The 57,671-nt window shown below is 49.6% G+C and carries 47 protein-coding genes (2 of these 47 only partly in view); 20 read left to right on the forward strand and 27 right to left on the reverse strand.

All coding sequences use genetic code 11. The annotated features are described in order from the left end of the window. From AC3WTJ_RS31855 to AC3WTJ_RS31880, 6 genes are all read right to left on the reverse strand, one after another. Positions 1-150 carry the 5' portion of a hypothetical protein gene (locus AC3WTJ_RS31855; RefSeq protein ID WP_157318318.1) on the reverse strand. Its footprint begins 105 nt before the window's first position, so the window shows 150 of its 255 coding nt (coding positions 1-150); it begins with the start codon at positions 148-150; its stop codon lies beyond the left edge, outside the window. A 66-nt stretch (positions 151-216) separates the two neighbouring features. Beyond that, entirely contained in the window at positions 217-378 is a 162-nt protein-coding gene (locus AC3WTJ_RS31860; RefSeq protein WP_492525105.1) for a VanZ family protein, read from the reverse strand. Between the two features lie 127 nt (positions 379-505). Then, the gene (locus AC3WTJ_RS31865; RefSeq protein ID WP_492525106.1) at positions 506-3,016 is read right to left on the reverse strand and encodes a S1C family serine protease; all 2,511 of its coding nucleotides are present in this window, start codon (positions 3,014-3,016) and stop codon (positions 506-508) included. A gap of 95 nt (positions 3,017-3,111) precedes the next feature. After that, positions 3,112-3,933: a formate dehydrogenase accessory sulfurtransferase FdhD gene (gene fdhD / locus AC3WTJ_RS31870; protein ID WP_492525107.1), complete on the reverse strand. Its 822-nt coding sequence runs from the start codon at positions 3,931-3,933 to the stop codon at positions 3,112-3,114. Between the two features lie 5 nt (positions 3,934-3,938). Next, positions 3,939-6,296 (reverse strand): FdhF/YdeP family oxidoreductase, encoded by a 2,358-nt coding sequence (locus tag AC3WTJ_RS31875; RefSeq protein WP_492525108.1) that lies wholly within the window; start codon positions 6,294-6,296, stop codon positions 3,939-3,941. A gap of 615 nt (positions 6,297-6,911) precedes the next feature. Further along, positions 6,912-7,274: a Na-translocating system protein MpsC family protein gene (locus AC3WTJ_RS31880; RefSeq protein ID WP_492525109.1), complete on the reverse strand. Its 363-nt coding sequence runs from the start codon at positions 7,272-7,274 to the stop codon at positions 6,912-6,914. A 367-nt stretch (positions 7,275-7,641) separates the two neighbouring features. Here AC3WTJ_RS31880 and AC3WTJ_RS31885 point away from each other — a divergent pair, with 367 nt between their 5' ends. The 11 genes from AC3WTJ_RS31885 to dgoD all read left to right on the forward strand — a co-directional run bounded on the left by AC3WTJ_RS31885 (position 7,642) and on the right by dgoD (position 20,976). Then, positions 7,642-8,088, forward strand: coding sequence for a MarR family winged helix-turn-helix transcriptional regulator (locus tag AC3WTJ_RS31885; RefSeq protein ID WP_492525110.1), 447 nt, complete (start codon positions 7,642-7,644; stop codon positions 8,086-8,088). Between the two features lie 33 nt (positions 8,089-8,121). Then, entirely contained in the window at positions 8,122-9,879 is a 1,758-nt protein-coding gene (locus AC3WTJ_RS31890) for an ABC transporter ATP-binding protein (protein WP_492525111.1), read from the forward strand. Then, positions 9,872-11,653: an ABC transporter ATP-binding protein gene (locus AC3WTJ_RS31895; RefSeq protein ID WP_492525112.1), complete on the forward strand. Its 1,782-nt coding sequence runs from the start codon at positions 9,872-9,874 to the stop codon at positions 11,651-11,653. Before AC3WTJ_RS31890 ends, AC3WTJ_RS31895 begins: the two co-directional genes overlap by 8 nt. Before the next feature lie 382 nt (positions 11,654-12,035). Beyond that, positions 12,036-12,248: a hypothetical protein gene (locus tag AC3WTJ_RS31900; RefSeq protein WP_492525113.1), complete on the forward strand. Its 213-nt coding sequence runs from the start codon at positions 12,036-12,038 to the stop codon at positions 12,246-12,248. A gap of 251 nt (positions 12,249-12,499) precedes the next feature. Beyond that, entirely contained in the window at positions 12,500-13,849 is a 1,350-nt protein-coding gene (locus AC3WTJ_RS31905) for an ABC transporter substrate-binding protein (protein ID WP_492525114.1), read from the forward strand. Between the two features lie 106 nt (positions 13,850-13,955). Then, positions 13,956-14,840, forward strand: coding sequence for a carbohydrate ABC transporter permease (locus AC3WTJ_RS31910; RefSeq protein WP_127456822.1), 885 nt, complete (start codon positions 13,956-13,958; stop codon positions 14,838-14,840). After that, positions 14,837-15,652: a carbohydrate ABC transporter permease gene (locus tag AC3WTJ_RS31915; protein ID WP_157318326.1), complete on the forward strand. Its 816-nt coding sequence runs from the start codon at positions 14,837-14,839 to the stop codon at positions 15,650-15,652. The genes AC3WTJ_RS31910 and AC3WTJ_RS31915 overlap by 4 nt, the downstream gene beginning before the upstream one ends. A gap of 118 nt (positions 15,653-15,770) precedes the next feature. Further along, positions 15,771-17,531, forward strand: coding sequence for a sensor histidine kinase (locus tag AC3WTJ_RS31920; protein WP_492525115.1), 1,761 nt, complete (start codon positions 15,771-15,773; stop codon positions 17,529-17,531). Then, entirely contained in the window at positions 17,528-19,144 is a 1,617-nt protein-coding gene (locus AC3WTJ_RS31925; protein WP_492525116.1) for a response regulator, read from the forward strand. Before AC3WTJ_RS31920 ends, AC3WTJ_RS31925 begins: the two co-directional genes overlap by 4 nt. Positions 19,145-19,162: 18 nt before the next feature. Further along, complete coding sequence (locus tag AC3WTJ_RS31930) at positions 19,163-19,795, forward strand: bifunctional 4-hydroxy-2-oxoglutarate aldolase/2-dehydro-3-deoxy-phosphogluconate aldolase (protein WP_492525117.1); 633 nt, start codon at positions 19,163-19,165, stop codon at positions 19,793-19,795. A 32-nt stretch (positions 19,796-19,827) separates the two neighbouring features. Then, the gene (gene dgoD / locus AC3WTJ_RS31935; protein WP_492525118.1) at positions 19,828-20,976 is read left to right on the forward strand and encodes a galactonate dehydratase; all 1,149 of its coding nucleotides are present in this window, start codon (positions 19,828-19,830) and stop codon (positions 20,974-20,976) included. 460 nt (positions 20,977-21,436) lie between these two features. On the opposite strand, the gene AC3WTJ_RS31940 is transcribed toward dgoD, so the two are convergent. Genes AC3WTJ_RS31940 through AC3WTJ_RS31960 form a run of 5 tightly spaced genes read right to left on the reverse strand, consistent with a single transcriptional unit; the run spans position 21,437 to position 27,821 of the window. Further along, positions 21,437-23,761, reverse strand: a complete 2,325-nt coding sequence (locus tag AC3WTJ_RS31940) for an S-layer homology domain-containing protein (RefSeq protein WP_492525119.1) — start codon at positions 23,759-23,761, stop codon at positions 21,437-21,439. Positions 23,762-23,812: 51 nt separating this feature from the next. Continuing rightward, on the reverse strand, positions 23,813-25,378 hold the full coding sequence (locus AC3WTJ_RS31945; RefSeq protein WP_492525120.1) for a DHA2 family efflux MFS transporter permease subunit: 1,566 nt from the start codon (positions 25,376-25,378) through the stop codon (positions 23,813-23,815). An 11-nt stretch (positions 25,379-25,389) separates the two neighbouring features. Then, on the reverse strand, positions 25,390-26,706 hold the full coding sequence (locus AC3WTJ_RS31950) for an efflux RND transporter periplasmic adaptor subunit (protein ID WP_492525121.1): 1,317 nt from the start codon (positions 26,704-26,706) through the stop codon (positions 25,390-25,392). A 21-nt stretch (positions 26,707-26,727) separates the two neighbouring features. Continuing rightward, complete coding sequence (locus AC3WTJ_RS31955; RefSeq protein WP_127456831.1) at positions 26,728-27,387, reverse strand: HlyD family secretion protein; 660 nt, start codon at positions 27,385-27,387, stop codon at positions 26,728-26,730. Next, on the reverse strand, positions 27,384-27,821 hold the full coding sequence (locus AC3WTJ_RS31960) for a MarR family winged helix-turn-helix transcriptional regulator (protein WP_181646513.1): 438 nt from the start codon (positions 27,819-27,821) through the stop codon (positions 27,384-27,386). Before AC3WTJ_RS31960 ends, AC3WTJ_RS31955 begins: the two co-directional genes overlap by 4 nt. Before the next feature lie 198 nt (positions 27,822-28,019). Between AC3WTJ_RS31960 and AC3WTJ_RS31965 the strand changes: the two genes are divergently transcribed. Next, the gene (locus tag AC3WTJ_RS31965) at positions 28,020-28,466 is read left to right on the forward strand and encodes a MarR family winged helix-turn-helix transcriptional regulator (protein ID WP_127456833.1); all 447 of its coding nucleotides are present in this window, start codon (positions 28,020-28,022) and stop codon (positions 28,464-28,466) included. Between the two features lie 138 nt (positions 28,467-28,604). Here the strand turns inward: AC3WTJ_RS31965 and AC3WTJ_RS31970 are convergent, their stop codons facing one another. The 3 genes from AC3WTJ_RS31970 to AC3WTJ_RS31980 all read right to left on the reverse strand — a co-directional run bounded on the left by AC3WTJ_RS31970 (position 28,605) and on the right by AC3WTJ_RS31980 (position 33,707). Further along, entirely contained in the window at positions 28,605-29,453 is an 849-nt protein-coding gene (locus tag AC3WTJ_RS31970; protein ID WP_492525122.1) for a DUF72 domain-containing protein, read from the reverse strand. Between the two features lie 124 nt (positions 29,454-29,577). Continuing rightward, positions 29,578-33,081 (reverse strand): S-layer homology domain-containing protein, encoded by a 3,504-nt coding sequence (locus AC3WTJ_RS31975; protein ID WP_492525123.1) that lies wholly within the window; start codon positions 33,079-33,081, stop codon positions 29,578-29,580. Between the two features lie 131 nt (positions 33,082-33,212). Continuing rightward, entirely contained in the window at positions 33,213-33,707 is a 495-nt protein-coding gene (locus AC3WTJ_RS31980; RefSeq protein ID WP_492525124.1) for a CBO0543 family protein, read from the reverse strand. A gap of 163 nt (positions 33,708-33,870) precedes the next feature. Here AC3WTJ_RS31980 and AC3WTJ_RS31985 point away from each other — a divergent pair, with 163 nt between their 5' ends. Next, positions 33,871-34,980, forward strand: coding sequence for a winged helix DNA-binding domain-containing protein (locus tag AC3WTJ_RS31985; protein WP_492525125.1), 1,110 nt, complete (start codon positions 33,871-33,873; stop codon positions 34,978-34,980). A gap of 302 nt (positions 34,981-35,282) precedes the next feature. Here AC3WTJ_RS31985 and AC3WTJ_RS31990 read toward each other — a convergent pair whose 3' ends face one another. The 4 genes from AC3WTJ_RS31990 to AC3WTJ_RS32005 all read right to left on the reverse strand — a co-directional run bounded on the left by AC3WTJ_RS31990 (position 35,283) and on the right by AC3WTJ_RS32005 (position 40,243). After that, positions 35,283-36,002, reverse strand: coding sequence for a hypothetical protein (locus AC3WTJ_RS31990; protein WP_492525126.1), 720 nt, complete (start codon positions 36,000-36,002; stop codon positions 35,283-35,285). A 93-nt stretch (positions 36,003-36,095) separates the two neighbouring features. Further along, on the reverse strand, positions 36,096-37,484 hold the full coding sequence (locus AC3WTJ_RS31995) for a sensor histidine kinase (RefSeq protein ID WP_492525127.1): 1,389 nt from the start codon (positions 37,482-37,484) through the stop codon (positions 36,096-36,098). Further along, positions 37,478-38,542 carry a response regulator transcription factor gene (locus AC3WTJ_RS32000; RefSeq protein ID WP_492525128.1) on the reverse strand — a complete coding sequence of 355 codons (1,065 nt, stop codon included), beginning with the start codon at positions 38,540-38,542 and terminating at the stop codon, positions 37,478-37,480. Before AC3WTJ_RS32000 ends, AC3WTJ_RS31995 begins: the two co-directional genes overlap by 7 nt. Positions 38,543-38,581: 39 nt before the next feature. Then, positions 38,582-40,243 carry a glutamine--tRNA ligase/YqeY domain fusion protein gene (locus AC3WTJ_RS32005; RefSeq protein ID WP_492525129.1) on the reverse strand — a complete coding sequence of 554 codons (1,662 nt, stop codon included), beginning with the start codon at positions 40,241-40,243 and terminating at the stop codon, positions 38,582-38,584. A gap of 84 nt (positions 40,244-40,327) precedes the next feature. Here AC3WTJ_RS32005 and AC3WTJ_RS32010 point away from each other — a divergent pair, with 84 nt between their 5' ends. Then, positions 40,328-41,557 carry an aminopeptidase gene (locus AC3WTJ_RS32010; protein WP_492525130.1) on the forward strand — a complete coding sequence of 410 codons (1,230 nt, stop codon included), beginning with the start codon at positions 40,328-40,330 and terminating at the stop codon, positions 41,555-41,557. A 76-nt stretch (positions 41,558-41,633) separates the two neighbouring features. On the opposite strand, the gene AC3WTJ_RS32015 is transcribed toward AC3WTJ_RS32010, so the two are convergent. Both AC3WTJ_RS32015 and AC3WTJ_RS32020 read right to left on the reverse strand, forming a co-directional pair. After that, positions 41,634-42,470 (reverse strand): YybI family spore inner coat protein, encoded by an 837-nt coding sequence (locus AC3WTJ_RS32015; protein ID WP_492525131.1) that lies wholly within the window; start codon positions 42,468-42,470, stop codon positions 41,634-41,636. Positions 42,471-42,555: 85 nt separating this feature from the next. Continuing rightward, positions 42,556-44,004 carry an amidase family protein gene (locus AC3WTJ_RS32020; protein ID WP_492525132.1) on the reverse strand — a complete coding sequence of 483 codons (1,449 nt, stop codon included), beginning with the start codon at positions 44,002-44,004 and terminating at the stop codon, positions 42,556-42,558. A gap of 131 nt (positions 44,005-44,135) precedes the next feature. On the opposite strand from AC3WTJ_RS32020, the gene AC3WTJ_RS32025 reads away from it, so the two are divergent. The 4 genes from AC3WTJ_RS32025 (at position 44,136) to AC3WTJ_RS32040 (ending at position 47,130) form a co-directional block, all read left to right on the forward strand. Then, positions 44,136-44,675: an NUDIX hydrolase gene (locus tag AC3WTJ_RS32025; RefSeq protein ID WP_492525133.1), complete on the forward strand. Its 540-nt coding sequence runs from the start codon at positions 44,136-44,138 to the stop codon at positions 44,673-44,675. Positions 44,676-44,690: 15 nt separating this feature from the next. Next, positions 44,691-45,623 (forward strand): helix-turn-helix transcriptional regulator, encoded by a 933-nt coding sequence (locus AC3WTJ_RS32030; RefSeq protein WP_492525134.1) that lies wholly within the window; start codon positions 44,691-44,693, stop codon positions 45,621-45,623. 76 nt (positions 45,624-45,699) lie between these two features. Beyond that, positions 45,700-46,200, forward strand: a complete 501-nt coding sequence (locus AC3WTJ_RS32035; protein WP_492525135.1) for a DinB family protein — start codon at positions 45,700-45,702, stop codon at positions 46,198-46,200. Between the two features lie 60 nt (positions 46,201-46,260). Then, on the forward strand, positions 46,261-47,130 hold the full coding sequence (locus AC3WTJ_RS32040; protein ID WP_492525136.1) for an SDR family oxidoreductase: 870 nt from the start codon (positions 46,261-46,263) through the stop codon (positions 47,128-47,130). Positions 47,131-47,266: 136 nt separating this feature from the next. Here the strand turns inward: AC3WTJ_RS32040 and AC3WTJ_RS32045 are convergent, their stop codons facing one another. Further along, positions 47,267-47,857 carry a TVP38/TMEM64 family protein gene (locus tag AC3WTJ_RS32045; RefSeq protein WP_127458569.1) on the reverse strand — a complete coding sequence of 197 codons (591 nt, stop codon included), beginning with the start codon at positions 47,855-47,857 and terminating at the stop codon, positions 47,267-47,269. Positions 47,858-48,079: 222 nt separating this feature from the next. After that, positions 48,080-48,613 (reverse strand): GbsR/MarR family transcriptional regulator, encoded by a 534-nt coding sequence (locus AC3WTJ_RS32050; protein ID WP_127458568.1) that lies wholly within the window; start codon positions 48,611-48,613, stop codon positions 48,080-48,082. A 251-nt stretch (positions 48,614-48,864) separates the two neighbouring features. Here AC3WTJ_RS32050 and AC3WTJ_RS32055 point away from each other — a divergent pair, with 251 nt between their 5' ends. Beyond that, a complete protein-coding gene (locus tag AC3WTJ_RS32055; RefSeq protein WP_492525137.1) occupies positions 48,865-50,253 on the forward strand; it encodes a hypothetical protein in 1,389 nt (462 codons plus the stop codon). 136 nt (positions 50,254-50,389) lie between these two features. On the opposite strand, the gene AC3WTJ_RS32060 is transcribed toward AC3WTJ_RS32055, so the two are convergent. From AC3WTJ_RS32060 to AC3WTJ_RS32075, 4 genes are all read right to left on the reverse strand, one after another. Continuing rightward, complete coding sequence (locus AC3WTJ_RS32060) at positions 50,390-52,075, reverse strand: glycerol-3-phosphate dehydrogenase/oxidase (protein WP_492525426.1); 1,686 nt, start codon at positions 52,073-52,075, stop codon at positions 50,390-50,392. 167 nt (positions 52,076-52,242) lie between these two features. After that, positions 52,243-53,742 carry a glycerol kinase GlpK gene (glpK, locus tag AC3WTJ_RS32065; protein ID WP_492525138.1) on the reverse strand — a complete coding sequence of 500 codons (1,500 nt, stop codon included), beginning with the start codon at positions 53,740-53,742 and terminating at the stop codon, positions 52,243-52,245. 17 nt (positions 53,743-53,759) lie between these two features. After that, positions 53,760-54,323, reverse strand: a complete 564-nt coding sequence (locus AC3WTJ_RS32070) for a glycerol-3-phosphate responsive antiterminator (RefSeq protein WP_492525139.1) — start codon at positions 54,321-54,323, stop codon at positions 53,760-53,762. Positions 54,324-54,520: 197 nt separating this feature from the next. Then, positions 54,521-56,521, reverse strand: coding sequence for a GTP-binding protein (locus tag AC3WTJ_RS32075; RefSeq protein WP_492525141.1), 2,001 nt, complete (start codon positions 56,519-56,521; stop codon positions 54,521-54,523). Between the two features lie 106 nt (positions 56,522-56,627). On the opposite strand from AC3WTJ_RS32075, the gene AC3WTJ_RS32080 reads away from it, so the two are divergent. Continuing rightward, positions 56,628-57,371, forward strand: a complete 744-nt coding sequence (locus tag AC3WTJ_RS32080) for a DNA-3-methyladenine glycosylase family protein (protein ID WP_492525143.1) — start codon at positions 56,628-56,630, stop codon at positions 57,369-57,371. Positions 57,372-57,593: 222 nt separating this feature from the next. Here the strand turns inward: AC3WTJ_RS32080 and AC3WTJ_RS32085 are convergent, their stop codons facing one another. Continuing rightward, positions 57,594-57,671, reverse strand: partial view of a TetR/AcrR family transcriptional regulator gene (locus AC3WTJ_RS32085; RefSeq protein WP_492525145.1) — the 3' portion only. Its footprint extends 492 nt past the window's final position; the window shows 78 of its 570 coding nt (coding positions 493-570); its start codon lies off the right edge, out of view; it ends in the stop codon at positions 57,594-57,596.

Here is a 57,671-nt window from a genome sequence, read left to right on the forward strand (position 1 = left end):
GGCTTTACCGATAGCGTTCCGGGCCTCTTGCAACGTCTGCGGTGTTGGATGGGACATCGCATGATTCACCGCTTGATGGACATTATCGGCTGAATTTTGCGCGGAAGAAATCGGATTCTGTGACTGTAGACTTGAATCGGTCTTGGTCATCGTTTCAATGAGCCTCCTCAAATTAAAAATCATTACATGGGCTATATTGAGACAATTGGTCACATTTTATACCCTGTATTTCATTTCAACCTGATCTGAAGCGTTCCATCGGAGGAAAGCCGCAAACATCCAATAGGCCAAACTCCCCCCGAATAGGTTCAAAATCAAATCATCCACATCCAAACTCCCCACTCTGAGCAGCATTTGCATCACTTCCAAGCCTATCAACGGGCAACCTCATGATGATCGCCCTCTCCTGCTCTCTTTGCGCTCCCCGCTCTGCTCTGCCAAGAAAGAACCCTCCCTTCAGTCACGACTGAGGAGAGGGTCATTAACTCCCTGCTGTTTCCGCAGGCTATTTGTTCACGGCATCCAAAAATTTGAGAGAGTCAAAAGCTTTTTTCAAACGTGCTTCATTAGCCTCTGTTCGAACCGCTTCGTCCATGCGCAGCGTAACGGTATAAGTCATTTGATTTTGGCTGAAAATGTACGTCGTTTCTTTGTAAGGCACTTTGGCGCTCACATAATTAACTTCGTATTTCTTGGCTTTCACGCCGCCAAGCACTGTCGTTTCCTCATCGGTATAGGCATATTCGCTATCGCTATCGTGACTCTTCTTCTGCGCTGCGTCCTCTTCTTTTACCGCATCCTCATAAGGTGTGATGGTATCTGCGTTGATCGTCAAGTAACCTCCGGTGAAAAGAAAGGACTTGCTCACTTGGTCTTTGTTGTCGTAGGACTTGCTGCTTGTCCACATTTCAGGAATTTGCAGCGTGTATTTATATTTCTCATTCTTGTAGGTAATGGTACGATTCGGATCGATCAGTTCGTCGAGATCTTGAATGAAACCAAGCTCTTGGTCCATGTGGTCTTTATCCACTTCAATCGTGGTGGTTAAGGTGTGCAAGAGATCATTGATCTCAGCCCCCTCCTCCTCCTGCGGATAGCTGACTTCAACCTCATACTTATATTTATCCTTAATGAAAAAGAGGGAGTACCCCGCGGTCCATTTGTTGCCCAGTGTTTCGGCATGAGCTGTCTTTACAGCTGGAACGCCGGCCAAAGTAAGCTCCTCAGGGGCGCTGATCTTACGATATTTCTGCACATACTGCGCTTCAAGCTGCTTGCGCTCACGATCCGCCCACGCGGCTAACGTGTCGCCGGATGAAGCCGACGTCACCTCAACCTGCAGCGATTGCGAATAATCAGAATTAAAGAAGGAGGAGTTTCCGGTATAACTGCTTTTCTGCCAGCTAGACGGCAGGGCAAATGATAATCCATACTCATTCGTGTAAGTCGTATTGCCATTAGAATAGACCGAAATATCTTTGAGCGATTCATCTTGCGCATTAAAGGAAAGCTTAAATGAATCAAGTAAATCATTATAGCTATTTTGTTTAAAATCGTTATTATAGTGATCTTTCATTACAAATAGTTGCACTTTATACAGGCGCCCTTGGTGAAGATAACCACGCGTTTGAATGTAGCCGTCATCTCCGGAGCGGCCAACAATTTTGGCAAACGGACCACCTTCGCGCTTGACATACTGGCGCTCCAGAATCGTGGATGCCGCCATATCACTGTAGTCATCCTCTTCGTTACCGGTCAATTTGTTCAAAAGCGCCGACGGAGACAGCTCATCGCTCTCGTTATCAACCTGGATGGACAAGGAGAACTCCCCTTTGGCATCCGCGAAGCTAACCGAGTCCCCCTCCTCGGATTGGTGCCCTTTCACCAAACCTGCCGGGTATTTCATCGACCAGCCGAAATGGCTGTCGCCAATTTTGGTTTTACCGCGGTCCGCGTCCAAATCAGACCCCTCCGCGTCTTCCTTCCACTTCGTTTCGGGATGCAGCACTTCGCCGAGCGTAACAGACTTCGTCACGGACGCACCCTCTGACTGAATGGTGATATCCACTTTGTCATCCGGCAAATACTTCTTAATCGCCTCATTGTAGTCGACCAGCGTCTTCACCTTGTTCGCCCCGATGGAAACGACCAGATCGTCCTGCTCAATTCCAGCTGCCGCAGCCGGTGAGTCAGGGTCGACGTAAGCAACACGAAGTCCTGTTGAGCTAGGTAAACCAACGACAGCCTCCCAGCTTTCTTCGAGCTCCAGCCCCAAATAAGGGCGTTTCACTTTCCCATACAATTGAAAATGCTTCAACACATACTTGACCGTGTCCACCGGAATGGCAAAGCCGAGATTTTCAACCCCGAAATCGGCATATTTCATTGTATTAATACCGATAACTTCACCGTTCATGTTAATCAGCGCACCCCCGCTGTTGCCAGGATTGATCGCCGCATCCGTTTGGATGAGCTGATATTGCGAGCTAACCGAGCGGTCCAGTCCGCTGACAATCCCTACGGTAACGGAATTTCGCAAAGCAAAAGAAATCGGCGTTCCTATTGCCGCGACGGTTTCCCCCACTTTAATGTCCGAGGAAGAAGCGAAAGTCGCGGGCGTTAAGCCGGTGGCGTCGATTTTGACCAAGGCCAAGTCGCTCTCCTCATCGATATTCGTGGCATGCCCGTTATAAGTAGTGCCGTCTGATGTAACAACAACGATATTTTTCATATCTTTGACTACATGTGCATTCGTCACGATGACGCCATTGGACTCGACGATCACACCTGTGCCGTGCGCAAGATTAAAACGATTTTTCTCTAGCGTTTTATCTGAATCGTAGGATGGCTTGCCGATAATCGCAACAACCGACGGTGAGGCTTTTTCAATCACTTTAGGAACCTCGGCATTTATTTCGGCTGCATAAGAAGGTGACGGCCCCTGCAGGGAAACAAGCAAGAAGGCGGCCAGTAACGCTGTTGCCCCTTTTTTAGCAACGGTATTCCAATTCCCCATGACGGTCTTCCTCTCTTAACAAAATATGACAGTGACTAGAATCTAGCATATTTGTGATAGAGAGACAATACAAATTTTCCCACATAAAAAGGGGTTTATCGACATTCCGTTATACGCTGCGGGTGGGTGTAGACCGTTAATTGGTCCCTACGGATGAAGCCGACGACCGTAATCCCTAGGTCCTGCGCCAATCTAAGTGCCAAGTCCGTTGGGGCAGATTTCGACAGCAAAATACCGACTCCGATTTTGGCAACCTTAAGCACCACCTCGGAAGAGACCCTCCCGCTGAAGGCAATCACTTTATCCCGAACGGATATTCGCTGCCTCAGGACATGGCCGTATATTTTATCCAAAGCATTATGCCGTCCGATATCCGACCTGCTCAAAAGCAGCTCACCTGCCGTGCACAAGGCTGCATTATGCAGTCCCCCCGTAGCCCGAAAATCCGCCGACTGCTCCTGCATGAGGCTCATAAGATGAAAACACTGCTGAATCGTAATCTGGAGTTTCGTAGCAACGGTTTTGGCCGTGCGAGCGTCGTTGTGAAAATAAAACTGGCGGCTTTTGCCGCAGCAGGAGCCGATGAACCGTTTGGACACCATTTGCTTGCTTAGCTGGTGCAAATGCCGCAACTTCACATATGCGAAGCCGCGCTCCTCCTCCAAGGTGAGGGACTCGATCTGATCGACGAATCGAATCAAGCCCTCAGAAGCAAGAAAGCCGGTAACCAGATCAACCGTATCCGTTGGTGTGTGCACCAGCGTTGCAAATTCCTCGCCATCTACCTTGATCGTCAACGGCGTTTCCGTCGCGATCGTGTCCTCTTGAGGGAGAATCTCCGTGCCATTGTAGCGGTAAATGTTCCATGTTGTCGTCGAAGAAAGTCCTGGCCCAACCTGATCTTGTTCGTTTTCCATCGTCCTCACCCCGCCTCGATCTCCAGCTCTTCAATCCGCTTCTCGACGTATCGCGTGTCTTTGTGGGCATGGTACGTTTCTGCCTTCTCCACAATAACCGCTGTATTATATTCCGGGATGCCGGCATGCGGCTCGTAAACGCCCTTCGGGATCAAGCTGTTCCCTTCCGGCCAGTGGACTTCTATATTACCGGTTTTGATCTCGGCAAACTTCACCCTGCCGTGCATGCTGCCGAACCGGTTGTAGACCACAATCGCCTCCCCTTCGCTTAGAGCAAGAGGCGCCGCGTCCCCGGGATGGATCAGCACATCGTAACGATCCGCTTCGTTGAACGGATCGATGTCGCTGTAGATCATCGAGTTGAACTGTTTGCCTCGCCGCGTCGTCACGGCAAAGTGCCCCTCCGGCTTCCGCAGCTGCGGAAGCTCAATCGGCAGCAGCGCGCCGCGGCCATCCGGCGTCGGACAGACGCCGTCCTCGCACAGCCAAGCGCCGCCGTATTGAAACACATCACCGCGCTCACGCAGGTGCTGAATGCCGTTGTAGCTTGGCGCAGCCAACGCAATCTCCTCGCGAATGGCCGCGGCGCTGCCGCAGCCGAGATGCCGGGCGGCGGCTTCGGGCTTCACGCGGCGGGCCAGATCGGCGTAGATCGCCCACTCCGCGCGGGCTTCGCCGATTCGCGGGCCGGCGATCTCGGGCGAGAAGTACACCATCCGCTCCGTCGAGGTGGACGTGCCTCCCCCGGGCTGCTCGTAGCGCGTCATCGCCGGCAGCACCACCACGGCCTCCCGCGCATCCAGCAGCGTGGAGGTGTTCAGGATGATGTCCTGGTGAACACGGACATCGACTGCGGTTAGCGCTTCACGGACGAATGCCGGGTCAGGCATCGTCTCCAGGAAGTTGCCTCCGGATGTGTAAAACAGCCGGAGCTTCCGCTCCTGCTCCTCAGGCAGGAGCGCGTTCTCCAGGGTGACACCAACGATGTCACCCTGCCAATTCGGCAGCGCAAAGCCCCAGAGCTGCTCGATGCGGCTGCGGTCGGCGGCATGGCTGATGTCGCCGCCGGGCAAAGAGAAGGGATCCGCGCCCATTTCGCCGGAGCCCTGCACACCGCTGTGGCCGCGGATGGGCATCAGCCCGCAGTGTTCGCGGCCAAGAAAACCGCGCAGGAGGGCGAGATTCGCCACCTGCGAGATGTTGTCCGTGCCGAAGCGGTGCTGTGTGAGCCCCATGCTCCACACGAAAACCGCGGACGCGGCACGCGCCAGCAGCTGAGCGAACTCGCGCATGCGTTCGCGGGAGAGCCCGGACGACTGCTCAAGCGTCGTCCAGTCCTGCTGCGCCACATGGGCGCGCAGCTGCTCGTAGCCGTTCGTGTGCGCCTGCACGAACGCATGGTCAATGGCGGAGCCGGGCGCAGCCTCCTCCATCTCGAACCATACCTTCATGACGCCGTTCATGAAGGCAATGTCTCCGCCGATGTTCACTTGGTACACATCGTCGGCAAGCTTGGTCCCGAATAAAGCCGATTCGGGAATGGAAGGGATCCAGTACTGCTCCATAGAGGGCTCATAGTACGGGTTAATGACAATGATCTTCGTCCCTTTGCGCTTGGCTGCATACATATACTTCGTCGAGACCGGCTGATTGTTCGCGGCCACACTGCCCCAGAACACAAGGACGTCCGTTCCGATCCAGTCCTTGTAATTACATGTCGAAGCGCCGACACCGACGGAGCGCTTCAAGGCCGTTTTCGACGGCGAGTGACAAATACGCGAGGCGTTATCGATATTGTTCGTGCCTAGCAGCCTCGCCACCTTGGCCGCCGCATAATACGACTCGTTCGTGATCCCTCTGGCCGTCAGATAAAAAGCCATCCCCTTCGGGTCAATCGCCCGCGCTTTAGCCGCGATCGTGTCCATCGCCTCATCCCATGTGGCGCGGCGGAATTTCCGCTCCCCATGCCGCCGTATGAGCGGATAGGGAATACGCCCGAGCTGCCTTAGCTCCGTGCTGCTCATGCGGCTCAGCTCGTCGATGTCCGCATGGAGCAGCTCCTCGCGGATCGCCGGCATCGTATTCAGCCGGAGCACGTTCAGCCGTGTCGTGCAGAGATGCGGCCCTGCCAGCGTCTGGTCGTACAGCCCCGAAACGCCTAAAGCACAGCCGTCGCATACGCCTTGCGTCAATATCCGATAGGCATACGGAAGATTATCCCGATTCTGCCAAGCAATTTTGGCTGTTTCCCGAATATGCTGCGGCTTTACTTTGCCTAACCCGAACGGCACTTTGCTGACCCACAGCTTCGGATCGGGTTTGGATGGCAGCTTGATTGGTCCTGTATGCTTTGTTTTTCCCATTATAAGCAGCTCCTTTATTGCGATATTGGTTTGGTATGATGCAAAAAACCACCGCAAAACACGCCCTGCAAACTTCCTTTTTCGAAAGTTACAAGCGATGTTCTACAGTGGTTAGTCTCCGGCAGGTTCGCTACCAAGTGCCAAGCACTTTTAATATGTATATGCCGCACTCGTGTAATCTAGCTGGCATTCTTTTCTTTAGGCGGTCTTCTGGATCAGAACCCTTAGTGGGGACTGATGATGATCGTGTTACTGAACGTGTTGAATGCTGTCGACGCTGATGTCGAGGCTCGTGCTGATACTGCTACAGTTGATGCCCGTTGTCGATATTCGTGTTGATACTGCTGATACTGCTGAGTCCAACGGATTGAGATGCCTCTATTCGCGCCATTTAAGGTGAAAATAAAATCTAACGGACACCAGCGACGCTATTTACCATGAAATGACCTAAATCAGCCATTATTGAAGTAAATAACGGCTCCTCAGTCCGATAGCCCCTTCTATTTCGTCGAAAAGTCGAAAATAAGGTGTCCGTACGTCCGTTACATTCTGCGAGATCAGCCTCAACGGTTCACCGTCAGTCGCGGTCGTTAGATGGTTGGGTGTTTCGGCAGCCTACTTCCCGCCAAATTTCTTCTCCAAATCCTGATCAAAAACGAATACGGACATCCCCAAGTCCTGCTCAATGTCGATGTCAACGAACAGTTGGACGAATTTCGCGCCAAGCAGTTCTTCCATCTCCACAGGGGGGTGATCGCGATACGTCTCTTTGACCATTTCCGTGCGAGCCGTGCGGAGCATTTGTCTGCCATCGCCCGTCTTCGCCATAAACTTCTCCACCGGGGATAGGTTTCCAGCCATTTCGCAGATCGCCCAGCACTTGCAAAAAGTCGTCGTGACGCGCTCCGGCCCTTTGCCCATATGCCTTTTGCGATAAGCTTTGACCAGGTTACTGAATTCGGCCTCCATTCGGTTCATCGGCCAGCCACCTTTATGTTTGCTCCTTCAATCATAGCAAGAAAGCGCATACCTGACTAGGGGGAGGTTACGCCTGCGAGCTGCTCTCCTCAATCGCGCTCTTCTTCATCCCATCTGCGGGAGTACGCCTTCCGAGTTACCCAGAACGTCGCTCCAAGTATGATAGCAAGGGCAATTACGCCCAAAATAATAGCGCCGGTCATTTCTTTCCACTCTCCTTTTATGCCTTATCTATACAATACCTGAAAAGCGTGGAACCGTGCAAAGCGCATTTTACCAGGAACGATAAAGTGAAATCGTGTATTGACAGGATCGAGATACGTATCTAAGATATTAATTAGTCACCTAACAAAAAGGAGGGTATCCGTTGTCGCGTCACCATAATCCTGAATCTCTTACACATATGATGTCTCATTTGTTGAAAATGCACCGCCGTACGATCGATCAAATCATTCATCCTTATGACGTTTATCCTGGACAACCGCCGCTGCTCCTTGCCTTGTCCGCCGAAGACGGACTCAGTCAGCGCGAGCTAGCTGCGCGCATACACAATAAGCCGGCAACACTGACGGTTATGGTTGACCGCATGGAGAAAACAGGCCTTGTTGAACGCCGGCCAGATCCAACGGATCAGAGGGTTACCCGCGTTTATTTAACCGATAAAGGCAAGGAAGTCAGTATCCATGTCAAGGAAGCTATTAAGGCGACGGATGAGTTGACCTTTTCGCATTTTCTGCCTGAGGAAATCCTGTTATTTCGCCGCCTCTTGCTTCAAATGCAGGCGAATCTGCGTCCTAAAGAGGAAGAAAATTAGTTAGCCACCAAACAAAAGAAAGGACTTCTTGCGATGTGGAAACTACGATCATTTGTTAAACCTTACTGGCTGATCACCCTGCTTGCCCCTTTGCTTATGGTGATGGAGGTCTGTATGGATCTGACTCAGCCTCGCCTCATGGCGGCTATTGTAAACCACGGCGTAGCCGAGGGTAACCTCGCGCTGGTTTGGTCAACGGGCTTGCACATGTTGGGCGTTGCTTTTCTCGGCCTTGTCGGCGGAGTAGGCTGTACGTTCTTTACGGTCAAAGCCGCACAAAACTTCGGCGCTGACTTGCGGCTCAGCGTATTTGAGAAGGTGCAATCCTTCTCGTTCCGGCAGTTGGATACTTTCTCAACCGGGTCGCTGATTACTCGCTTGACCGGCGATGTGATGCAAATGCTGAACATCTTGCAAATTCTGCTGCGCCAGTTTACACGTGAGGCTTCGCTGCTTATCGGCAGCATCATCATGGCGATTGTTATTTCGCCACGGCTTTCTTTGATATTGCTAGTCGTTGTCCCGATTCAATTTCTTATTTTATTTGCGCTGATGAAACGTTCTACGCCACTTTTTCGGCTGATGCAAGCGAGGCTAGATCGCGTAAACACCGTTATGCAGGAAAGCACCACAGGTATTCGGGTGATCAAAGCTTTCGTTCGCGCCGCCTTCGAGCGTACCCGCTTCGGGAAAGCGAATACCGCCTTGCTCGACGCAAGTCTCAGCTCTGCCCGCGCTCTGGCGACAAGCGGACCGCTAATGACATTAATATTGAACATCAGCATTGTTGCTGTTCTATGGTTCGGCGGTGGGCAAACCTGGAGCGGTTCTATGGCGATTGGTGATTTAGCCGCTTTTATCATCTATATCACTCAAGTGCTCTTTTCGCTGGTTTCAATCAGCAACACGCTGATGAATATTTCCCGTGCTCAAGTGTCCGCCGAGCGAATCCGTGAAGTTTTGGAGACAGAACCGGATATGAACGAACCTGTACAGGAACGCAGCGAGGTACAGACAGAGCGGAATGCACTGGTGGCCGGCTGTGAGGTGGAGTTCGAGCATGTATCCTTCGTGTATGATTCGGCCCCCGATCAGCCTGTCCTTGAGAACATCTCTTTTAAGGCGCTGCCGGGTCAAACGATCGGTATTCTCGGGGCTACCGGCTCCGGTAAATCCACGCTCGTCAGCTTGATTCCGCGGCTTTATGACACAACGAAAGGACGAATTCTTTTAGGCGGTATCGATATAAAGGAAATGCCCGTCGAACAGCTTCGCAGTCAAATCGGCATTGTGCTGCAGCAGTCCATCTTGTTTAGCGGGACCATTCGTGAGAACCTTCTTTTCGGCAGGCCCGGAGCTACTGCGGCCGAGATCGAGGAAGCCGCCAAAGCAGCGGAAGCGGATGGTTTCATTCGGCAGTTACCCGAAGGGTACGAGGCGAAGCTGGGACAACGCGGGGTGAATCTGTCCGGCGGCCAGAAACAGCGCATTGCGATTGCCCGGGCTCTGCTCCTGCGCTCACCGCTGCTTGTCTTGGATGACAGCACCAGCGCCATCGATCTTGGCACGGAGAAGCGCATCCAGCGGTCCCTGCAGCAGCTGATGGCCGGCAGCACACGCATCATTATCGCGCAGCGCGTCACATCGGTGCTGCACGCCGATCAAATTCTTGTCCTGGATGAGGGCCGCATCGCCGCAAGGGGAACCCACGAGGAGCTGCTGGCGACAAGCGCCATCTACCAAGACATTTACCGCTCGCAGCAAGGAAAGGAGACCGCCCTTCATGGCTAAAAAGCAGACACCGGCGCAAAAACCGCGCGCCAAGCACATCGGCGCAACCCTACTTCGCATGTGGGGTTACCTTCAGCAGCAGCGCATCGGGCTAATCACGGTTATTATCCTTACTGTTGTCGGCAGCGGTCTTGCGCTGCTCGGGCCTTATTTGATAGGCGTAGCCATCGATGACTATATCGTACCGCGTGACCGCAGCGGACTGCTTGGACTCTGCCTTCTCTTGCTTGGCTGTTATTTGTTCAGCGGGGCAGCAACGTGGATTCAATCCTATGTCATGGCAGGAGTATCTCAGCGGACGGTTTGGGAAATGAGACAGGATCTGTTCCGTCACCTGCACAAGCTGCCCATCAGTTATTTTGACAAGACTTCTCACGGTGAACTGATGAGCCGCACGACGAATGACGTCGATAACGTAGCAACTACCCTCAGTCAAAACTTAACGCAGATCATTACAAGTATCGTGATGATTGTCGGTTCTTTTATCATGATGATTACTTTGAATATTTGGCTTACTCTCATTACATTGATTACGGTTCCCATCGTTCTATTCACAACGAAAAAGATTACGCGGCATACCCAGCGCCTGTTCAAAGAACAGCAGCAGCGGCTCGGCGAGCTCAATGGCTTGATCGAGGAAACCATTTCCGGGCAAAAAGTAGTCAAAACGTTCCGCCGTGAAGCCGCGACGGTCCGCCAGCTGGGTGCGATTAACAAGCAGCTCCGCACAGCCGGTACAGGCGCTCAGCAGCTTTCGGGCATGATGGGACCAAGCATGAATATGATCAATCACTTCAGCTTTATTCTGCTGGCTGCCATAGGTGGCTGGATGGTGCTCAAAGGCTGGACGATGGTTGGCGTTATTATCAGCTTCCTCAACTATTCCAGGCAGTTTAGCCGCCCCATCAACGATCTCGCGAATCAGTATAATATGATTCAATCCGGCATCGCGGGAGCTGAACGTGTATTTGAAGTGATGGATCGCGAGACGGAATACGATTCAGCGGGGAAAGCTGCAGAGCTAACGGAAGTTAAGGGCGAGGTCGCCTTTCAAAACGTCTCCTTCCGCTACACCGACGACGTACCTACGCTGAACGATGTCACGTTCGTCGCAAAGCCCGGCGATTTGATCGCCTTGGTTGGCCCGACGGGCGCAGGCAAAACGACGATCATCAACCTGCTGACCCGCTTCTACGATGTCGGCGAAGGCTCCATCACCATCGACGGCCGCGATATTCGCAGCCTCGATAAAGACAGTTTGCGCAGCCGCCTCGGCATCGTGCTGCAGGATGTCTACCTTTTCTCGGATACGATCCGAGAAAATATCCGCTTCGGCCGTCTGGACGCGACGGACGAAGAAGTCGAAGCCGCCGCGAAGCTTGCTAACGCGGACGGGTTCATTCGCAAGCTCCCTAACGGCTATGACGCCATGTTGACCGCCGGAGGCGGCAACCTGAGTCAAGGCCAGCGGCAGCTGCTCACGATTGCACGGGCGATTCTAGCCGCCCCCGCGATCCTGGTGCTCGACGAGGCGACGAGTTCCGTCGATACGCGCACCGAGCTACACATCCAGCAGGCGATGGGTGTTCTGATGAAAGGGCGCACGAGCTTCGTGATCGCCCACCGGCTCAGCACGATCCGCGAAGCGAGTGCGATTCTGGTCATCCACGGCGGCGAGATCGTGGAACGGGGTACGCACGAGGAGCTGCTGGCGCTCCGCGGGCATTATTATGAATTGTATGCCAACCAATTCAGCCAGGTTAGCTCGCTTTGAGGAGCCGTTACGATTGCGGGCTGCCTCGATGGCCTTGGCGGTCAAGCTTTCCGCTATCTCTAATTATTTAACGGACACCAGAGACGTTATTCTCGTTTATTTCCCTATTTCCCAAACGTAACGGACACCTGAGTCCTTATTAGCTAATAAATCAAGCAAAACGCACAATTTTGGTGTGAATAGCGGCTTTGGAGTCCGTTACAATTTGAAAATGGCCCAAATTCATTGAATAAGGGCTGCTCTGTCCGTTAGAAATGCAAAAAGGGGGTTCCCATTAAACAGGGGCCCTCTTTTTTTTCGTATTTTCAACCGAGAGGCTTAATATTTGGTATTATATGGATTAATAAGGTGATGAAAACTATATCTGGGAGGATAGTATACGATGGACTTTTCAGAGCTTCACCAGTTTTTTAACGATATCAGTAGTAGGATTGGAAATGTAGCAGATCAAACCAGTAACCTTTCACAACAACTACAAACAGATATAACGCAATTAAAGGCAGAATTGCATACCACAAATATTTTACTTACCTTATTTTTAATCGTGAACATTATTGGTTTAACTCTCAATTTTGTTAAAAGAGGAAAAAAATAAAGCTCGTCTTCATATCAAGTATAACGCCCTATTGGGTTGCAACTAAGTGAAGTATGTCTATTCGCTTAAGAATTGCCCTCCTAATAGGGTTTTTTTATGCTTTCAATCAGGGCACCCTACACCTAACACGAATTACCTTCAGCCGTAGTTATCCATCTTAAATCTTAGTTATATCAACACCCTACAGGATTCAGGTACTCTTAGAGATGTAAACACAGTCATTTCTAAGTACATGGGAGGTCACATATTAGATGAAAAAATCATTCAAACAATGGATTGGCGTTGGCACGACGGCTGTTATGGCAGTAGCGGTATTAGCAGGCTGCGGAAGTACAGCGAACACGACACAGCCATCTACTGCGCCAAGCGCCGGTGCTGCTGCAACCGCTAACGCCAAGCCGTTCGCAGGTAAAACGATCTCGCTTGTAACGGCCAACCACCCGTGGGCAGATGCCATCAAGCCTTTGCTGCCGGATTTCGAGAAGGAAACAGGCATCAAAGTGAATGTGGAAAGCTTTTTCGAGGATCAGCTCACACAAAAACTGACGGTTCAGTTCACATCCGGCTCCGCAACGCCTGACGTTTTCATGTACCGACCGCTTCAGGAAGGCAAGCTTTTTTACAAAAACGGCTGGGTACAGCCTTTAGATGACTACGCTCAAAAAGCGAAGGATTACGATTTCAATGATTTTTCCAAATCAGCCATCGGCTCCACAACGGTTGAATCCAAATTAGCGGGCATTCCGATTATTACGGAGCAAGAGATTTTGTACTACCGCAAGGACTTGCTGCAAAAGGCCGGCATCGCCGTTCCAAAAACATTAGATGAGCTTAATGCTGCGGTGAAAAAATTACACGATCCGAAAAACGAAATGTACGGATTCGTCGCAAGGGGCCAGCGCTCACCGCTCGTCACGCAGGTGTCGTCCTTCCTGTACTCGGAAGGTGCGGACTTCACGACAAGCGAGAAGGCGAGCATCGATACGCCTGAGGCGATCAAAGCTTTTACCACATACGGTACGCTGCTGAAAGATTATGCGCCTCCAGGTGTGCTTAACATGTCCTGGCCGCAAGCCTTTGGTATTTTCGCACAAGGAAAGGTTGCTTTCTTAACGGATGCCAACTCCTTGTACCAGAACGCCACGGATCCTGCCAAATCAAAAGTAGCTGATCAAGTCGGATTCGCAGTATTCCCTGGCGGCAAAGCGGGCTCCAAGCCTTACAGCATCACATCTTGGGGACTTGCCATGAATGCCAAATCAGGCAATAAAGATGCGACTTGGGCCTTCATCCAATGGGCGACAAGCAAAGATGTCGTGTTGAAAACGCAGCAAAAAGGCAATCCCGGCGCCCGCGCTTCGGTATGGGATAAGCCGGAAGGTACGACCGGATTCCCTGCAGAGCTAGTTCCTATCATCAAGGAAAGCGCCAAAACAGGTGTTGACCACGACCGCCCAACGGTTATCAGCGTAGGTGAGGCTCGTGATGCAGTTGGTGAAATCGTGCAGAAGGTGATGTCCGGCGAAACGAACCTCCAACCGGTCGCCGATAAAGCTAACCAAGCGCTGCAAACGATCATCGATAAAGATAAAACGAGATAAATAGATGTTTGATGGGTGAAAAGGGTCATCTGATGGCCCTTTTTCCTTTCAATCTTTCATACGTTCATACGGCTTCTATACGAAACATCAGAAAGGGTGACTTCAGGTGCAATACAGCTGGTTTAACCGCAACTTAAAATGGATTTATACCCTTCCGGCCGTCATCTTCGTCCTGCTAATGATGCTGTTTCCCATCATCTACACGGTACGCATCAGCTTTTACGAGTGGAGCATGTCCGCTACGACGCCACCTCTGTGGGTGGGCTTAGCCAACTACGCCGCTTTACTAAAAGACGAGCGCTTCTGGCATGCCGCAGGCTCGACGTTTTATTTTACCTTTGCAGCACTCGCTCTGGAGGTTATTCTTGGCATCGCCATCGCTTTGCTGCTTTCCAGAGAGTTCCGAGGAAAAAACCTCGTCAAAACAGTTTTCCTGCTTCCGATGGTTGCGACACCGGTCGCCATGGGCTTGGTCTGGATGCTGATTTATGAGCCAACAATCGGTGTCGCCAACATGATGCTCAAGTCATTAGGGCTGGAACCCTTACTATGGCTGGCTTCTCCCAATCAGGTCATTCCGTCTCTGGTCATCGTAGATGTCTGGGAATGGACGCCGATGATAGCGCTCATCATCATGGCCGGATTGGCTACACTGCCGACTGACCCTTATGAAGCCGCTGATGTGGACGGCGCAAGCACATGGAGAAAGTTCGTTTCCATCACACTTCCGCTTTTAAGACCAACGATTATTGTGGCGGCTATGCTTCGTTTGATCGACGTTTTGAAAACATTCGACATCATCTACGCAACAACCCAAGGCGGACCGAACTTCGCTTCGGAGACGCTGAATCTTTACGGTTATGTACTTGGCTTCCAATACTTCAAGCTCGGTATGGCATCGTCCCTGCTTGTCATTTTCTTCGCCCTGGTGATGGGTCTTACGTTATTTATGATTTGGATGCGTAAACGAATGGAGGGAGCAACTTCATGAAGAAAAAAAGAGGTTCACGATTGCTGCAAACCCTGCTCACCTTCATCGTGTTGATTGTTTTTGCCTTCCCGTTTGTCTGGATGCTGCTCGCTTCCTTTAAAACACAATCGCAAATTTTGTCGACCGGCCAATTGTTTATTTTCAAACCGACTTTTCATAACTATGTCAGTGTGTTCAAGGAATACGATTTCTTGAAATTCATCTGGAACAGCTTCCTTGTTGCTTTCGGTTCGACGCTGTTGTCCCTTATCCTTGGCCTGCCAGCAGCCTATGCAATTGCAAGACATCATCTACAAAAACTTGGACTTCTCATTCTAGTCGCGAGAATCATCCCAGGGATTACTTTCCTGATCCCTTGGTTCATTTTATTTTCCAAAATCCACTTGGTGGACACGTATACGGCCCTTATTCTAAGCCACATGCTCGTCGGTTTGCCTTTTATTATCTGGATCATGATCTCCTTCTTTGAAGCTTTGCCAACGGAAATCGAAGAATCCGGCCTTATTGACGGCTGTACGCATCATCAGGTTTTCCTGCGGATTATTCTGCCGATCTCCGGACCTGGCGTGATTACGGCGTCTCTGCTTTCATTTATTTTCTCTTGGAACAATTTCATGTTCTCTGTTATTCTGGCTGGGGACAAAACGAAGACGCTGCCAATCGCCGTATTTAACTTCATGTCTTATTCGGAAATTAACTGGGGCGCTCTTATGGCTGCAGCCTGCATCATTACGCTTCCGGTGCTGATCATCGCCTTAGTCTCGCAGCGCTATGTTGTCAGCGGGCTTTCCGCAGGTGCTGTAAAAGGTTAATTCCGATGGGATATCCCTGGATACAATGACGAGAGAGGTTTCCTTTCATTTGGAGGACTTCTCTCGTAGGCGTATACTCTAAGTTATAACGCTTAGCGGACCCGGAAGGTGAATTGGCATGCCCTATAAACTTAATATTTTCAGCAAAATCTTAATCATGTTGATCTTACTGCTCATTCCTATCGTGCTGCTGTACAGCTATACGAACCGGATTACGAATAACGTTGTGCAGGATCAGATTCAATCTTCGAATTTAAATCAGCTCTCCTTCTTCATGCATCAGCTGGATGCGGATGTGGAGCGGCTGGCCATGTCCCCTGTCATTCTCGGGAGCGATCCTTATATGAGGGAATACATCAACCGTAGCGACTCACCAGACTATGATGTGCTGAAAGAACAATCACGAATGATTCAAAAACTCAGCTTGCAAAGCGTCTCCAGCGGCTGGGTCAATGAACTCACGATTGCCATACCCAAGGGAAAGCAGGTGCTTTCCTCCAGTATTTTCGTCAACGGCACGGATGTGTGGCCTTGGCATCGAGCCATTCAGCGCACTTGGACCTATGAGGTACGGGAGAGCGACAAAGGGATTGGGTCGTTCATCCGGGAAATTAGCGAGCCGATCCGTGCGCAGACGGTGGACCAAGCAAACGTGCTCTATCAGGTTAGGTTCAGCGTCCAGAACATGGTGAATCTCATGGATGTGTACAAGCAGGATAAACGCAGCGACCCTTTTTTGGTTGACGGCAAGAACGCACTGATTGATAACAGCTCTTCCAATCAGCAGATTACGAATGCCATTAGAGAGCGCCTTACCCTGGATGGGGACCTTCCCAACTCCGGTCAAGTCCAGTTCGAGATCGATCGTCAGCAGTATTTGATCAGCTATGTGAAATCCACGCAGCTAGGCTGGTATTTAGTCGATTATGTGCCTGTAGAGAAAATACTTTCACCCATTACCATGACGCGCAAATTGTTCTACACCACCATCGGGCTTCTGCTCGTTATGAGTGTGCTTGCTTCTTTCCTGCTGTACCGGAATGTGCAAATACCGATTGGCAAAATGATGCAAAGCGTGCAAAAGGTAAAACGCGGTGATTTGTCCGCCCGCATCCACTATAAGGCCAAAAATGAATTTGATTTCCTCATCCAGCGGTTCAATGAAATGGCGGAGCAAATTCAAGTGCTGGTCGAAGACGTCTATGCGGAGAAAATCCGGTCTCGCGAAGCGACCTTGAAGCAGCTGCAATCGCAGATTCATCCGCACTTTCTGTACAACTCCTTGTTCTTCATCATTAATTCGGCTGAGTTGGAAGATAAGGAATCTGTCGTAGCTATGGCGCAAAATTTGGCCGAATTCTACCGCTATACGACCAGGGTTGAGAAGCAGGCCGTTAAACTGTCAGATGAGCTTGATCTGGTCGGCCATTACCTGAATATTCAGCACCTGCGTATCCATCGTTTGAAATACGATATTTCCGTTCCCGCGGATATGCTGGATGAATGGGTTCCGCGGCTAATCCTCCAGCCTTTGGTGGAGAATGCCATCCTGCACGGCATCGAACGCAGCGTGGAAGGCGATCTTATCACCATAACCGGTGAGCAGGATGAGAACTGGAACCGCGTCATCGTTGAAGATAACGGCGCAGGGCTGAACGAGGCGGGACTGGCCCGGCTGTTGGAACAGCTGCATTCCCCGATGTCGGATGACATTGGCTGCGGCACTTGGAACGTCCACCACCGGCTGTATTACCAGTTCGGAGAAGGATCAGGGCTTACTTTCTATCCCGGTGAAAAAGGAGGCTTGAAGGCTGTGTTAACTTGGAAGCGCGGTGCGCAGATGAACCTTCCGGAAGCTGGCGGGGAGAGCAAACGATGATTCAACTGTTGATTGTCGATGACGAAGCGCATGTCGTAGATCGGCTTCATGCCACGATTGACTGGGCATCCATTGGGATTGAACAAGTATTCAAAGCCTACTCAGGCAAAGAAGCATTGGAGCTCCTGGAGCAATTCTCCATCGATATTGTCCTTACCGACATTCAGATGCCAGGTATATCGGGCTTGCAGCTCATTGCCGAGATTAACCGCAGATGGCAGAAAACCAAATGCATCCTCTTATCGGGTTATTCCGATTTCAACTATGCCAAGGAAGCGATTCTTCAAGGCACGGAAGATTATTTGCTTAAACCCGTTACCGAGCCGGATTTGCTGGCTGCTGTCGGACGTGTCATGGAGAAGCTTCAGAGCGAGTGGCAGGAAGTTTTCTCCAAGCAGCGGCTAAGCTATACAGTAAGGGAAAACCTCCCTCTGCTGCGGGGAAATTTACTGAGCGACCTTCTTCAGGGGCGCAAGCTTACCGAGCAATCCCTCCGGGACAAAATGCAGATGCTGGAGCTTCCGGATTTCCATGAACATCCCTGCGTGCTCATGATGATTCGGCTGGAATCGGATTTCCTGGAGTACGATGTGAGCCGTTTATCGCTAATGGAGTATGCCATCAGCAACATGGTCGAGGAGCTGTTCGCGGAGAAATTCGATAGCTGGCACACGAAAGATGCGCATGATTATTTAATTTTTGTGATGAAAAAGAAGCCGTTGGCCGCGGATCAAGAAGACTCCTCCTGGCTCGAGAGAACCGCTTCCGTCCTGCAATCTGCCGTCAAAAATTATTTAAAAGGTAAAATCTCCATTCTGCTGAGCAGCTGGGGACAATTTCCCAGTGAGGTTACCTCCCTGTATAACGCCTCTTTGAACGCTTTTCGAAAACAAATTGGCAGTGAACATGAGCTATTGATGCGGCTCGGCGACGAATCCGTTCAGCCAGAGCTCTCCGCTCTTCAAAGACTGTACGAACCACCTACGCTCAATCATCTTCTGGAAGCCGCACGTTGGGAGGATACGGAGGATAAACTGACTCTGATTTTCGATGAAATGGAAGCGAAATTCTCCGAGTCCCAGGAGCATTTGCTGGAGGTTTACTTCTCTGTTGCGTCAGCTTTTGCGTATATTGCTCATAAAAATGGCCGACCTCTGCACCAACTCATCGGCAGTGATTACGATCGGATGACTGAGGGCATCCCGTTTCGTACGGTCAACCAGCTGCGTGATTGGACGATTCGCTCTTTGCATCGGATGAGAGAAGACATGGATCAAGAGCGAAAAGACAGCCGTGTTACCTTGATTAATGACATCAGGTCCTTTATCGATCAGCATCTGGCCAACGATGTCTCGCTGCAGTCTATTGCCGATCATGTCTTTTTGCACCCTGTGTACGTGTCTAAAATCTATAAGCTGGAAACCGGCGATAACCTCAGCGATTATGTCAATCGCGTACGAATGGATCGAGCCGCCTATCTGCTGAAGAACGGTCACGATAAAATATACGAAATCGCCACACAGCTCGGGTACCAACGTCCCCACTCCTTCAACCATGCCTTCAAAAAGCATTATGGCATGACCCCGCAGGAGTACCGTGATCAATATTCTTAGAAGAGGAGGATGTACGGTATGTCGTCGGAAGTTTTGCAGCAGTTGAAAAAAACAAAGGTCATTGCCATCATTCGCGGCATTGAGCCTTCACAGGCGCAGCCTCTTTTCGAGGCGCTTGAGCGCGGCGGCATCGCACTGGCCGAAGTGACACTGAATACGCCAAATGCACTGCAAATCATCCAGATGATGCGCAAAAAGTATGAGGGCCGCATGGCGATTGGTGCCGGAACCGTGCTGAACGCCGCGTATGCAGATGAAGCCATTCGGGCAGGCGCCCAGTTCCTGATTTCCCCGAATGTGGATCAGGGCATGATTGAAAAGGCTTTGGATAGCGAGGTGCTCCCGATTCCGGGAGCCCTTACTCCAACAGAAATTGTGCAGGCTATGAATTTCGGTGCATCCACTGTGAAATTATTCCCTTGCTCCAGCTTGGGACCTTCATATCTGAAAGAGATCAAAGGACCTCTGAACGATGTGAACCTGCTCGCCGTTGGCGGGATTACGAAGGACAATGCCGCCGCTTATCTCGACGCAGGCGCTTTTTCTGTCGGCGCGGGAGGAAGTTTGGTCTCACTTAGCGAAATTCAAAGAGGGAATTATAAAGCGATTACAACATATGCCGAGCAGCTCATGGCGGCAGTAAACCAGTAAGACATTCTAGGTTATGGGAGAGGAAATTTACCATGAAGATTACGAAATTAGAACTGTTTAAGGTGCCGCCAAGATGGTTGTTTTTGAAAATCGAAACCGATGAAGGCATTACGGGTTGGGGCGAGCCCATCGTCGAAGGGAAAGCGGATACAGTCGCAGCCGCTGTCATGGAGATGAGCGAGCACATCATCGGCCAAGATCCAATGCGGATTGAGGATATGTTTCAGGTCTTGTACCGCGGCGGTTTCTATCGCGGAGGCCCTATTCTGACCAGCGCGATCTCCGGTATCGAACAAGCGCTTTGGGACATTAAGGGGAAATTCTACAATGCCCCTATTTATGATTTGCTGGGCGGTGCGTGCCGCGAGCGCACACGTGTGTATTCGTGGATCGGCGGCGACCGTCCGAGCGACGTTGGGTTGGCGGCCAAACAGCAGGTAGCCGCGGGCTTTACAGCCGTAAAGATGAATGCCACGGAAGAAATGCATTACATCGACTCGCTCAGCAAAGTGGACGAGGCTATCGCCCGTATTGCCGCCGTCCGCGAAGCCGTCGGCCGGGATGTCGGCATTGGCATCGACTTCCACGGACGCATTCATAAGTCCATGGCCAAAATCCTCGTCAAAGAACTGGAGCCGTACCGTCCGATGTTCATTGAGGAGCCTGTTTTGCCGGAAAACAATGAGGCGCTTCGGGAGATCGCCCGCCACACCTCATGCCCGATCGCAACCGGCGAGCGCATGTACACACGCTGGGGCTTCAAAGATCTGCTGGCGCAAGGCTATGTGGACATTATTCAGCCGGATCTTTCCCATGCCGGAGGCATTCTGGAGACCCGCAAAATCGCCGCGATGGCGGAAGCCTACGACGTTGCAGTGGCGCCGCATTGCCCGCTAGGCCCTATTGCTTTGGCTTCCTGCTTGCAGCTGGACACGTGCTCCCCGAATGCTTTCATTCAGGAGCAAAGCTTGGGTATTCACTACAATCAGGGCAGTGACTTGCTCGATTATTTGAAGGATCCAGCGGTGTTCCAATACGAAGACGGCTTCGTCAAAAACCTGACCGCGCCAGGTCTCGGCATCGAAATCAACGAGGACAAAGTTCGTGAAATGGCCGCTATCGGGCATACTTGGAAAAACCCCGTTTGGCGCCAAGCGGATGGTACAGTGGCGGAGTGGTAGGATGCTGGTTCTAGCTACCTCCCCCTCTTCTGGTGATTAGGCTTAACGTGAGGCTGTATCCGAAGGTCTGTAAAGACCGGTGGGGCAGCCTTTTTTTTATTTTACAACGAGAGCTAGGGGACGGTTGCAGAAGAATCCCGCCCGCCAAAAGCAGCTCATTCGCCAGCCCTTCCAATTAGCCACTCTTCTGTAAGGGACTCAGCAGCCGTTATTCTGACGATTTCAGCTTATTTCGCGGGGCTAACGGACTGAGGAGACGCTATCTCTGAACTTTTTCGCTGTTTTTGGCATTTTCATAACCAATAACGGCTCGTGAGTCCGTTAGATTCTCGATCTACCTCAAAAGCACCAAATAGCGTCATCTCAGTCCGTTAGCGTCGGCAGCTGGGGCTCGTACACCCTCGAACAAATCAAAAACGGAGCCGCGCAAGATTTGCGGGCTCCGTTTTTCCAATAAAGATTATTTCAACTCTGCAATAAATCTGTCCATCTCACCATTCGGTGTAGTCACCGCTTCATAAACTCTGATGGACACATTATTCTGAATCTGGTTTTGAGTCAAATTGCTGAAGCTCAGCGTTTGCGAGCCGCTCACCAAACGATTTGTTCCGCTGAAAGGGAACGAACTCGAGCCTAATGAGCTGCCGGAACCATCAACCAATTCAAATTTTAATTTGGAGAAGTTATTATCTACAAGGACTTCAGGGTCACGTGTAATGTCCAAATCGAGATTTAATTTGTAGGTATAAGATAAGGACGGAGTCGTGATCGTCAGCTGAGATAAGGTCCAGCTTTTGATGTTCAACTTAAATGGATATAAGGAAACATTGTTATGATCGTTGTCGGTTTGCGTACTGACCGTGTAACTGGCAATGGTGGATTTATAACCCGTTTGGCCTTGCGTAGTGCCTGCAAGGACGCCCTGCACATTCAATTTGTACTGATCGCTTTGGTCTGTCGATGGAATCGTATAGCCATAGCTAACTACAACTCCAGTGCCAGGAGCGATGTCCGAAGTACCCAACGTTTGACGGTTTCCCGTATACGTGAAACCATCTTTCCCTGTTAAATCCGCGGCAAGTGCCGGTACTGGAATCGGCTTATCACCTTTATTGACCAGCTTGAACTTCGCTAGTCCCGTCTTATTTCCGGTTTCTTCGTTATTCGTCACATGCAATTCTTCCAACGAAACAGCCAGATTGGGATTGATGAACTCATTCCCTTGCTCGAATACCATTGGTGAACCAAAGGTATAGTTGCCTCCGGAAGGAACTGTACTTGTTTCTGTTCCGCCATTAGCCGGAAGTCCGAATCCGATGCGTCCTGTATAGTATTGAAGCGGCGTTGTTTGACCTTGTTTCAAGAAACTTTCAGGTGTAAGAACATAGAAAGCATTCAATTGCGTGCTCGCTTCCGTCGTAACCGCAAAATGGATATATTTCTGTTCTCCCGCATTCAGAGTTATTGGGGATTCCTCAACTCTTTTTCCAATAAAAGATTGCCCACTCGATTTCCCGCTAAGCGTAAAATCCGGAATGGTTTCCGCATAGCTTCCGGAGTTCTGAACTTTCACTTGTACGATATAGGTTGGCGATTGCCCTGCGAACTGCTTGGACAGGCTTGTCGCCGAATATTTCAGAGATGAAGTCACGCCTGGAATGGAGAAGGTAGCTCCCCACTCTCCCATGAGCGAAGCGTCATTAATCACCGCATCATTACCGCGCCATACGATCGATCCAACAGGAGAATCCGCAAGCAGCGTTTCCTGTTTAGGATATACTTTTGTATCCACATCGATCCAAAGGACATCTGTTAAACTTACGTCCGACTTCACATTAATATCGGTCATATAACTAAGTGTCACATCACTCTGAGGCAAAATCGAACGAGCATTGCTTGCGCTTGGCACTAACGTGTAATCCGTGCCGTCTGACGTTCTGACACGCAGTTCGTAATCAGGAACCCGTATCGTGGAATTGGACGAATTGGTTAGCTTAACGACGGTTCCGACTCTCCAACCATCTGTTGTTTTTTCCTGCAGAACACTCTTAACTTGAGCCTGTGAACCTCCTGGAAGACTATAGGCCTTCAGGTCTTCTGCATGGATTTCCGAATGCTGTCCGGAAGGCGTGCTCCCAGGTACAAATTGCTGCTTCGCTGCATAAGAGGAAGTAACCAGCAGGTCGCGTGTCGCAGGTTGGGTTCCCCCGAATGTACCGTCAGCTTGGTTGCTGAGCAGGTTCAATTGAATAGCCAACGCGGCATAACCTTTGGCCCAACTTGAGACGGTGTTATCATTAACCCCTGTAGTTCCTTTAGCTTGGGCATCTTTATTCAATCCCCGAATTAGGAAGGCTGCCAGCTGCTCTTTCGTAACTTCGCCTGCCGGGTTGTAGGTGCCTTGGCCAAAGCCGTCGGTAAGGTTAGCTGCTTTCAGCGCTTCGATATAAGGTAGGGCATAACCATTTGCCGGATCTGAGCTGCTCACATCGCTGAAACTAGATGCCTGCAAAGTTGAATCTACCTTCAATCCGAAGATTAAAGCCGCCACTTTGGCGAATTGCGCACGGTTCATTTTATCATGAAGGCCAAAAACGCCATTGCTTACTCCATCAAAAATACCTGAGGAAATCATCGCATCAAATTTAGCTTTGGTTCCCGCATCAAGCCCACTTAAATCACTGAAATCCGCTGAGGATTTTGCGCCAGTCGCACCTAGAGCTACAGATGCAAACAAAGTAACAGCCATAGCTGAGCTCACGATAACGGATAAACTTTTTTTCATTTTCGTACTCCTCTCAAAAGCTGGATATAAATCTGGATATTATAAAATCATTTACTTTTTGACCTCGGTTGGTGCCTTTTTTCTCTGGATAAAGAAGAGAACGAATGGAATACATAAGAATGCAGGAATCGCAGAAATATAAAAAGTGTCAGCGATTGACCTGACCAATGATTCTTTTTGCATAAAACCAGCCAGATAAGTAGCTGCAGTTCCTGAGGCTGTTGTCATATCGACCGACCAGGAATAAATGGAGCCTGAAAGCATAGAGATTGTGCTATTTGCAGTAACGGAATCAACGGGCACACTGTCGCTGATATGTTGAAAATGTTGAATTTGACGGTTGCTCATGAGCGCCGTAAAGATGGCAATCCCTAAGGAACCAGCAACCTGACGAATGACGTTGGATAGCGGCGAGGCGTTGCCGACTTGCTGTGGAGCTACTGCACGCATGCCCGCCGTGGTTAGTGGCATCATACAAAGCCCAATTCCGATACCGCGGATCGTTAATACGGTATTTAGCCAATGGTTAGGCGTATCCGTCGTGAGATGGTGCAGGTCCACTGTCGTGACACCAAGGATGGTAAGCCCCGTGATACATAAAGGGACAATCCCGAATTTATCGGCGAGCTTGCCACTGATCGGCATCATAAGCGCCATCGCGATGGACTGCGGCATCATCACAAGCCCGGTCTGCATGGCGGAGAGCCCCTGAATATTTTGCAAATATAACGGGGTCAAAAACGTACCGCCCATCATACCCATCATAACTAAACTACCCGCAACAACGCTAATGGCAAATTTTAAATTTTTAAAAAGCTTCAGATCAAGTACAGGCTGCTCGACTCCGAGCTCCACCCAGATCAAGAGTAGCAAACTGAAGAAGGCAACAAACAGTAAACTAATGATGAATAAAGAAGTCCATCCTTGCTGCTGGCCTTTACTTAGCGCCAATAGCAAGCTTCCAAAGAAGACCATGGAAAGGATAGCTCCGGTTAAATCAAATTTTAATCCTTGTCTTCTTGGAGAATCTTTCAGCAATATCTTCCCAAGTACGACGGCAAGAATACCGATAGGTATATTGATGAAAAAAAGCAATCGCCAGCTGTAATTCTGGATTAGATATCCGCCGAACGTTGGTCCGAGTGCAGGGGCACACATCGCGGCTACCCCCCACAGGCCAATCGCTGTACCGGTTTTCTCCCGGGGAAACGTGGTATAAATAATGGACATCCCGATTGGCATAATAAATCCGCCGGCAAAACCTTGTATGATTCGGAATAAGATCATTGTACTAGAGCTCCAAGCCAAACCGCAAACTATGGAGAATAAGGTAAACCCGGCTACCGAGTAAATAAATATATTTTTATTTCCGAATTTGGCACCGAGAAAGCCGCTCATCGGAATAACCATCGCAGATGCCAAGGTATATCCCGTAATGACCCACTGCATCGTATTGATATCCGAGCCGAATACGGCAACGAACTTGTTCATAGCTACATTCATTAAGCTGCTGTTCAAAACGGCAACGAAGGTACCCATAACGATGGCGATAAGCGACAGCCACATTTTACCGGAGCCTTCTGATTCTTGTTGTTTCACTGCCGATGCATCGGCCATAGCTGCGCCTCCTATTCGGCTTTTACCTTCGTGCCTTCAGCAATCTTGTCTGCAGGATTCACGACGATTTGTTCATTAGCCTTTAATTTATCCGTAGGCAGCACGTACGACCAATCCTGGTTTTTTTCCTCTGTTTTTACTTCAACGAGGTGGGCTGTGTTGTCGGTTACGGTGTATACATATTCTTTTTGATCTTTTTTAATAATGGCGCTTTTCGGAACTTCCAAACGGCTCTCTTGAGCTGCGTTCAGTTTAACTTCAGCCACCATACCTGCAAAAAGTGAACCGTCTTTATTGTCTACCTTCACTTTGACAGGGAACGTATTGCTGTTCGCGTTAGCAACAGGACTTACGAAAGAAATCTCGCCTTTAAAGGTTTGATTCGGCAAATTTTGAATCGCAACATCTACTTGCATGCCCGCTTTCACTTGCGTGATTTGGCTGTCGGACACACTCAGTTCCACTTGAACTTGATCCATGTTCACCAAAGAGAGGATCTGCACGCCCGGTTGAGCGAGTTCACCCACGGAAATGCTTTTTTTGACAATTAGTCCGTCGATTGGCGCGGTAACTGTCGCATTGCTTAAACCGCTGTTAGCAAGCTCTAAACCTGCATTTAAACGGTCAACATCAGCCTGAAGCGCTGAAATCGTATTATCCGTTGGTCCTACTTTTGCCAATTGCAGCTTAGCCTCTGCTCCTTGGAGCTGCGCTTCAGCCGCTTTTTGAGCTCCCTGTGCTTGTTCAGAGGCAGCTTTCGCTTTCTCAAAATCAAGTGTTCCTTTATCCAAATCTTCTTGTGTTACACCGGAATTGCTGTCGTAGGAATTTCTTAAACGGTTATAAGTGCTTGTGGCGAGATCGAATCCTGCTTTGGCTTGCTCCATCGCCGCGGTTGCCTGTTGATAGGCGCCTTGAGCTGCACTAACTGCGCTTTGAAGCCCTTGAATTTCCTGCGAACGGGCACCTGCTTTGGTATCGACAAGTTTAGCCTGTGCTGCAACAAGGGCAGATTCCGCTTGTTTCACTTGCTGCGTCAGATCGCTTGTTTCCAGTTGAACCAGAACATCGCCTTGTTTAACTTTACTACCTTCTTGTACGTTTACGCTGGCAACTTTACCAGCAACTTTGGATACAATTTTAATATCCTGATCCGGAATAACTTTACCGCTTAAACCAGCAGTTGCAGGTTGTCCCACTTTAATAACTTGAATCGGTACGGCTGCAGAATCCGCTTGTCCTGAAACTTTGGCGCCACATCCAGGAAGGATCGCAATAGCTGCCAATATGAGAATCGCTGGAACGATTATTTGTTTTCGTATATGCATCGTCGACTAACTCCTCTTGTTTTAGTTGCCCTTCAAATGGATTTTGATTGAAGTGCTGATTCCGGGTGATAACTCAAGCCCTTGATTGTCATCAATCGAAATTTTGATAGGGATACGTTGGGTGACTTTTGTAAAGTTCCCGCTGGTATTCGTAGCAGGCAGCAGCGAAAAGGTCGACGCCGTGGCTTTACTAATTTCTTGCACTTTGCCTAGCAGCACTTTGCCAGGGAAATTGTCCAAATTGATTTCTACGACTTCGCCTTCCTTGACCTTATGAATCTCTGTTTCCTCCACATTGGCCGAGACGTACAACTTGTTCGTATCTACGACCATCGCGACCGTTTGGCCTGGTGAGGAGACTTCTCCGGCTTTCACCAATGTTTTAATGACAGTTCCTTCAATTGGTGAGCGTAGTGCCGCTTGATCGAGGCTGCTTGTGGGCAAATTATTGTTGTCTTGCTGCCCAATGATCTGATCGGCCAACACATGATCTCCTTCGCTAACTTGCAACGAAGTCACTTTTCCGGTAATTCGCGGCATTACTTTGTAGATGTCTCCGGCAAGCCTGGAATCATCCGTAGTCAGGTAGTTTTGGCCTTCATACCAAAAATAACCGCCGATACCTCCACCAACGACGACCAAAGCGGTCAATATGATATACAACATTACTTTACGCTTCATGATTTCTCCTCAACCTTCTTTTCCAAATGTCTTGTAATCAAATCAAAAGAATTATGAATGGTGACTAATTCTTCTTCTGAGAATCCATTTAAAAACTTTGAATAATTAGCTTCTTGAAAAAAAGAATTTTCCTCAAACCTTGCCAGCTTCTTCTCCGACATATAAATCCAAGTCACGCGGCGATCCACTTCGTCTTTCACACGTTCAAGCCAACCATCGCGTTCAAGCCGATCTATGATACCCGACACGGTACTGTAAGATAAATCAACAGCGTCGACAATCTGCCCAATCGTCTTGGGCTCCTTCTTAATTTGACACAACGTCATGAATTGGGGAGGTGTTAAACCCAAACAATTAATCCTTTTAGCTAACGACTCTTTATGGTATCTCGTCAATTGCCTCAAAAGTTTAGCAATATTGGTTTCAAGATACATCCTCACACCTCATTTCAGACGAATAGAATTGAAGAGCGACATTGACTCCCCCAAAAACAAGTTGTATCATAAAACTACATTGTTGTATTATACAACTTTATAGAGGGTTGTCAATCATCATTTTTCAGCCTCTTTTCAGATTCAAAATTGGAGTTGGGTATGTTACCATAGTTCATATAGCTAATGAGGTGAAGAAGTATGAAAATAGATTCATTGGAGATCATAGAACTTGAAATGGCCATATTCGTTCGCCGCCTCACGTCCTTGTCATCCGACAAGAAATTCGGAAATATCGATCGCTCTGCTTATCTGCTGCTGCACCAAATATCGGCCCATGGCTGCGCTGGCGTAAAAGCATTGGCGGATATTTTTCAATTGGATATTTCCACCGTCAGTAGACAAGCATCTTCCTTAGAGCAGAAGGAATACGTGTACAGAATCCCTGACCCCCAAGACCGAAGAGCATACACCTTGCAAATAACGGATTTGGGCAAACATGAATTAGATGAATATAAAAAGGCAAGGTCAGTTCGATTTAAGGAAGTACTCAAAGAGTGGTCAGATGAAGAATGCCAAACATTCGCACAATTGTTACGAAAATTCAATATCACGATCAATGAAAGTCGTGCCAAAGAGCCCAGCTAGTATTAGTTGGGCCAAAAAAAGAGGTCGACCAGAAAAGATCCGGTGACCTCATACAAAGTGAAACCTTTAGAACAAATCCAGCTGCCTCGGCGCCAGCCTCTCATAATCAGCCCCGCATCGCCATAGGAATTTCTTAATTCATTCGAACATTTCCAATTGCTCTGGTGGATAATGCTTACGTTCAAATCCCAATAGATCGGATAGTCTCAAAGCATTAGAAGCAGCATCCCCACCAGAGTTATTATTAAAAATCACACAAACCTCATCTGTTTCCTCTTCTAGCTTCACCAAGTTTTCTTGCCACTCAAGCAATTCCCCGTCATTATAGCGATAAAGGTATCGTACTTCTCGCCAATTCGTTGTCCCGCTCGAAGTCCAACCTGATGCGTTTCTACCATGGAAACGAACAATTGTTAATGCCTTCTTTGTTGGTCTCAAAATGATGGGAATCGATCCTGGAAATACTTGAGGCTCATCACAGATACTGTGTATCCAACCTTCTTCAACCATATAGGATATTGTTCTATCCTCCATTTCAGCACTAAACCAACTCTGATTCCGAAATTCGAGAGCTACGGGAATATCACCCATTCTTTTCTTTGTGAATCGCAACAATTTTACATTCTCACGATTACACTCAAACCATGGCGGGTATTGAAAAAGGACTGCTTTTAATTTACCAGCGTCAATAACAGGCTGTATAGATCCAATAAAATCCCGATACATTCCTTCTGTTTCTTCATCGGAATAATTCTGCCGCGTATGTCCCGTCATGCCTTGATAAGCTTTGATCACGAACGAGAAATGACTTGAAGTGTCTGCAACCCATTTCTGATATAAACTATCTTTGTGAATCGCGTAATAAGAGCTATCTACTTCAACAACCGAAAAGTATTTGCTGTATTCTTTTAGCTTATCTTGCGGTTTGACTCCCGTCTTATATAACTCGTCATGGTCTCCCCAACCAGCAAGTCCGATTGATATCATATATTCACCACCCTTTTATGAAGTTATTACTCCTACTATATTTTATCCGCATATATTAATAAATCGTAACTTTTTAGGCTCCACCCAGCCGAGTAGTCGGAGGATGGAGCCTAAGAAAAATAATCTATTCAAATGTAATGGCATATAGCAGCGGTTCAACCTGGTGCGTTTGGCCATTTACTACATACTTTAATCCGTAAATGTAGTATTCATTCGCGTTTATCATCGAAACCGGTTGATTGTAGAAGCTTATTTTGTAGTAGGATACACCGCCTATCGACTCAAGTTTGCCTGTAACCTCTATTGAGGAATAAACCAGTGCTACTTTAGCCTCCGAAATGTCTAATGCCCCTTTTAACAATCCCGTCCCTGTATCTGGTACATAGTCACTGTCCTTCAAACTAACTAGCAAGTAATCAGCAGCGTTAGATGCCTTAGGTATTTGATATCGATCAACGTCTGTCTCTGTTTTAGTTAATGGATTATATACTTCCTTTGTAACAGAGTTATAAGGTCTTATTTGATCAATTCGGAGAACAGTCGGCGTCCGTACAGAGATCGTAGTTGGCGCGGCACAACCCACATCATTACAAGCTACGACAGCGAAAGTGTAGATTTTACCCGATTGTAGATTCTCAACCGCATAGAATGGCACCTCAGTATTAATAATTTCTTTCTCATCTTGAAAAATCTTGTAAGTAGGACTATTTATAAAATCGCCCGGATTCGGCATCCAGTATAATTCAACCCGAGTTGCATTGACGTTAATAGTTTTCAATTCTTTCACCTGTTTTGGAGCGGTATGCAAAGTAATAGGTTCCACGAGATACGGCTCACCGGAAGCAATTGTAAAATTGTTTGTAGTCCGCATGGAGTACCCTGTTTTACTTGCCTGTACAGAATATGCAATACCTGCTGAAACTTGGTTGAATCTGTAGTAGCCATTAACATCAGTCTGAACAGTTCTATCAGTCCCTATAAGCGTTACCTTTACATTCGAGAGGGGTTCAAGGCCTGATGTTTCCGTATTCTCGAAAATATATCCAGCAACAATCCCTGGCACAATTACACCCGGAATCGGAATTTCGGATACAGGCGCAGGATACGGCATCGGACAGGTTGAAGATGAACAAGTATCCTTGACGCTTCCCGTTAAGACAATTTTATCCGCTGTTGCTTGTTTATAACTCATCTTGTACATAGTATCACTTAATTGTCCCTGCACTGAAAGTAGCACATATTGCTTGAGTTGAGGGTACTGAGTGGCACTAATCACTTTAAGCCCGTTATCAAATTGGAACTCTGTAGCTTTGGAATTAATTACAGGATGATCAAATTCAATTAGAACAAGATCGGAACGTAAACTTGTGGCAGCAACCACCTTCGAATCGTATTGCTTAACTTTAACGATGATAGTCTTAGTTGCTGAATAGGCTGCTTTGTAAAATGTTACAGTTAATACTGCTGTTACATCTCCTGCTCCTGATGCAGGTCTCTCAAAAGGCCCCCACGGCGATAAAAATTCTGACTGATCTGAATTCCATACAGCCGCAAAAGTTCCATCCGTTGGAGGGAATGTTGGTCTTTGCGTAACGGAATCAGCCGAGTCACCTCCTTGAAATTGCAACTGAAAACCTTCAATTTGATCCCTGAATTCAAAGATAAACTTTTTCACAGATTGATATTGATTTATGTAAGCAAAATCGGCATCTAATGCCTCATATTTTTTAGCTATGGCTATTGCGCGTTCAGCCGCTTCGATGCTTGCTTTCTGAGTATCGTATCCCGAAGTAATGACAGACTTTTGAATGGCTTCATTTGCAAGCTTGATGGCTTCCGCTTTGACCTGCAATTTTAGCTCATCGCTCATTTGCATAACCCCATTTTCACTCGACACTTTACCAATAGCTTCAGGGTCACCCGTTACCGTAACATTCACGCCTGCCGTAATTTTTTGTAGGTTTGCACCTGCTTTAAATTCAATGCTCGTGCCTGTCGAACTGCTAGGAAGTTCAACATTTTCAAGCTCGCCGGGACCGTCAAGAATCAGTGTCGTATTAGGCGCAGCTACATAAATACCCTCTGTAACTGTACCTGCTGCTGCAGTAATATTAGCGCTACTTTTCAGCTTAAGAGACTTAACGACCGTGGGGAGCGAATTACCGTTGGAGGGTTCGTCCAGCTTAATCTCTACACCAGGTGCTTCTACAGTCACTTCTCCTTCAATATGACCTTTGAGGGTAATCTGCTTTCCTCCCGCAGAGGAAGCTAGCTTGATTTTGCCTAAAGTACCTTGAAGAGAAGATGATTCCAGGACAGCCTGAGAGCTTACTTCCGTGTCCTCAATAGTCGCCCCGTCCCGCACTTCAATCCTCACGCTTTTGCCGCCGTTATTAACCGCATTTACGTGCATCTGTTTGATAATCGTGTTCTGTAATTTAATCGAGTTTACATCCCCGGAGAGAATCTCTAACTTTAGAGCGTTAATGTTTCTAAGTCTAACCTCGCCTGTAGGACCAGGATCAATAATTAGATTCTGAACAGTCGTAGCAGATCCGCTAGCAGGCCCGTATGTACCTGAAGCTTTCACAGTAATTGTCCCTAATGCGGTACCGCTAGCCAATTGCTGCTCCACAGTCGGGTTTGCCACGAAGCCTCCTCCCCCTCCACCGCCGCCGCCAAAAAAGCCGGATGCGGCTACGCCTAATACACTTGTATCCATAGAGGTGCCTTTGAAAGTAAGCTTGTAAGCTACATCCTTTGTTTGAGCCGAGGTCGTCAAAACAACGATAGATTTACTACCTGCTTTAAAAGCCGCATCTACAACTTGTAAATTGTTATCAAAAGCAAAATCGCTCCTACTCACTGACGTAAGCTCTGAGGAAAAGATCACTTCAATACTAGTGTTACTTACAGTAACTATTGATGAAATGATAGAATCCTTTTGTCTATCGCCTAATGCCATAGCTTTCTCAACGTACAGAGATGCATTCGTTCTAAATTCAAACGCTAATCTAGCAAGGGCTTGACGTTCAGCATCCTCCTTGGGATTAAATGAAAGAGAGTTATCAGGGCCTTCTGTCCCCTGAACAAAACCGATCTGGGTTGCGAATGAAACTTGGCTTCTCGCCCAATCAGCAATTTGATCCTTATCAGAAAATGTATCGACTATAGGCAGTGTAGCTGCCGTTTTTTCTAATCCAAGTGCACGAATAAAGAAAACAACCAATTCTTCACGTGTCACATTGGCATCTGGAGAAAAGGTTGTAAGCGAAGTGCCCTGAGTTATACCTGAAGCAACCAGCGCGCCTACATAGCCTCGATACCAGCTATCCGCCTCTACATCCAGGAATGCCTCTGCCTTCATTGGATCTTCTTTCGCTCCCAATGAAAGCACTAGAATTTTCGCTAGTTCTGCTCGGGTCATCGCCTTCATCGGCTGAAAAGTCCCGTCCTCGTATCCGGAAATAATTCCTGCCTCTAAAAGTGCATCAATCTCTTTCATAGCATAAGAGTTGTGTGTATCTTTAAATTCCACTTTCTCGGCCCCAGAAACGAAAGCCGGCATTGCCGTGCTGAAAATCATGGTTAACATAAGTAGAACAGTAAAAAATCGATTAAACCTCATTCATGTTTCCCTCCAAACACCTAGTAAATAGTTCTTTATTCCTGATATGCCCAACTATTATACTAGATTTTGGTATTAGAAATATGGATTTAATGGAAAATTAACAAATCATAGGGATTTACTTGAACCTCCTAAAACGAAACATGAAACATTTTCATCCAAAAAACCGTCAACAGCATCGAAAAACCGTAAGCCAATAGAGGTCTGACCGAAAACAATTTGAGCATAGGAAACATGATGATATTAAAAATAATCGACCATCCTAAGGACCAACCGTATTGATACTCGATCCTACCCGTCAAAGAGTAAATGTACTCCACCCCGCCGTAAATGAGCACCCATTGGACATAGTGAAAAAAGACCTTCAACCGGCCCTTCGGGAAATTCGTCAGAAATAGGAGTGCCGTGGCTGGGAAAGTGAGAAAGGTGTAGATCAATTCCGTGAGGCCTGTATCCCCGAACCAATCGGGAGTCAGCGTCCAAAGCATACGCTCAGCGCATAAATAGTTGTATAATAAATTACCTATAGCGAAATACATCATCGTAGGTTGATACTTCTGCCAGTTCCGCCAATCGCCCCATCGATACGAAGCCCAAACACTGAAAATAGCCACAAATAAGTGCATAACCGACATGTCTCCTTCTCGTTGTATCTATTATACAAATAATTTACAATTATATACAAATAAGTGACAGAATTATACATTTTGAGCCTTGTGGCTTTTCCTGACATAAGGCTGTCAGCGAGCTTGCTGTATAGTGGAATAAAAGCGTGTAGGAGGCCTATGCATGACTGAACATACGGATAAAATCCTTAGCCGCCGCGACCTCAACCGGGCACTCCTGGCCCGGCAGCTGCTGCTGCGGCGATCGGACATGCCGGTCCTCGCGGCGGTCCGGCATCTCGTCGGGCTGCAGGCGCAAGCCCCCAACCCACCCTACGTGGGGTTGTGGACCCGCCTGCAAAACTTTCACCATGAGCAGTTGTCGCAGCTCATCCTGGATCGAAGCATCGTGCGCATCGCCTTGATGCGCTCCACGATCCACCTCGTCACGGCAGACGACTGCGTGACGCTCCGCCCGATCCTGCAAGCCGTGCAGGATCGGGGCTTGCAAGGCGCGTTCGGCAAGAAGCTTGCCGAACTGGACCTGGACGCGCTTGCCGCCGCCGGGCGAGCGCTGCTGGAGGCGCAGCCGCTCACGCTAGGTGAGCTCGGCAAGCGCCTCGGGGCCCAGTGGCCGCAGCGCGACGCCACGGCCTTGGCGCAAGCGGTGCGCTGCCGCTTGCCGCTGGTTCAGGTGCCTCCGCGAGGCATCTGGGGCGCCGCCGGGCAGGCGGCCCACACGACCGCGGAGGCGTGGCTTGGCCGCCCACTGGCGGAGGGGGCCAGTGTGGACGCCATGTTGCTGCGCTACTTGGCGGCATTTGGGCCTGCATCCGTGAAGGATATGCAGGTATGGTCCGGGCTGACCCGGCTCCGCGAGGTCATAGAGCGGCTGCGCCCCAGCCTGCTCGTCTTCCGCGACGAGCACGGCAATGAGCTGTTCGATCTGCCGGAGGCGCCACGGCCGGACGGTAGTACGCCTGCTCCCCCGCGCTTCTTGGGGGAGTTCGACAACATGCTGCTATCCTACGACGACCGCTCCCGCATCATGGCGGAGGAGCTGAAGCAGCGTGTGTTTACGGATAACGGCATCATACGCGCAGCGCTGCTTGTTGACGGTTTTGTCAGCGGCATTTGGTCCATTGTGAAGCACAAACGAAAAGTGTGCGTATTAACAATCACGTTATTTCGGGAGATATCTGAGGTCGAACGAGCTGGTGTTGAAGCCGAGGCAGAGGGGCTCTGTGCTTTTCATTTTCCTGAGGCTGAGTCCATGGAAATCTGCTATAACTAAAAAGGCTGCCCCACAAGGTCGGAAACAACCTTGGAGACAGCCTTCTGGACTTATAAGCAGTAATCTTGGGGGTGAGGGGAACTGTGGTCCGCTATTTTTCAATAGATAGCCGTTTCTTCAAGCTGATGGCAACTACGTTCCGCTATTTTAACAAAATCGACCTAAATGCGTAGTATTTTGGCGAAATAAGGCCCGTAGTTCCGTTTCACCTTGAAATGAGCCTAACTCGGCTCAATTAAGACCCTGTACTTCCCCTATTCTGCGTTGCCAACCACCCGTCGCGCATAAAACGCACAACCGGCCTATTTCGCCGCTTTTTTAGCCCATTTCGCCTTCAATGCGCTTTCTACTTCTGCAAGAATCTGATCGGCTGTTTTACCATCCGTAGAAATACCCAACTTCTCAGCACGTTTATTTAACGCTGCGGATTTCTTTGCATCTTTGCCTGTTTGGAGCGCTGCACGAAGCTCTTTCGCTGTTTTACCGTCAGTTGCAATACCCGCCGCTGCCGCTTTTGCTTGCAGTTTCGTCAACTCGGCTGCTTTCAGCGCTTCTCTCAGCTCTTTGTTCGTCTTCCCATCCGTACTAATCCCGAGCTTCGTCGCTTTCGCCTGCAGCTTCGTCAAAGCCGCCGCTTTCAGTGCCTCTCTCAACTCTTTATTCGTCTTCCCATCCGTGCTTACGCCTAGTTTCGTCGCTTTCGCTTGCAGTTTTACCTGCACCGCTGCTTGGATATCCGCTTTGAGCTGCTCTGCTGTTTTGCCTTCTGTGCTGATGCCCAGTTTTGCTGCGGCTTTGTTCAGATGCTCTGTGTTTTGGGCAGCATTTGCTGTTTTCAGTTCCTCTTTGATCTGTTTGTTCGTTTTACCGTCTGTTGATATGCCAAAAGCTTGCGCTTTATCCAGCAATAATTGTTTAAGCGGATGAAACGTGCTGCTCTGCGATTCCGCCGCGAAAGCCGCCACCGGAACAGTTAATGCAATCGCGCCCACCAAAGCTAGTCCTGTTAATTTTTTCAACATAAGTATCACTCCTCGATTGGTCTATGGTTATGTTTACCTTACGAAACCTATCTTAGCGGATAATTATGTCATAAGTTTGTCATGGTGCGCAGCTTAGACAACCGGCAAAAATATTTTAAAAACCGTCCCTGCCCCAACCTTAGACTCAACTCGAATGGAGCCTCCATGGGCTTCAATGATATGTTTACAGATCGTCAATCCAAGGCCTGCACCAGAGCGATTGCGGCTTTCATCCGCTTTATAGAAGCGGTCAAACAGATGCGGCAGCTTCTCCGGCGCAATGCCCTGGCCGTTATCCCAGACTTCGATCCAGCGCTCATTTCGGACCGCTTTTACCCGAATTCCCGCCTCTGATCCCTCTGGAATATGATTAATCGCGTTATCCAGCAAATTAATGAATACCTGCCTCAAACGATCGGCATCCCCTTGTACCCTGTAAGACATCTCCGCCTCCGAACTCAGTTCGATCTGTTTGGACTTGGCTTTCATCTTCAACTGGGTGACCACGTGGGTAATGACATCAGATACATCCATAGGTTGAAAACTCAACTTCACCTGCTTCTCCTCAAAAGACGACAGCTCCATCAAATCATCTACCAAACTGCTCAGTCGCAGCGTCTCTTGGAGAGAAACTTGAATGAACTCTTTGGCATCCTCCGGCTCCACAACACCGTCCGTTATCCCCTGCAGGGAGGCCCGAATCGTCGTCAGCGGCGTCCGCAGCTCGTGTGAAATTTCAGAGAGAAACCTTTTGCGCCCCTCTTCCACCTTCTGCAGCTTGCCTGCCATACGATTCAGCGATCCCGACAGCGATGCTATCTCGTCCTTTCCTCGAACTGGGACCCTTCCGCTAAAATCCCCCAAAGCCAGCGCCTCCGCTGTTTTGCTCATGAGCTGAATCGGCTTCACAAAATGCCGTGAAACAAAGTACAGCACAGCCATCGCCAGCAGCGCCACCGATACGGCCGAGATGTAGATCGCTCGATTGATATCGTTGATCGTCCCTTGGATATTCATAATTGGCGTATATAGAAAAATAGCCCCAACCACACGGCTGTCCTGCACGACAGGACGTCCGACAATCAACATTTTGACCGTACTATTCTGGGTAAAATTGCTCCGCACCGTCACCTGATTCCCTGCCAGCACTTTATCCAGCCATTCCTTGCGTGCCGGGGACTCGCCGATGGACTGGAGTTTATCCGCATTCACTTTAGGATGCTTGATCAGAGCCACGCGAACATTGGACGATTTCTCTATCGCGCTTATTTGTTTGCGGAAATCCTTCTGCAAAGTGGCCCCATCGAATAGCTCTTTGGCTAACTCATCAACCTGTTCAACTTTCTCCAGCAAGAGTTTTTCGCTGCGGTCATACGTCTTCTGTTTCATGGAATAACCGATCGTTCCAGAAATAGCTAGAATGGACACAACCGTAATGGACATGTAGATAAATAAAAGCTTGCGGTAAAAAGAGTTCAGCATGACTCCGGCCCCTCAAACTTGTAGCCAATGCCCCACACGGTCCGAATGTTCCAGTCTACTTTTCTTTCCGTATGCGCCGATAGCTTCTGTCTTAGACGTTTTATGTATAAGTCAACGACACGGTCTTCCCCCTCAAAATCCCAACCCCAGATCTTGGCAATGAGGTCTTCGCGAGTGAATACCTGATTCGGATTGCGCACAAAAAATAGCAGTAGCTCGTACTCCTTCTTAGGCAAAGCGACCAGTTGACCCTCTACGGTGACATCGTGGGACAGAGCGTCCACCTTCAGGCTGCCGGCTTCATAAATGTTTGAGGGCGCCGACGCTTCCGTGCGAATCAGCGTTCTGCGAAGTATCGTCGTCACGCGAGCGACCAGCTCGTTCGGGTCAAAGGGCTTGACCAGATAATCGTCTGCCCCCATTTGCAAACCTTCGATTCGCTCATCCACGTGAGCTCTGGCTGTCAGCATCAAGATCGGTACGTCGCTCATTGCACGAATCTTCTGGCACACGGACCAGCCGTCCCGCTTCGGCAGCATAATGTCCAGCACGATGAAGTCGGGCTGCAGCTCTTCGAACTGTGTTAGAGCCTGCTCGCCGTCATTTGCGGTCATCACCGTATAGCCGCTTTTTTCTAAGTAAAGCTTCGTAATACGGCAAATATTCAGATCATCGTCTACCACCAAAACGGTTTTCACAAGGCACACTCCCCTGAAGTTAGGTTCTATGACACCATCATACTGGATATTTGTGAATAAAAAATTTATTATTTGCGAAAATGCCACCGCTTTCGCTCCGCCGAGACGGCCATCTGGGCTCTCTCTCGCCACACCCAGCCTGCCTCGCGCAGGATTATCGCTCGAGGCGGCTTTTTGAGCCGGCTCACTTCCCTTTCGACACCGTCTCGCTGCCGAGACGGCCTTCTGGGCTCTCTCGCCGAACGTTAAGCTTGTTTTCAGCGTTAACGCAAACTTCCGGCGCGTTCCACACACGTTAACAATGTTTTTCAATGCTTCAGCAGCGATGAGACCCGTTAGTATTGCCCAGCCGCCAAACAAATCAAAAAAAAATCCTAGCCTAAGCTAGGATTTTCAACACTACACTTCAAAAGAGCTTTTCAGCGAAACAATCAGGTTGAACACCAATTTGTCGCTAGTTGTATGCTTCGGATCCACGTTGAAATAGCCATGGCGGAAGAATTGGAACTTATCATGCGGCTTCGCTTCTTTCATGCCCGCTTCCACGAAACCTTGCACGATTTGCAGGGAGTTCGGGTTCAGGTTTTCCAGGAAGGAAGCATTTTCGTCCTCTTGGTCATCCAAGATAAGCGGTTCGTACAAGCGGAACTCCGCAGGTACAGCGCTTTTCGCATCGACCCAATGGATCGTGCCTTTGACTTTACGGCCGGTAAAGCCGCTTCCGCTTTTCGTTTCGACGTCGTACGTACAGTGGAGCTCGATCACTTTGCCGCTGTCGTCTTTGACGAAATCGTTGCACTTGATGAAGTAAGCATTTTTCAGGCGCACTTCATTGCCGGGAAATAAGCGGAAATATTTGTTCGGCGGATTTTCCATGAAATCCTCTTGCTCGATGTAGATCTCGCGGGAGAATGGAATTTGGCGGCTGCCCATTTCCGGGTTCTCCGAGTTATTCTCGGCATCCAGCATCTCAACGCTATCCTCCGGATAGTTGGTGATGACGACTTTCAGCGGATTGAGAATGCCCATCGTGCGGAGCGCCTTCAATTTCAAATCTTCGCGGATAAAATGATCCAGCATTTTCGCATCAACCGTGCTGTTACTGCGGGCAACGCCGATTTCACGGGCAAAAGTGCGAATCGCTTCCGGTGTAAACCCTCTGCGTCGCAACCCGGAAATGGTCGGCATCCGCGGATCGTCCCAACCGTCAACGGCTTTCTCGTCTACGAGTTGTTTCAGCTTTCTTTTACTCATGACCGTGTTCGTAAGATTCAAACGTGCAAATTCATATTGTCTCGGCACATTTGGCATTTCGCACTCGCGGATGACCCAGTCATAGAAAGGTCGTTGATCCTCGAACTCTAGGGTACAGATGGAATGCGTGACACCCTCGATCGCGTCCTCAATCGGATGCGCGTACGCGTACATCGGGTAGATGCACCAAGCGTCACCCGTATTGTGGTGGTGAGCATGAACCACACGATAGATTACCGGATCGCGGAAGTTAATATTCGGCGAGGACATATCGATCTTCGCGCGCAGCACGCGCTCGCCATCTTTGAACTCACCGGCGCGCATGCGCTCGAACAAGCTGAGATTTTCTTCCACGCTGCGGTCGCGGTGCGGGCTGTTCGTACCGGGCGCAGTCAATGTTCCGCGACTTTCACGGATTTGATCCGCTGTTTGATCATCTACGTAAGCCAAACCTTTACGAATCAGAATGACAGCGCGGTTGTACATTTCCTCGAAATAATTCGAAGCAAAAAAGAGACCGTCCCATTTAAACCCGAGCCACTCGACATCAGCTTTAATGGATTCCACATACTCTGTATCTTCCTTAACGGGATTCGTATCGTCAAAGCGGAGATTCGTTAGCCCTTTGAACTCATCCGCTAATTCAAAATTAAGAACAATTGACTTCGCATGTCCTATATGAAGGTATCCGTTCGGTTCTGGGGGAAAACGGGTGACCACCTGGCTGACTTTGCCTGAATTCAAATCTTCGATTACAATATTCTTAATGAAATTGGACGGGGTGCTCGTTGGAGTCTTCGTTTCCATATTGCGCCAGCCTTTCTCCCAATGGTTAAAGTTTTATTTTCTATCATACACTAAAAGTTACTAAAATATAAAGGAGCCCGAGCGATGGAAACATTCGATCATTATCTGGATAAATACGCAGAACTCGCAATTCGTGTAGGATTAAACGTACAGAAGGACCAAACCGTCGTCATCATGACGCCAATTTCATGTGCAGAATTCGTGCGCAAGCTGACTAAAAAAGCCTATGAGGCAGGCGCGAAAGACGTCGTAATCGACTGGGATGACGATGAAGTAAAAGCGCTACGCCTTAAGCATGCGCCAGAGTCAACACTTCGCGAATACCCGATGTGGCGCGCGAACGGCCTGGAAGAAATGGCGAAAAACGACGCTGCATTTTTGCAAATTTACGCACCGAATTCCGACTTGCTTAAAGATGTAGACCCTGAGCGTGTTGCTATTTCCAGCAAAACAGCAGCTACAGCGCGCGAAGGCTTCCTCAACTACATGCGCAACAATCAAGTCAGTTGGTTGATGGTCTCCTACCCGACGGCCGAATGGTCCGCTAAAGTATTCCCGAATTTGAGCGAAGCTGAGCGCGTTAAGAAGCTCTGGGAGCAAATTTTCAAACTTACTCGCGTGGATAAAGATGATCCTGTTGCTGCATGGAATGAACACATTGAGACTTTGACGGGTAAACAGAATATGCTAAACAGCAAGAAATTTAAGCAGCTTCATTTCAAATCAGAAGGCACTGATCTGTACATCGAGCTTGCGCCTAAGCACCAATGGGTTGCTGCAGGAAGCGAAACCGAGAAAGGTGTTTTCTTCATTCCGAACATCCCAACGGAAGAAGTGTTCACCATGCCAGCCAAAACAGGCACGAACGGAACGGTGCGCAGTACGCTGCCTCTGAGCTATCAAGGTTCTCTGATCGATGGCTTCTCGCTTACTTTCGAGAACGGCAAAGTGGTAAAAGCAACCGCCGAAGTAGGCCAAGAAGTGCTGAACAAAATGCTGGATATGGATGAAGGCGCCCGCTATTTGGGGGAAGTGGCACTTGTGCCGTATGATTCGCCGATTTCCAACTCCGGATTGATCTACTACAATACATTATTTGATGAAAATGCCTCCTGCCACATCGCGTTAGGTAATTCGTATCCTTTCACGATTGAAGGCGGAACGTCGATGAGTCTCGAAGAGCTCAAACAGAATGGTTTTAATAAAAGCTTAATCCACGTCGATTTCATGATTGGTTCAGCCGACATGGCCATCGATGGCTTATCGGAAGATGGCACTCGCGAGCCTTTGTTCCGCAATGGCAACTGGGTTTAAGATCAACTAGTCATCCTCTCTCAACAAGAAGACCGCCAAATCAGGAGCATGAGCCCCTTAACCCGGCGGTCTTTCTTCAATGATTGTGATAGTTTTTGACGACTGCTGACTCTTTCAATACCCATCTGCCCTTCTTCCACTGCCACAATGAAGTGGCGTAACCAAGCGTATCCGAGTTGGCAATGCCGGTAATACGCTGCACTCCTCTCAAATCACACTTTCCGCTTCCAGCCTTATCAACAGGCTTCAAGAGGCTGTATGCACCCACATCCACGATAATCGGCTTAACAACCTTACCGTCTTTGTACACGCCGAACTGTTCGTAATCATCTTTCCGGTCTTTGATATCGATATTGAACGATTTACCGCTCTCTTCGATCTTCATTTTCACCACATAGTTGTTCTTAAAAGTCGCATAAACGCGGAGTGGTGCAGGCAGCGGGATGGCGGTCGGCACATTATTTTTTAGTGAATAGAGGTAAAAGGTCGATAATCCTCCGCTTCCCCCATTTTCCGCGGAAACGTAAATTTGAGGCAGCTTTTCGCCGATAAAATCGCAGAACTGCATATTCGGATTGTATCCGCCTTGCAGAGGAATGACGACTTGCGTTTGCCCAGGGCTCGTCACAACAATGAACAGCTGGTCATAATATGGACTGTTCATGTCCAGCTTCGTACCGGAAAGAGCCACCTGATCCAGTACGCCATCGCCTGTCACGTCGATGTCGCGCGTCTGAATGAGCTGCGCTTGTCTAAGCTGCCCGGGCTGCTGCTGAGACGATGGCGGCGCCGGAAGGTCTTCGTTGTTCGCCGCTTGAGCCACAACCGTTTCCTGGCCCCCAAAGGATAAGCACCCCAGAAGCAAGCCTACTACCGCTGTTTGCAGCGCTATTTTAGCGCTTTTTTGAAACATGTGAATCATCAGACTCCCTTGACTTGGATTTGAATTCGGCTTATTGTTTCAAATTTTTCCAAGTTGTATGCGGGAATCTGGCGTTTTACAGATTAGGAGGCCGGCGATATTTCGTCGCCTGCTCAAACGCATACCCCAAAGCCAATAGCTTCCCTTCGCTGAACGCTCCAGCGGAAAACATAACGCCCATAGGCCCGTCAGCTGTATAACCGGCAGGCACGTTCAGCAGCGGATAGCCGGCGCGAGCCGCAATGTCATACCCTTCATCGCCAGGAAAAAACAGCGCATCCAACTGATGCTCCTCAAGTACATGATCAATGCCGCGAGAACGCGTAAGCTCCTGATATTTGGCTAAATTGCGGTGATATTCTTCCTCTGTCAGGGTACCGCTGGTTTCATCCGACCAAATCAGTGTATGTTGTCCATACACCAACGCCTTTTCTGCATGCTCGTGATTGAACGCGATAACCTCCTGCAAAGTATGTACAGGGACAGAGGCATCGAGCTTGGATAGATAGTCGTTAAGGTCTTTTTTAAATTCGTATCGAAGTACGTCCGAATTCCACTCCGCCTGCTCGCATGGAAGCGACACGGGGTCGATCACAACAGCACCCTTCTCGCGCAGCACTTGGATAGCATTTTCGGCAATACGCTGCGCTTCGACGTTCAAATCTTTGTAGAACCATCGAGGAATGCCAATTCTAGCCCCTCTAAGGCTATTAACATCCAGAAAGGTTGTGTAATCCTTCTCTCTGGGACTCTTCCCTTCGTTGGCCAGACTCAAAGGGTCACGTGTATCCACGCCAGTCAGCGCTCCGAGAAGCAGCGCAGCGTCCGTCACTGTCCGTGTCATCGGTCCCGGGGTATCCTGCGAGTGAGAGATGGGAATGATGCCAATACGGCTAAGTAATCCTACCGTAGGCTTCAGACCGACCAAGCTGTTATGATGTGCAGGGTTCACGATAGAACCGGAAGTTTCCGTCCCGATAGCCGCCGCTGCGAAGCCGGCTGCGGTTGCTGCGCCGGATCCTGAGCTAGACCCGCCAACCTCAAACCGTCCCGGACCGTAAGGGTTTAGGACTTGTCCGCCTCGGGAACTATACCCCGAGGGCATCGGTCCGGACATGAAATTGGCCCATTCGGTCATATTCACTTTCCCTAATAACACAGCCCCGGATTCCCGCAGTTTGGCGGCGATAAAAGCATCCTCAGCTGCAAATGATTGCGCTAAGGCCATAGAACCGGCACTCGTATGCATGCGGTCACCCGTATCTATATTATCTTTAAGCAGGATCGGAATGCCGTGTAGCGGGCCTCGGCTTCCCTGCTTTTGACGCTCATCATCAAGCGCTTGTGCGATTTGAAGGGCATCCGGATTGATTTCCAGCACGGCATTGATAATCTTATTGAATTTTCCAATTCTTTTTACATAGAAAGCAACCAGATCGACGGTACGAATTTCGCCCGCTTCCATAGCTTCTTGTAATGTTTTGATATCGGCTTCTACAATCCATTCATCCGGTTTTTCAGACAAATTTGATCGCCTCCTGTAAGTTTCGAGACATGACTGCCTAAGTTATACTATACTCTTGGTGTGGGTATTTTTGGAATGCATTCCAGCGGGTATTTTCCGCTCTTTAAATAAGGCAGGTGATCCTCGTGCAAATGATCAAACGAATAACAGACAGCGATATGTTGGGCGGCGATCCTGTATGGATAGACCGCGTTTCCCGCTATTCATCCCGGGGCATTCTCATTGACGGCTTGATGAACGTTGCGATGATGTATTTATCGGAATCAGATTTGTACAAGCTGCCTGGCGGCGGGATTGAGGACAACGAGCTGCCGAAGGCTGCTTTTTTACGGGAAATCAAGGAAGAGACCGGCTATGAGGCGGAAATCACGCATGAATTAGGCATTATCGAGGAGCATAAGAACCGTAATCATTTTATGCAGCTTTCCTACTGTTACATCGCCAAAGCGCACCACCCTTCCAGCGCCCCTTCACTAACCGAAAATGAGTTGAGGCTGGGGATGTCGGTGGCCTGGATGACGCTCGATGAAGCATTGGACGTGATGGCTGCCTCCCTGCACAAATGTCAGCGGTATTCGGCCAAATTCATGCTTTTACGCGATAGAATCATACTGGAACATGCCGTTAATCTTTTGACCGGACAAGACAGGGCGAAAGGAACGTATTTTTAATTGTGGGGTGTTTTTTTGAAAATCGACCGTTTGCTAGCGATTACCATGCTGCTGTTGAACCGCCAAAGAATAAGCGCGAAGGAACTTTCGGAGCGTTTTGAAGTATCTCTGCGAACCGTATACCGGGACGTGGAAGCCATTAACCAAGCGGGTATTCCTATCGTGTCTTATGCCGGATTGAGCGGCGGGTACGAAATTATGGACCAGTACCGTTTGGAGCGCCAATTCCTCTCCCTGGAAGAGCTGCAATCCATCATCGTCGGGTTAAAAGGAATCCGTTCCACGGTCGGCGACCAGGAAGTCGGCAACTTGCTAGATAAAGTCGGCGCACTTGTAGCGAAGTCGGAACAAAAAACAGCAGCCAAGCTGGACGGTCAGCTCATCATCGATATGAACCCATGTCGCCGAGGCAGCGAGGATAAGGAAAAACTGACATTGCTCCGAGGCGCTATAAAAGAGTTGAAACAGGTCTCTTTTCAATATATTTCATCCCAAAATGAACAATCCTATCGAACAGCGGAGCCTATGAGCATTGTAGCCAAAGGATTTGGCTGGTATCTGTATGGTTACTGCCTCCTGCGTCAAGATTTTCGTATTTTCCGGCTATCCCGCATGAAGCAAATTAAGGTGCTTTCCGAAACGTTCGAACGCAAAAAAGTGGCTGAAAAGCCATTCCAAGGCTGGGGTAAAAGGGACCCCTCTGATCTGATCACCGTGGTGCTGCATGCTCAGCAGAGCATCCAGGCGCAGGTTGAAGATTATTTCCAACCCAAGCAGATCGCCTATCAGGCGGACGGCTCCATGATAATAACCGCCCAAGAGCCGGATGAGCCATGGCTTCTCGGGATGTTGCTTGGCTTCGGTCCCGGCGTGCGCATTCTTGAGCCCGCTCATCTTGCGGCAACGATTAAAGAAAAAGCTGAAAAAATTGTCCAGCTCTATACCTAACCCTGACACTATGCTGTCAGTCATGGTTGTCTATACTAAGGGTATATCCTATATCCAATCTAAGGAGGCCCTCCCTATGTTTAAAACAATTCAAGATTTTGTGAAAGAATGGAACAATGAATCCCTGGCAACACAACGCGTATTCGACACGCTTACAGATGCTTCCCTTACCCAGAAGATAGCGCCGGACTTCCGCTCGCTCGGACAACTGGCTTGGCATATCGCCACAACGATTCACGAAATGACTTCTCGCATGGGCTTGTCCTTTGAAACACCGGAAGGCGAAGAGCAAGCACCTTCCTCAGCCAAGACCATAGCCGACACTTACCTGGCCCAATCAGCTGCACTGACTACCGCCATCCAGTCCCAGTGGACAGATGCGAAGCTGGCGGAATCCACCGACATGTATGGCGAAATGTGGCTCAATGCAACAACGCTGCGTATCTTCATCTCGCACGAAATTCATCACCGCGGTGAAATGATCGTGCTAATGCGTCAAGCCGGCTTACGCGTGCCGGATGTATACGGACCGACCCACGAGTACTGGTTGGAACGGGGCATGCAGCCGCTTCTTTAATGGCGAACGACTCGAGCCTTGCGATCTTCCCTCAGCCGACATGCAATAAGGAGGAGTATTATGCACAATCAAACCGTTATCGTTACCGGCGCTAATTCCGGCATTGGACTGGCTACAACCGTGGAGATCGCCCGCAAGGGCGCACATGTGATCATGCTGTGCCGCAGCCGGCAAAGAGGCGAGATGGCGCTAGCCGAAGCATGCCGCCAGAGCGGCTCGGAGCGAATCGAGCTTATGCTTTGCGATTTGGGCTCGCTAGCCAGCATTCGCGCTTTCGCTAGCGACTTTCTCGCCAAGCACTCGGTGCTGGACGTGCTGGTGAACAATGCCGGCGTTGTCACGGTGAAACGGCAAACCACGTCCGACGGCTTCGAAGCAATGATTGGCGTTAACCACCTGGGTCACTTCCTGCTGACCCGGCTGCTGCTGGAAGCCATTACCCGCGCCCCGCAAGGGCGGATCGTGAACGTATCCTCCCACGCCCACAAAGTAGGGCGCTTCGACTTCGACAATCCCCACCTAACCAAGGGTTTCGGCATGTCGAAAAGTTACGCGCAGTCCAAAATCGCGAATATTTGGTTTACTCGCGAACTAGCCAAGCGTCTGGCCGGCACAACCGTAACGGTAAACGCGCTGCATCCGGGTGTGGTCGGGACAAATATCGGTGTCGATCGAGACACCGGGGTCGGCAAGGCCATGCAGCTATTGCTGCGGCCTTTTTCCATAACGCCGGCGCAGGGTGCGGAGACGGCCATTTATTTGGCGTCCAGTCCGGATGTGCGATTGGTAAGCGGCGAATATTTTTATAAGAAGAAGATTGCGTCTGTCTCCAAGAAGGCCCGAGATGATGAATTCTCCGAACGGTTCTGGGCATGGAGCGAGCGGGAGGTCAGGTTAAGGCCTGAAAAAATCGAACAAACTCCTTTTTAAAAACAAGACTGTCGAGAAATTATCGACAGTCTTGTTTGATCTTCACTGAAGTTAACGCGCCACCGTGTTACGTGGCATCACAAAGAGACAGGGACTCGTTTAAAGTTCCTGCCTAATCAATCAGCCGGACCTGCTGTTAATGACTAAACCGTTTCTCGATTCTTTTACTAATCACCATCGAAGCCCCTACGAATAAAACGACGTAGATCAGACGGGCTGGATTCTCGATAAACCGATGAATATCGTAGCCGATAAAGGAAACCGACATCACCATAACCGCTTTGCCGGCAAGCACAGCAACCAGAAAGGAACGGAATCTCATTCCGACTAACCCTGCCGCCATATTAATAACGACGAACGGTCCTACGGGAAAAAGACTCAGCAGAAACACATAATTAAAAGCCTGCCGGCGAGCCCAAACCAGACTTTTCTGCACCTTCGGTTTCTGCGACCACCGCACTAAATACGGATGCCCGGCCACTTTTTTCACAATCGCGAACGTCACCAAACATCCGCCTACGATCCCGATCCATGAGTACAAAAAGCCGAGCCATAGCCCGTATACAGCCGCATTCACGCTAATAATGACAAGTGTCGGCAGAGGCGGGATGAATGATTTCATAAAAGGCAGAAGAAGACCCGGCAACGGGCCCAGCGATCGGTATTTATCGACCAGCATGGCCAAATTCTCTTCCGTCATATAAGACAGAAGCTCTGATAATCCCATCGGGAAACACCTACTTTGCTTGCAATAATGAGTGGCGGAAGCGCCGCCGTCTATAGGCATGATAGCATATTTTGAGAGATTGGAGCACATTTTGAGCTCTAGTGCAGACAACGAAAACGGGGCTGAACCAACACGTCGGCAATGACCTGTTGGATAGCCCCTATCAATTCCGGAAATTCGAAAAAAAAGCCCATCGGGCCATGTAAACGGTTACGATAGACTTTACGTGTTCTTTTCTTTGGCTTTTTTGCGTTCAACCACACACTGCTCCCACTTCTCCTCTACTTCCTTGATCATAGGATGCAGCATATCGTACATCGCAGCCAGCAACGAGAATCTTTGGGAAAATTGCTCCAGCGACTCCTTCTGCTCTGAACTGCAAGTTTCGATATTGGGGATTTCTTGTACGGTTTTCTCCGCCCATTTATGAAATAATTCCAAATCCTGCACGATTTTGCGAACGTGATTCAGACTATAGCTTTCAGAAACATAGTAATAATCCCTTCGATCGTTACTCGAAGGCATCTTCCTGCACATGCCCATTCTTTCCATATTGCGTATTTGAATGCTTACAGCAGCCTTGGTAACGCCAAGCTGTTCCACAATATCCTGCAAACTAAGAGGACAAGTAGCGAACATAAGCTGTGCGAATATTTTCCCAACAAGCGGACTAAAGCCTTTTTTTTCGTAATTCAGTGACATAAAATCGCTAATTGTTTGCTTCCACTCAGAGAAAGTCTGTTCATGTTGATCCATCGCTACTCTCCTCCTCTGTGAAAAATTAAGATATCAACAATAATTGTAGTCAAAAAAAAACAGCCAGTCAACTTTAATGTCGAAATATTGACAAAAATCGATATTGTGAACATTGTGTAACATTTCAAAATCTGGAATTGACAATACCGATCCACAGACTTATATTATGATCATTAACAACGTTGTTAACGATAAATACTAACGCAATGCAGTTAGTGAACTTTTATAGATAGACGAGGGAGATGTTTCGAGTGAAGAAACCATTCAAAATTTTATCAACAGGCACACTTGCTGCCGCAATTCTGCTTTCAGGCTCTGCCCTTACTGCAGGTAAAGCATTCGCTGACGAAGCGGTGCCAGCAGTAAAATCTACTTTGCAAGCAAACTCTTTTGCAAGCCAACTTATCAACTATCACCTTTCTATCCTTGCTAAGGATGCCGCTCAAGCCACAGGCAAAGACGAAGACGATATTAAAGACGCTCTTGCTGTTGGAGACACGCTGCCTGAAGCTACCGGAATTAGCAACGCTGATCTGCTTTCTGATTTGACACCTATCATTACCTTTGATTTACATAAGGCAAGCAGCTACGGCATCATTTCAGATGACGAATTGTTAGCTAGCGAATCCGCTGTCGCTGAACAACTAGGTACCATCCTGGAAACAAAAGGAAATCAGCTTCCTACTGCTGACAGCAACGCAATCCTGGCTCATCTTGTCATGAATCGATTGGACAACGTCGTGCGTGACACAGCCAGCTTTGCAGAGAAAGAGGAAAGTGACGTTTCAAATGATCTTCGCAATGGCAAAACACTCGTTCAATCTGGAGCGTCTTTAGATCCGGGCGAATTAAAAGATGATTTATTGAACTCGTTAAAGCAGGATATGCAATTTGTGGTTTCTACATATGGAGCGTCTCAAGCTGACGCTGATCATTTTTATGCTATAGGCTCCACTAAGCTCACTGACATCATTAACACATCAGGCTACAATCCTAATAGCGTGAAGCAAGCCGCTTTCGATTTAAATAAGCTTGCTACAAACCGCATTAACCATATTATTTCAGATACTGCCGCTTTCGCTAACAAAGATGAGCAAGATATTTTGGATGATTTGCACCAAGGTAAAACACTAATTGCTTCAGCTGCTAACTTAGAGCCCGGCGAGTTGAAGGATAAAATTTCGAACACAATTCGACAAGAATTTGATTTCCAAGTTGCTATTGGCCAAACTACGCAAGATGAGGCTAACAAAGTCTTTTCCGAAACAATTTCTAAAATCGCGGATATTTTGAATACACCTGGATACCAACCGGAGTCGATTACTGTTCAGGCTGATTTGAAAAAGGTCGTTGAGACCCGTATCGCTTATGTAATTACTGATACAGCTGCCTTTGGCAAAAAAGAGGAGAGCGATGTCCTTAAGGATCTTCGCCAAGGTAAAACCCTTGCAGCTTCTGCGGCTAACTTGGAGCCCGGCGAGTTGAAAGAAAAGATTCTGAAAGTCCTTAGACAAGACCTTGATTTCCAAGTTTCCATGCACCGCGCAACACAAGAAGATGCCGATAAGTACTATTCCGAAGGCGTTTCAAAACTCTCGGAAATTATCAATACACCTGGTTACACACCAAGCAAAGCCTAATCGTTAATTGAAAAAGAGCTGTCTCAAAATGGTCAGGAATGACCTATGAGACAGCTCTTTTTTTTGCTTCTATTACAGTTGAGCAAATACTCGCCAGCTTACATCATCCGCGGGCCGTTGAACTTCCCGCTCGAGCTCACGCTTCGAGCGGGTTCACCGCCTCATGGAGCAGCTGCTCCAACTCGGCGGTGTAGACCGCCTGCTGCGCTTCGTCCCAGCCGAAGCGCTCCGCCATGAAGGCGGTCGCTGGCGCCTTCCACTGCCGTGCCCACGCGATATCGAAGAAGAGGGCCCCCGTACGGCGGATGAAGAAATCCGCCGGCTTCACAGCCATCTCGCACTCGATCGCGTACACGAGCGAAGCGAGCACAGCGGCGGGCATCTTCCGGCACTCCGCCTCATTCCAGTACTGCGCCACCAAGGCAAACACGGCATCCACATTGGAGCCGTAACGCCGCGCCAGCTGCGCAGCCTCAGGACTCGTCAGCCCGAGCCGCTGGCCTTGGCTGATCTTGCTCTGCAAGAACGACTCCAGCTTCGCGGAGCCGCCAACCTCGCCGCCGGAAATCGGCAGCGTGCGTGTACGGCTCGGCGACAACGCCGTCGCCGAAACCAGTCCCTCCGCCACCAGCATGGCGGCGATCTTGTCTACGACCGTCTCCGCCATTTTGCGGTAGCCGGTCAGCTTGCCCCCGGCCATCGAAATGAGGCCGGAGTCCGACACGAAGATTTCATCGCGGCGCGAAATCTCCGAAGGATCTTTGCCCTCCTGATGGATCAGCGGGCGCAGCCCGGTCCAGCTCGACTCCACGTCCGCTTCCGTCAAGCCGAGGGTCGGGAACATCTCATTCGCGGCGCGCAGCACATAAGCGCGGTCCGCCACGGTAATTCGGGGATTCACGATATCCCCTTTATAATTCGTATCCGTCGTCCCGACATAAGTTTTGCCGTCACGCGGAATGGCAAACACCATGCGCCCATCCGGCGTATCAAAATAAATCGCCTGACGCAGCGGGAATTTGCTCTGATCAAACACCAAATGTACCCCTTTGGTCAGATGGAGCGTTTTGCCTTTCTTGGAGTGGTCCATTTCACGCAGCGTATCCACCCAAGGTCCAGCTGCGTTCACAATCTTGCTCGCGTATAGGGAGTAGGACGATTTCTCGCCGTCACCACCCAGCTGATCCGCCACCCGAACGCCAACTAATTTGCCGTTTTTCATCAGCAGCTCTTCTACTTTGGCATAATTCACAGCTTGTGCGCCAAGCTCCACAGCCTTTTTCATAACCTCAATCGTCAGACGCGCATCATCCGTGCGATATTCCACGTAGTAGCCGCCGCCTCGCAGATCTTTCTTTTTCAATAGCGGTTCATGCCCCAGTATCTCCTGTGGACGGAACATTTTACGGCGCTCCGCTCGTTTCACTCCCGCTAAGAAATCGTAGACCCTTAAACCAAGAGACGTAGACAGCTTGCCGAACGTGCCCCCTTTATAAAAAGGCAGCAGCATCCACTCCGGCGTCGTGACATGCGGACCATTTTCGTACACAATCGCGCGCTCTTTGCCTACTTCAGCGACAACCTTCACATCCAGCTGTTTCAAATACCGCAGCCCTCCGTGCACAAGCTTCGTCGACCGGCTCGACGTTCCCGCAGCATAATCCTGCATATCGATCAGCGCCGTGCGCAGCCCTCTGCTCTGGGCATCAAGCGCGATGCCTGCACCAGTAATTCCCCCGCCGATTACGATTAAATCAAAAGTCGTCTCCGACATGTTTTGCAGCATTTCTTGTCTTTTTAACCCACTAAAGCTATGTGTCATTTCTCGCATCTCCGTCATTACAGTCATCTCGATTATCTCCCTTCGTCTATGAAAAATAAAAAGCCGCAACAAACCTAACACGCTATCACGTGCAGGCCGCTGTGGCTTCTCCCTAGTCTCCAACCAAATTATTAACTTGTTATAAGTATATCATAACATTGCCCAAATTATTTAAAAGCCATCGCGGCTCCAACTGCTTTTTTCCAACCACTGTACAATTGTTCTTGGCGCTGCGCTTCCATCACAGGCTTGAATGCCTCATCCACCTGCCACTGTGCCGCAATCTCCGCTTGATCTTGCCAAAAACCTACAGCCAACCCAGCCAAGAATGCTGCACCAAGCGCTGTCGTTTCACTGATGACCGGACGCTCCACCGTGACGCCAAGCATGTCGCTTTGGAACTGCATGAGGAAGTTGTTCCTCACGGCGCCGCCATCAACCCGCAGCTTCGTGAGCTGAATACCGGAATCGTCTTCCATCGCCTGCAGCACATCTTTCGTCTGATAAGCAAGAGATTCAAGCGTTGCCCGGATAAAATGCTCCTTGGACGTCCCCCGCGTCAATCCGAAAATCGCGCCTCGAACGTCGCTATCCCAATAGGGCGTACCCAAACCAACAAAAGCCGGAACGACATACACGCCGTCCGTCGACTCTACACGCTGGGCATAAGCCTCCGTGTCCTGCGCCATTTTGATCATCCGCAACCCGTCACGCAGCCACTGAATCGCAGATCCCGCAACGAAAATACTGCCTTCCAGCGCGTACTCTACTTTCCCGTTCAGTCCCCAAGCAATCGTGGTCAAAAGCCCGCTGCGCGAAGGAATCGCATGATTGCCTGTGTTCATCAGCATAAAACAGCCGGTGCCATAGGTGTTCTTGGCCATCCCTTTTTCAAAACATGCCTGCCCGAACAACGCCGCCTGCTGATCACCGGCCGCACCCGCAATTGGGATTGCCGAGCCGAACAAGAGATTTTCCTGCGTATGGCCATATACTTCCGAAGAGGAACGCACCTCCGGCAGCATAGAAGCCGGGATGTCCAGATAACCCAACAGCTCTTCATCCCACTTCAACTCATGGATATTATAAAGAAGCGTTCGCGAAGCGTTGGAATAGTCCGTCACATGCGCTTTGCCCCCGGTCAGCTTCCAAATCAGCCAAGTGTCCATCGTACCAAACAGTAAATCTCCACGCTCCGCTTTCTCTCGTGCGCCATCCACGTGATCCAGAATCCATTTGATCTTGGTCCCCGAGAAGTAAGCGTCGATTAAAAGCCCCGTGCGTTCGCGAAAAATATCGTTAAGCCCTTGCGCCTTAAGCGCTTCGCAAATATCTGCTGTCTGGCGAGATTGCCATACAATGGCATGATATACCGGCATTCCCGTATGCCGATCCCAGACAACCGCCGTTTCACGTTGGTTCGTGATGCCAATACCTGCGATCTCCGCTGGCTGAATGCCGGATTCCGACAAAACCGCTGCGATGACTCCTTGAATCGATAACCATATTTCATTGGCATCATGCTCGACCCAGCCCGGCTTCGGAAAATGCTGCTTAAACTCCTGCTGAGCCGTTTGCACGATGCTCCCTTTTTGATTAAATAAAATCGCTCTGGAACTTGTCGTTCCCTGATCCAGCGAAAGAATATAGGAAGAGGCTTCTGCCATTGTTCTACCTCCAAAAGTTAGGATCGTTGATGATACTGCTGCCACAATTCTGTGTTCGACGTCGTGACGGCTGTCGCTCCAGCTCCTAATGCCTGCTCCACATCGCTTACAGAACGAATAAGTCCTCCTGCAAAAATAGGAATACCCGAACGTTCCTTCACTTCTTTAATAATGTGCGGAATAATGCCAGGAAGGACCTCGATGTAATCTGGCTGCGTTCGTTCCAAGAGCGTATAGCTCTTTTCAAGTGCGCTGCTATCCAGGAGAAAAAGGCGCTGAATGGCGATAAGCCCATTCTGTTTCGTCTTCGTGATGACCGTGCCCCGTGTAGAAATGATCCCGGCAGGACGAATGCTCTGACACAGGAACTCAGCTGCATACTCGTCATTTTTCAGCCCTTCAATCAAATCCGCGTGCAGCAGCAGCTTTTTGCCGTTTGTCCGGCCCAGATCCACGATGTTTTTCAACTGTCCAACATGGCTGTCCAGCAGCACAATATAGGTATAAGAAGTTTTTAGCAGCTTCTCTAAATCCTTCATTTTGCGAATCGCCGGTAAAATTCGTTGCTCCTGCAAAGACAAGCTCATCATCTCCGTTCACACGTTCCTATGCACGCCCCTGAGGGATGACAACAAAAAAACTCACCAAAAGATATGCCCATTCCTATGAAAATGGCAATCCCCTGTGAGTCTCCTGTTCTCCGTCACATGTTATTAACTTACTTCCCATTGTACTGAGACCTGCTCCACCTGTCAATGAGAACCGCGCCCATTCTAGATCATGTTGATAACGCCTTGCGTACGGCTAAAATGTATTTGGATTGATCGAGCGGATTCACGCCTCGCCGCTTCCGCTCCGCGTGCACATCCGGCGGACTCGGCTGGTAGCCCCCGAACGACGAAGTGATAACCCCTCTGCCTCCGGACATCGCACTAAGCTTCACTGGATAGTCCAGCGAAGTGGCCACGGGGAGTCGGCCTTCGACGACAAATCGGTCACCGCTCAGCTGCGGCGGATCAAAACTCGCCCGCATTTGCACCAAATCGCTAAGCACTTTGCCTCCGTAAACCTCTGGAACGGTAATGCGCACTTGCAGCATCGGCTCAAGCAGCGTAGTTCCCGTTTGCATCAAGCCCTGCATAAGACCCATCGGTGTCGCAACAGCAAAATCAAGAGGGTGCGTATGCCATACATGATGCTCACCCTCCACGAGCGTTACCTTGAGATCGGTAACTTCCCAACCGAGTAGCCCTTGCTGCAGCGCTTCCGGCGCTCGGCGCTCTACTTCGCTCTGGTACTGCGCCAACAATTGATCGGCGCGTACCTGCGACGAATACACGAGTCCGCTGCCCGGCGCCCCGGGCTCGATGCGGAAGCGCAGAATGGCCCAGCACGGCTTGGGCATCGTATAAGCAATGAAGCCTTCACCAGGCTGAGAAGGCGTTTCTTTGTAGATCACGGAAGGCTGATCGAACCTTGCTTGCAGCCCGAATCGCGAATCCAGCAGACTGGTCAGAATCTCAAGCTGGATAGCGCCCATCACCTTCACATGCAGCTCGCGTTCCTCTTGCAGCCATTGGAGATCCAGCAGCGGATCCTCGTCTGTAAGCTCCTGCAGCGCGGCAACGAGTGCCGGATACTGCGCGTCGCTCTCTGCATGCACCTGCACGGTCAACAGCGGCACGGCAAGCCGTGGAGCCGGCGGCACCGCATCAGGCCGGCCCAGCACGTCGCCGATGCGCACCTGCGTCAAGCCGCAGATCGCGGCAATGTCGCCTGCCGCTACATAACCGATATCTTCGGCGCGGCGGCCGTCGATTTTGCGAATCTGGGTCACCTTCTCCTCCATGCCCCGCGTGGCATTGAGCACGGTGTCCCGGTTGCGGATCGCCCCCTCGTAGAGGCGGACGTACGCCATTCTCCCCATGGTCTTGTCCCGCTCGACCTTGAACACCACGGCCGATAGCGGCTGCTCCGCGCCGCCGCTCGGCCCGGGTAAATAATCGAGGATGGCTTCCATCAGCTCCTCGATCCCCAACCCTTTGCTCGATGCTCCAACGAGCAAAGGAAAGGCCTGCCCCTGCCGCGCATAGCACTGCAGGGCTGCTTTTACATCGCGTGCCGGGATGGGCACGCCTTCGATGTAGCTCGTGAGCAGCTGCTCATCGAGCTCGGATAGCTTTTCGACCGCTGCCGCGAGGTCGAAGCCGGGCGCGCTGGGCGCGCCCTCGATCAACACGTTCTCCGCACCGCGGAACGTGTCTTCGGCGCCGAGCGGTGCATAGATCGGCACCGCCATGCTCGTGAGCTGCTTTTCTATGTCGCGCACCACTCTATCCGCGTCCGCGCCAACGCGGTCCATTTTATTCACATAGAGTAGTGTTGGAATTTGAAGTGACTGCAGCGCATGCCAAATCATCTCGGTCTGCGACTGCACCCCTTCAACGGCAGAAACAATCAAAATCGCGCCATCCATCACGCGCAGAGAACGCTCCACTTCGGATAGAAAATCTACGTGTCCAGGAGTGTCTACCAGGTTAATAGAAGTTTCTTTCCATGTAAAAGTGGTTGTCGCGCTGCGCACCGAAATGCCGCGCTCCCGTTCCACATCCATAGAATCCGTTTGCGCGGTGCCGCTATCTACACTGCCTAAGGCGCGAATTCGCCCGCTATGATAAAGCAAATGCTCGGTTGTCGTCGTTTTACCCGCGTCCACGTGAGCGAAAATGCCCACATTTCTTCGCGGAATAGCTTGATCCTTACCTATTTCGTCGGTCATTGAAGTGCTCTGCTCCTTCTATTTACCAGCCTTTGTCTCCCTATTATACTTGAAGAACAGACACCTACGTACATTTACCCGTAAACTTTTGAGGAGGTAAGCGGCTATGTTGGATATTGATCCCTCTAACTCTGATTGTAACTCCAATGAACAAGAACAACCCGTCTCTTCGCGTACAGCGATCCTACTGCATAAGAAACATCCGGCTATCCTGGCGCTTTCTGAAGCTGACCACCGTTTAGCCTGCCTTATTCGCCTGGTTGGCGAGCTGACTTTGACACCGAGTACCTCCCCTTTCGAATCGCTGGCGATGTCAATTATCTCCCAGCAGCTATCAACCAAAGCGGCAGCTACGATCAAGGCCAGAGTGAAAGAAATCGTTCCCGAATTCACTCCGGAGCTTGTGCTCGCCGCGGATGAGACTGCCATCCGGCAATGCGGAGTCTCTTTTCCCAAGATTCGCTATATTCGCGATCTTAGCATGAAAGTCATAGCCGGAGATCTGCGATTGGACGCCTTGCATGAGCTAGATAATGAGGAGCTTCTGAAGCAGCTTACAAGTGTCAAAGGCATTGGAACCTGGACAGCAGAAATGTTCATGATGTTTGCTTTGGGCCGGCAGGATATCATGTCCGTCGGTGATGCCGGTCTCCAGCGCGCTGCCCGTTGGCTGCACCAATTGGAGGAGCGCAAGGACGGCAACTACTTGGGCCAAATCGCCCCGGCATGGTCACCGTATCGGAGTTTTGCCTCGCTTTACTTATGGCGCGCCGTCGATATGGGCTTCGTAGATTCCGGGCTTCCGGTGGAAGCCTGTCTGGATTCGTCGGTGATTGTGGAGGAGACGTGAGAATTAAGGTTTCGGCGGTGCTACCTTAGGAACTACAAGGCGTTATTTTGCCAAAAAGACCGTATTTCCACCTGCAAGGGGAACTACGGTCCGCTATTTCTTCGATTTCGGGCAGAAATCGAGGTATCACTGCTGAATAAGGCCCTGTAGTTCCGCTTAGAGCGGAAAATCGCATTTTCCTTAATATAGAGGACTCCAGTTCCTCAAAATAGGCCTCACAAATCACAACACCGCCGTCCGCAGTCCCCTCAAATAAGTCTGAAGCAACCGCCTCAAGCTCTCATCGCGCTCAAGCCCCAT

This window comes from Paenibacillus sp. FW101-FHT12H11 (assembly GCF_058790355.1).

Excerpts from the sequence above, each read along its gene's own strand:
- AC3WTJ_RS31865 (WP_492525106.1), bottom strand. The coding sequence starts at position 3,016 with ATGGGGAATTGGAATACCGTTGCTAAAAAAGGGGCAACAGCGTTACTG.
- fdhD (WP_492525107.1), bottom strand. The coding sequence starts at position 3,933 with ATGGAAAACGAACAAGATCAGGTTGGGCCAGGACTTTCTTCGACGACA.
- AC3WTJ_RS31875 (WP_492525108.1), bottom strand. The coding sequence starts at position 6,296 with ATGGGAAAAACAAAGCATACAGGACCAATCAAGCTGCCATCCAAACCC.
- AC3WTJ_RS31880 (WP_492525109.1), bottom strand. The coding sequence starts at position 7,274 with ATGAACCGAATGGAGGCCGAATTCAGTAACCTGGTCAAAGCTTATCGC.
- AC3WTJ_RS31890 (WP_492525111.1), top strand. The coding sequence starts at position 8,122 with ATGTGGAAACTACGATCATTTGTTAAACCTTACTGGCTGATCACCCTG.
- AC3WTJ_RS31895 (WP_492525112.1), top strand. The coding sequence starts at position 9,872 with ATGGCTAAAAAGCAGACACCGGCGCAAAAACCGCGCGCCAAGCACATC.
- AC3WTJ_RS31900 (WP_492525113.1), top strand. The coding sequence starts at position 12,036 with ATGGACTTTTCAGAGCTTCACCAGTTTTTTAACGATATCAGTAGTAGG.
- AC3WTJ_RS31905 (WP_492525114.1), top strand. The coding sequence starts at position 12,500 with ATGAAAAAATCATTCAAACAATGGATTGGCGTTGGCACGACGGCTGTT.
- AC3WTJ_RS31915 (WP_157318326.1), top strand. The coding sequence starts at position 14,837 with ATGAAGAAAAAAAGAGGTTCACGATTGCTGCAAACCCTGCTCACCTTC.
- AC3WTJ_RS31920 (WP_492525115.1), top strand. The coding sequence starts at position 15,771 with ATGCCCTATAAACTTAATATTTTCAGCAAAATCTTAATCATGTTGATC.
- AC3WTJ_RS31925 (WP_492525116.1), top strand. The coding sequence starts at position 17,528 with ATGATTCAACTGTTGATTGTCGATGACGAAGCGCATGTCGTAGATCGG.
- AC3WTJ_RS31930 (WP_492525117.1), top strand. The coding sequence starts at position 19,163 with ATGTCGTCGGAAGTTTTGCAGCAGTTGAAAAAAACAAAGGTCATTGCC.
- dgoD (WP_492525118.1), top strand. The coding sequence starts at position 19,828 with ATGAAGATTACGAAATTAGAACTGTTTAAGGTGCCGCCAAGATGGTTG.
- AC3WTJ_RS31940 (WP_492525119.1), bottom strand. The coding sequence starts at position 23,761 with ATGAAAAAAAGTTTATCCGTTATCGTGAGCTCAGCTATGGCTGTTACT.
- AC3WTJ_RS31945 (WP_492525120.1), bottom strand. The coding sequence starts at position 25,378 with ATGGCCGATGCATCGGCAGTGAAACAACAAGAATCAGAAGGCTCCGGT.
- AC3WTJ_RS31950 (WP_492525121.1), bottom strand. The coding sequence starts at position 26,706 with ATGCATATACGAAAACAAATAATCGTTCCAGCGATTCTCATATTGGCA.
- AC3WTJ_RS31955 (WP_127456831.1), bottom strand. The coding sequence starts at position 27,387 with ATGAAGCGTAAAGTAATGTTGTATATCATATTGACCGCTTTGGTCGTC.
- AC3WTJ_RS31960 (WP_181646513.1), bottom strand. The coding sequence starts at position 27,821 with ATGTATCTTGAAACCAATATTGCTAAACTTTTGAGGCAATTGACGAGA.
- AC3WTJ_RS31965 (WP_127456833.1), top strand. The coding sequence starts at position 28,020 with ATGAAAATAGATTCATTGGAGATCATAGAACTTGAAATGGCCATATTC.
- AC3WTJ_RS31970 (WP_492525122.1), bottom strand. The coding sequence starts at position 29,453 with ATGATATCAATCGGACTTGCTGGTTGGGGAGACCATGACGAGTTATAT.
- AC3WTJ_RS31975 (WP_492525123.1), bottom strand. The coding sequence starts at position 33,081 with ATGAGGTTTAATCGATTTTTTACTGTTCTACTTATGTTAACCATGATT.
- AC3WTJ_RS31980 (WP_492525124.1), bottom strand. The coding sequence starts at position 33,707 with ATGCACTTATTTGTGGCTATTTTCAGTGTTTGGGCTTCGTATCGATGG.
- AC3WTJ_RS31985 (WP_492525125.1), top strand. The coding sequence starts at position 33,871 with ATGACTGAACATACGGATAAAATCCTTAGCCGCCGCGACCTCAACCGG.
- AC3WTJ_RS31990 (WP_492525126.1), bottom strand. The coding sequence starts at position 36,002 with ATGTTGAAAAAATTAACAGGACTAGCTTTGGTGGGCGCGATTGCATTA.
- AC3WTJ_RS31995 (WP_492525127.1), bottom strand. The coding sequence starts at position 37,484 with ATGCTGAACTCTTTTTACCGCAAGCTTTTATTTATCTACATGTCCATT.
- AC3WTJ_RS32005 (WP_492525129.1), bottom strand. The coding sequence starts at position 40,243 with ATGGAAACGAAGACTCCAACGAGCACCCCGTCCAATTTCATTAAGAAT.
- AC3WTJ_RS32010 (WP_492525130.1), top strand. The coding sequence starts at position 40,328 with ATGGAAACATTCGATCATTATCTGGATAAATACGCAGAACTCGCAATT.
- AC3WTJ_RS32015 (WP_492525131.1), bottom strand. The coding sequence starts at position 42,470 with ATGTTTCAAAAAAGCGCTAAAATAGCGCTGCAAACAGCGGTAGTAGGC.
- AC3WTJ_RS32025 (WP_492525133.1), top strand. The coding sequence starts at position 44,136 with ATGATCAAACGAATAACAGACAGCGATATGTTGGGCGGCGATCCTGTA.
- AC3WTJ_RS32035 (WP_492525135.1), top strand. The coding sequence starts at position 45,700 with ATGTTTAAAACAATTCAAGATTTTGTGAAAGAATGGAACAATGAATCC.
- AC3WTJ_RS32040 (WP_492525136.1), top strand. The coding sequence starts at position 46,261 with ATGCACAATCAAACCGTTATCGTTACCGGCGCTAATTCCGGCATTGGA.
- AC3WTJ_RS32045 (WP_127458569.1), bottom strand. The coding sequence starts at position 47,857 with ATGGGATTATCAGAGCTTCTGTCTTATATGACGGAAGAGAATTTGGCC.
- AC3WTJ_RS32050 (WP_127458568.1), bottom strand. The coding sequence starts at position 48,613 with ATGGATCAACATGAACAGACTTTCTCTGAGTGGAAGCAAACAATTAGC.
- AC3WTJ_RS32060 (WP_492525426.1), bottom strand. The coding sequence starts at position 52,075 with ATGACACATAGCTTTAGTGGGTTAAAAAGACAAGAAATGCTGCAAAAC.
- glpK (WP_492525138.1), bottom strand. The coding sequence starts at position 53,742 with ATGGCAGAAGCCTCTTCCTATATTCTTTCGCTGGATCAGGGAACGACA.
- AC3WTJ_RS32075 (WP_492525141.1), bottom strand. The coding sequence starts at position 56,521 with ATGACCGACGAAATAGGTAAGGATCAAGCTATTCCGCGAAGAAATGTG.
- AC3WTJ_RS32080 (WP_492525143.1), top strand. The coding sequence starts at position 56,628 with ATGTTGGATATTGATCCCTCTAACTCTGATTGTAACTCCAATGAACAA.